The following is a 57,671-nucleotide window of genomic DNA, read 5'->3' on the forward strand; positions in this document are numbered from 1 at the left end:
TATAGATTCAAAATCAGATTTGCATATTAACCATGTTGTATGAATATAATGATGAAGTTTCTTATTTTTAGGTGTTTACGTGAAAATTAACTCCTTCTCTTCAATACCTGAGGATAATGAAGAACTTTCTCTCCCTGAATTAGTCTATTGGGCTTCTTTGGGGGACCTAGATCAGGTAGAGCAATTGCTTTTAGAAGGGCAAGATCCCAATCAGGCAGATGATGAAGGCTATAGTGCTTTGCAAGCAGCTGCTGAAAATGATCATTTAGAGATAGTTAAACTCTTGGTAGCAAAAGGTGCTCAAGTCGCTTATAAAAGCGAATATACAGCACTACAGCTTGCAGAAATGGCTAGTAATATGGACGTAGTAAATTATTTAAAAAGCTTATAAAAAATAAAAGGCCTCTTATTTTAATGGTAGGAGGCCTTTTAAAAATTTAAGATAAATGATATTTCTGTAGTTTCTCAACAATTGATTGAAGTCCTTTTACTTCAAATTCATTAGCTTCGAATTTTTCATCTTTATTGCGTTTAAAGATATCTCGTATCTCTATTACAGCATTTGGATCAATGATACTTAAGCTTGAGGTGACTTGACGTATTTGGCTGATAGAGCGAGAACCATTTGTTGAACCATAGCCAATAAATGCAGCAGGTTTATCGCTCCATTCTTTACCCACATAGTCGAGAGCATTTTTTAACGCTGGACTATAACCATGGTTGTATTCTGGGCTAATAAAGATAAATGCATCAGCTTGAGCAATTTTATCTGCCCATTCTTGTTGCTTAGGTTGATCATAAATTCCGGTAGCGGGTGGGTGAGATCCTGAAAATAGAGGTAAATCCCATTCTTTTAAGTCGACTACTTCGGTTCGGAAATTATTTAGACCCAATGTTGGAATTGTGGATTCTAGCCAATTGGCAATTTTAATTGCTGTACGTCCTTCACGAACACTTCCGACGATAATATAGACCAGCATGTATTTGTCCTGAGATTTTTATATCTATAACTTAATTCATTATATGTGAGGGTGAGAACATAGAATTTGTAAGGATTCTTATTATTAGATAAATCTTACTTAGAACACTGAATAATAAAAAGCCCTCTAAAAGAGGGCTTTTTATTTACATGAGTTTAATGCCTTGTTGGCCTTCGGGAGTTACCTTAAATATTTCTACTTCAAAGGTAATGTTCTTCCCAGCTAAAGGGTGATTAAAATCAATTTCTGTAATGTCATCATTAACCGACTTCACTACACCAAATAAAGTTGTTTTTGCCTTATCTTCAAACTCAATCATATGACCAGGAATAGGGCGTTGTTCAAACTTAACAGTATCGAAAGTTTGAATATTTTCTGGATTCCACGGACCAAATGCATCTTCTGGTGGAAGATGCACTGTACGACGGTCCCCTGCACGTAAACCAAATAATGCTTTTTCAAACCCCGGTAAAAGGTTTCCATCACCAATGGTCAGGCTAACAGGTTCTTCACGATTACGTGTGTTATCGATTTCTACACCATTTTCAATGGCGACAGAAAAGTGTAGGTCGACTTTAGAGCCGTCTGTAATACGAATTTCTTCGTTAGGTTGAATAATTTCGGTCATATTATGCATCCGAATTTTGGTTGCGTTGCTTCTCAAGGAAGAATGTATCGATGAGTAGCAAGATGGTACCTAAGGTAATGGCACTGTCCGCAATATTAAAAGCTGGAAAGTGATGATTTTGGTAATAAACATGGATGAAATCGACGACATATCCTAAAGTAATGCGGTCAATTAAATTGCCTAGTGCTCCACCTAAAATTAAAGCGATAGCTACAGGTAGTACCACCATTTTTTTAGGCATACGAAGCAACCAAAATACAAAAAGGACTGAAACTAAGCCTGCTAAAGATGTGAAGAAATAGCGTTGCCATCCTCCTGCATCAGATAAAAAGCTAAAGGCTGCACCATAGTTATGTAAGAGTGTCCAGTTTAAAAATGGAAGCACAGGCACTGGATCTGCATAATTCAGATGTGTACTTGCAATCCATTTTGTCCATTGATCCAAGACAATGGCAAGGACAGAAAGTCCGAGCCAAAGTAGGTTGTGTGGATAAAACTGGAATAAGCCTTTTTTAGCTTGTGAATTAGGCATATTTTCTCACTTCGCCACGACCAGTGACGTTCACAATACAACGACCACATAAACCAGGATGATCGGCATGTGTATTTACATCTGGAAGGACATGCCAGCAACGTGCGCATTTTTCACCTTCAGCTGCAGATATTTGTACACGTAAGCCTTCCATTTCAGTTGCTTCACCTTGTTCAGCAAACGGATGTACTACTACTTCTGAAGTAATAAGAACAAAACGGAGTTCATCAGCCAGTTGGTTTAAAACTGTTTGTAATGATTCATTTGCCCAAAGTTCAACTTTGGCTGAAAGATTACTGCCGACAAGTTTAGCGTTACGAGCTGCTTCAATCTGTTTATTTACTGCAGATTTTACGCTAATCAATGTTTGCCAATCTTCCTCAGAAAGCAAGTTTGCTTTTGATGAAACAGGTAGGTCATACCATTCTGAAGTAAATACATACTTTTCAGTTTGTTCTGGAATCAATGGCCAAGCTTCTTGAGCGGTAAAGCTTAAGATCGGGCTCATCCAACGAATAAATGCTTGAACAATATGGTAAAGCGCTGTTTGTGCAGAACGGCGTGCCTGAGAATCAGCTTTAGTGGTGTACTGACGATCTTTGATGATGTCTAGGTAGAAACCACCTAAGTCATTAATACAAAAGCTTGTTAACGCACTACATACCACATGGAAGTTCATTTCTTCATAGGCAGTGATAATCGTTTGTTGTACTTCATTCGCACGCTGCAAGATGTATTGATCAAGAGCGATGAGATCATCTACTGCTAGAGCATCTGTGCTTGGTTTAAAACCATTTAAGTTAGCAAGCAAGAAGCGTAGGGTATTACGAATACGACGATAGCTATCACTTACACGGCTAAAGATTTCTTTTGATGCTGCAATTTCATAGCGATAGTCGCTAGAAGCTACATACAAACGTAAACCATCAGCACCAAGCTGTTTGATGATTTCTTCAAGCGGAATATAGTTGCCTAAAGATTTTGACAGCTTACGACCGTTTTCATCAACCGTAAAACCATGTGTTAGCAATGCTTTATATGGCGCACGATTATGAATTGCCATAGAGGTTAATAAAGAAGACTGGAACCAGCCACGGTGTTGGTCTGAACCTTCTAAATATAAGTCAGCAGGGCTTTCTAAATCTTCACGTTGTTCAAGTACAGCGTAATGTGTTGTGCCAGAGTCGAACCATACATCGAGGGTATCGCGAATAGCATTATATTGTTCAGCATCTTCACCGATAAAGTCTTTCGCTTCACGTTTAAACCATGCCTCAATACCTTCTTGTTCGATAAGTTTAGCAACTTCTTCGATTAATTCAGGTGTACGCGGGTGTAATTCATTCGTATCTTTATGAACGAAAAATGGAATTGGCACACCCCAAGTACGTTGACGTGAGATACACCAATCTGGGCGTCCCTCAATCATTGATTCGATACGATTTTTACCCCAGTTCGGGACAAATTCAATATCGTTTTCAATCGCATTAATGGCACCTTCACGTAAACCCTTTTGATCCATGCTAATAAACCATTGTGGTGTTGCACGGAAAATAATAGGAGTTTTATGACGCCAGCAGTGCGGATAGCTGTGTTTGATTGGTTGATGCGCCCATAAACGGCCCATAGCACCCAAAGCTTCGATAATTTTTGGATTGGCTTTATAGATGTGTTCACCAGCAAAGATTGGCGCAGTTGGTAAATAAACACCGTTACCACCCACTGGGTTATCTACGGTAAGGTTATATTGAAGACCAACTTTATAATCGTCTGCACCATGGCCAGGAGCTGTATGTACTGCCCCAGTACCGCTTGTTGCGATAACGTGTTCACCTAAAATCACTGGAACTTGACGCTCAGTGAGTAGTGGGTGTTGTAATGTGAGGTTTTCAAGCTTGCTACCAGTAAAGTCTGCTAAAACTACTGGATTTTCAAGTTTATAGCGCTCAATTGCTGAAGCCACTAAGTCTTTAGCAAGAATGAAGTTTTGCTTACCGCGCTCTGTAGTTACTTGTACCAATTGATATTCAATTTCGGCATGTAAAGCAACCGCTTGGTTAGCAGGCAATGTCCATGGTGTCGTTGTCCAGATCACAATATCAGTTGGATCTTGAACGTCTACATTTAGACGGGCACTTAAATCTTTTAGATCTACAACACCAAAACCAACGTCGATTGCATCAGATTTTTTATCTTCATATTCAACTTCAGCTTCAGCAAGTGCAGAACCACAGTCCATACACCAGTTCACTGGCTTTAATCCTGGTTGGATATGACCATTTTTCTGAATCAAACCTAAAGCACGAACGATATCGGCTTCTTGTTTGTAATTCATGGTGAGATAAGAATTATCCCAGTCACCTAAAATACCTAGACGTTTAAAGTCAGTACGCTGCAAATCAATTTGTTTTAGCGCATATTCACGGCAGAGTTTACGGAAAGTAGCCGCGTCAACTTTTTCGCCAACTTTACCAACTTTTTCTTCAACTTTTAACTCGATTGGTAACCCATGGCAGTCCCAGCCCGGCACATAAGGTGCATCGAAACCTGACAAAGTACGGCTTTTTACAATAACGTCTTTAAGTACTTTATTGACAGCATGGCCCAAGTGAATTGTACCGTTCGCATATGGAGGGCCATCATGCAAAATATATTTTTTCTTGCCAATACGCGATGCACGAATCTGCTGATAAATGTTGTCGGTATACCACTCTTCTAACCATTTCACTTCACGTACTGCCAAATTTGCTTTCATTGCAAATTGAGTATCCGGCAGGTTTAGCGTGGCTTTGTAGTCCACTGCATTCTCAGGAGTTTGCTTATCGCTCATGCAAGTTTTCATCCAGTTTAATCAGCTTGGGAGCCGACATGTTTTACAATCAAAATTCGAATTAAAAAGGAAATTGTGTCGTGTCGTTACGATATTGTCGTAACTGCTGCACGTCATTATCAATTCCTGCCTTAAGTGCTTCAAGCGAAGGGTAGTTCAATTCACCATGAAGATAGTGAAGAAAAGTCACCCGCATAAATAAGCCATACAGATTAGCAGAAACATCAGGGAAATGTACTTCTAATCTCCACTCTGGATGTTCTTGCTGAATGGCTGGACGGGTACCGACATGCCCTGCGCCATATAGGCTGTTTTCATGATATCCGGCAATTCCGGGTTTTTCAGGAGCATCCTGAAGCACTTTTTGAGTTAGCGACGTTGTTTCGCAAATGACTTCAACTCCATAAATACCATTTAAACAAGGTTTATGGCGGTTGAGACGAACGTTAATCGTTGGAAAATCCAGAGTTCGTCCAATCTGGTCACCATATTGGACGCGTCCGGTAATACTGTACGGACGGCCTAATAATTTAGCTGCTAAGGCAAGATTTCCTGCCTGAAGTACCTGACGAATACGAGTTGAACTGACGCGTTCGCCTTCAAGTTCAATCGTATGTAAATTTGTGACTTGAAAGCCGTAATTTTTTAAAAATTCGCTGTTGCCTTGACGGTCTTTGCCAAAATGAAAGTCATCACCGAGAACTAAAGCCTGCGCGTTTAATTTATCTTTTAATAAGTCTGCAAAGGCAGACGCGCTCATACTACGGAAATGCTGATCAAATTTAGCAACGGCAATGTAATCAACCCCAAGCTCGGCTAGATATTCGACTTTTTCTCGTAATGAATTAATACGAGGAGGAGCATCGTAGCCTTTAAAGAACTCAAGAGGTTGTGGCTCAAAAATCATGACCAATATTTTTAAGCCTTGTTCTGCAGCAATTTTTTTGAGTTGAGCAATCATCGCTTGGTGACCTAAATGGACACCATCAAAATTACCAATAGTTACCGCTGTTTGGGGTAACTGAAAATTGGGCGATAAAGCATTAAGACGAAGCAGTTTCATGAACTTAAAATATGGCTATTTTTGCAAGGGCTATATATTGCCATAATCTCACAGATTCGTCTTGTTGTTGTGTTTTTACTCAGTTATTTTTCAATATGAATATCTGTATATCTAAAATATTGATGAATTAAATAAAAATAAATCAATTTTTCTTATTATTGATTTAGCCTACTATAGCTCCATTCCCTCTTTGATTAGAGACTTAAGATGAAAAGACCCTTTTACCAATTAAATCAAAGTAAAGATGTTATACGACATTTTACCCCAAATTGGTTTACAGCGACTATGGGTACTGGTGTGGTAAGTATGATTTTAATTCAGCTTCCATTTGCACAATCATTTTTATTCATGCTGGCCACTTTATTATGGCAATTTAATATTGTCCTATTTAGTGTTTTTTCAGGTCTTTATTTATTGCGGTGGCTTCTTTTCCCTCATGAAGCGAAGCAAATATTTAATCATCCGAATATGAGCTTGTTCTTAGGTGCTATTCCAATGGGACTCGCAACTATAATCAATGGCTTTCTAAGCTTTGGTGTCGGATTGTATGGTGAAGTTGCGATACATATTGCTCAAGCCTTATGGTACTTCGATGTATTTTTAGCTTTAGTAATTGCTTGGATTGTACCATTTTGTATGTTTAGCCGTCAGAACCATCAGCTACACACGATGACAGCAATCTGGCTTTTACCTGTAGTTGCTTGTGAAGTAGCAGCAAGTTCTGCTGGGGTGCTAGTGGCACATTTACCAGCCGATTTGCATAGCTTTCACTTATTGCTAGTAGGCTACGTACTGTGGGGAATTTCTGTCTTACCCGCATTTGCCATTTTGACGATTTTAATGTTGCGTATGGCTTTGCATCAGTTACCTGAAAAAGAAGTCGCAATTTCTAGCTGGCTTTCTTTAGGTCCTATCGGGACAGGTGCTTTAGGATTATTGTTGCTAGGTGAGCAGGCGCAAAGAGTGGCTCCACATGTAGGATTTCATCAATTTGCGAATGTCTTTCAAGCTTTAGGAATTGTGGGGAGTCTAGTTCTTGTTGGTTTCGGCTTATGGTGGCTCGGTCTTGCGATTTTAACAACGCTTCGTCATGCAAAGACAGGTATTCCATTCAACTTGGGCTGGTGGGGCTTAACCTTTCCATTAGGCGTATTTATTCTGGCACTCTTTAATTTAGGGCATCAGGTTGAAATTGTATTTTTACAATACGTTGCAGTGGCATTGAGCCTTTTATTATTAGTGATGTGGAGTGTAGTAATGAAGAAAACGCTAGCAGGAGCTTATAGTGGGCAACTGTTCTTTTCTCCATGCTTAATCGCTTTACAACAAAAATTGCAGTAATAATGAAAAGGTGCAAAAAGCTTTTGCACCTGATTTATACTTATTTTCTAATTTTATTGATTTTGACTTGAGCTTTTTGAATGAACACTGATATTGCTTTAATTATGGCACTTCCTAATGAATCTAAAGGTTTATTTGAACAAGCAGGTATTGAAGTCCATTACAGTGGTATCGGTAAAGTTAATGCGGCTTTTAAAGCATTTGAAGTTATTCAGAAAACGGGTTGTAAAACTTTAATTAACTTAGGTACAGCGGGAAGCTCTGCATTTAATCGACATGATTTAGTCGAAGTTGAAACTTTTGTGCAACGTGATATGGATGTTTCACCTTTAGGATTTGAAGTTGGTGTAACGCCGTTAGATGATCATTTGGCCGCTGAGATTCATCTTCAACCGCATTTTTCAAATTTGCCAAAAGCAGTTTGTGGAACAGGTGATTCTTTTGAAACAGGGCAGCCAAAGGTAGCGTGTAATGTGGTTGATATGGAAGGCTATGCTTTAGCAAAAGTTTGCCACAAGTTAGGAGTACGCTTGATTTCGGTGAAATATATTACGGATGGAGCGGATGATACGGCTCATCTGGATTGGGAAGAAAATTTATTATTAGGTGCACAAAAACTCTTAGCACTTTATCAAAATCATTTCTAAAAAAAGATCGGCAAAATTGCCGATCTTTTTATTTTTAACGAGGTAATACGCCGTAGAGCATCAGATGAACTGTATGCTCAATTGAGCGTTGGAACATACTGCGGTTGCGAAGCGTTTTTCCGGTAACCATTTCCATTTGAGTAGCAAAATCTGCATAGTTTTGCGTAAGTCCCCAAATGTTTAAGATTAATAATTCCGGATCGATATCTGGTGAAATTTTTCCTTCCTCTTGCCAAGTCTGGATCACTTTAGCCTTACGTTTAAATAGTTTTTTTAATGGTCCTTTGAGAATAGGGAGTATATGCGGCGCACCCTGAATAATTTCTAAAGCAAATAATCTAGATGCTTTGGGTTGGCTACGTGAAAGTTCGATTTTTTGAATTAAGTAATGTGTTAGGGCTTCGGCTGGTTCTAACTCAGCTTCTAAAGTTTGTAAGGGAGCCAACCATTTTTGTAAAACAGTTGTGAGCACTTCTACGTATAAAGACTCTTTATTTTCGTAGTAATAGAAAATATTCGACTTATGCATGTCGGCGAGTTGGGCAATTTCATCCAGACTTGCGCCAGTAAACCCATATAGTGAAAACACATCAAGGGCGGCAGCAAGAAGCTGATTGCGCTTTTGGGTACTCTTCTTTTGTTCCATCTGCTGCATAATTAAAAAAATAATATTCCCATTGTAAGGGAAATTGTTTGATTTGTGCACAGGTGTCTTGCTTTTTTAATCAAAAAACGGCTAGTTATTTGCGTAATAGATATACTATTGTGCAAAAAATAGAGAGATTCACTAGTTTATTGTTATTCTTAAAAATATTTTTTAAATTTCGCCCTAAAAAAGAGCAATAAAACAGCAGCTTTATTGCTCGAAAAGTGGGCATTTTTATGAGCTATGATTATTTTTCCTATCATTGTTCTTAAGTGGCTAAAACAGCATCAAGAACTTGCTGCTCAAGCTGAGCAAAAGAAATACTCTTTTTACGGGGACGTGGCAAATTAACTTGAAAACTTTGAGCGATTTGGCCCTTATCTAATAAGATAATACGGTCAGCCAATTGAACAGCTTCACTCACATCATGTGTCACTAAAATGGCTGTAAAACCTTGTTCTTTCCATAAGCGTTCAATCAAGCTCTGCATCTCAAGTCGAGTTAGCGCGTCTAATGCTCCCAAAGGCTCATCAAGCAACAAAATACGTGGCGTATGCGAAAGTGCACGTGCTAAAGCGGTACGTTGACGTTGCCCACCAGAGAGTTGGGAAGGCCATTGACCAGCTTTTTCTTTTAAACCTACTTTTTCTAATAATTCTTCTGCCAAAGCATGTTGGGTTTTAGGTAGTCCGAGTTGAACATTTTGAAGAATATTTCTCCAAGGGAGCAAACGAGGATCTTGGAACATGACCCGAATATCATCATTGGTAATGCCTTCGCGCAAATGACGGGCAGATTTAAATTTGATTTCTCCAAAGCTGGCTTTTTCAAGTTGGGCAATTAAGCGTAATAAAGTACTTTTACCACACCCACTTCGGCCCACAATAGCCAAAAATTCACCTGGCTGAATATGTAAGTCAAGATCTTCAAGGACCTTTACCTCGCCATAGAATTTATAAAGTTGCTCAATAAGAATTTCTGCGCCAAAGACTGGTTCTGATGATTCTTGCGGGTTTTCTGGAATAAGCTGTACATCATTCTGATTAATATTTAAATTCAGATTTGTCATGTTTTAAGCTCCCTTATTTTTGATAGCCAGAGTGCCAACGTAGTAAATAGCGTTCTAAAATCTGTGCTAAAACATCTGCTAACTTACCTAATAGGGCATAAAGAAGAATACCGACTAGCACTACATCTGTTTGTAAAAATTCCCGTGCATTCATGGTCATATAGCCAATACCTGCCTGAGCAGAAATGGTTTCAGCAACAATGAGTAATACCCAAACCAAGCCTAAAGCAAAGCGTAAACCGACTAAAATTGATGGCATTGCACCGGGCAGAATGATTTCTTTATAAAGCTGCCAACGAGAAAGGCCATAGCTTTTACCCATTTCAATGAGCTGAGGGTCAACTGACCGAATACCGTGATAAGTGTTGATATAAATCGGAAAAAAAACACCTACAGCGACTAAAAATAATTTGGCAGTTTCATCAATCCCGAACCACAAAATTACGAGCGGAATAAGCGCAAGAGCTGGAATATTACGAATCATTTGTAAGGTCGTATCGAGCAGGGTAGATGCAAAACGTGAAGACCCATTCAGCAGACCTAATAGCAAACCTAAACCACCACCAACCAAAAGACCAATCAAAGCGCGACCAGCACTTACTTTAACGTGATGCCATAATTCTCCACTAAGGAGGAGATGCCAAAAAGCGGAAACCACAGCAGTCGGTGCAGGCAAAATACGGTTCTCTAAAAGACCCGAGCTTGAGGCAATTTGCCAAATAACCAATAGAACAATAGGGAAAATCCAAGGCAGCAAACGCTGCCCGATTTGCTTGGTTCCACGTGAAACAATGCTTTCAGCTTTGCTCATGCAGGCTCCTTGACGGAACTATTTTGCTTCTTCTCGTCTGGAACATAGTTGTTGGCAATAATTTCACCAAATGGCCCAGTCAGGTTTGGCTGAGCAAGTTTAGCGCGAGTTTCGATTGGTAATAACGGGAATACTAATTCTGCAAAACGGATTGATTCTTCAAGATGCGGATAGCCTGAGAAAATAAAAGTATCGATACCTAAGTCAGCATATTCCTGAATACGGGCAGCAACGGTTTCTGGGTCACCTACAAGCGCCGTTCCAGCTCCACCACGGACTAAGCCAATGCCGGCCCAAAGGTTTGGAGATACTTCAAGCTTGTCTCGGTTGCCGCCGTGTAGAGCCGCCATACGTTGTTGGCCTACAGAGTCCATTTGTGCAAATTTTTTCTGTGCAGCAGCGATAGTTGCATCATCAAGATATTGGATAAGCTCATTGGCAGCTGCCCAAGCTTGTTCATTGGTTTCGCGAACAATCACATGCAAACGAATGCCATAAGTTAATTTACGGCCTTTTGCCTCAGCTTTAGCACGAACATGTTCGACCTTCTGTTTGACTGCCGCTGGAGGCTCACCCCAAGTGAGGTAAGTATCGACTTGTTCTGCTGCAAGGTCGACAGCAACATCTGAAGAACCACCAAACCATAGCGGTGGATAAGGCTTTTGCACAGGTGGGTAGAGCAGTTTAGCGTCATCTACTTGTAAACGTTCACCGTGGAAGGTAAATGCTTCACCGGTATGTGAGCGTGTCAAAATTTCACGCCAGATTTTTACATATTCATTGGCTGTTTGATAACGTGTTGAGTGATCTTCATATAAACCATCACCGCGTAGTTCAGCTTCATCACCACCAGTGACTAAGTTGAGTAACACACGACCATTCGACAAGCGGTCAAATGTTGCGGCCATACGTGCTGCTAAAGCTGGTGTAGTTACGCCTGGGCGTAAGGCAACTAAAAACTTAAGGTGTTGAGTTGCGTCAATGAGGCTGGCCGCTGTAATCCATGGATCTTCACATGAACGACCAGTTGGAATAAGTACGCCTTCATAACCCAAATTATCTACCGCCACAGCAATTTGCTTCATATAGGCATGGTCAACCTGACGAGCGCCTTTACTTGTACCTAAATAGCGACTATCACCGTGGGTAGGAATAAACCAGAAAATTTTCATGTGCATTACCTATATGTATGTTGAAATTACTTGGCAACCCAAACAGCTTGTTTGATGCTGATTGGTTTTGGAATGATGCCTTGTTGAGTAAAGATGTCAGCGAGCTGCTGTTGCTCGGCAATAACTTTGCTGTTGAGCGGAGCTGCCGATGATGGGCGTGGACGGCGTTTAATAAATAGGTCACTGGTGGCAGGTTTGAGTCCTGTACTTTGACCAATGGCAGTTGCCGTTTCTGCTTGATGGCTTTGAACCCATTTGTCGGCTTGATTAATTTGTTTGATGAGTCCTGAGACAGCTTTAGGATATTGCTTAACAAAATTTGGAGCGGCTAAGTAAAAGGTATAATTCGGGCTTAAGCCTTTACCTGATGCAAGAATGCGAGCCTGATCTTCTAATTGTGCTGAAGCGAAGTAAGGATCCCAAATTGCCCATGCATCAACAGCTCCTTTTTGAAATGCAGCACGAGCATCGGCAGGTGTAAGCCAGATTGGAGTAATATCGCTCCATTTTAGGCCTGCTTTACGCACTGCTTGTACGAGTAAATAGTGGGAGCTAGAACCTTTTTGCAGTGCAATACGCTTGCCTTTCAGGTCTTTAAGTTGAGTTAACTGTGAGTTTTTAGGAACTAAAATTGCCGATGCCAATGGCTTAGCTGCTTCATAGGCAATGTAATATAAAGGCTTGCCAGCTGCTTGAGCATAGACCGGAGGGGTGTCCCCAGTAACGCCTACATCAAGTGAACCGACAGCCAAAGCTTCTAAAATTTGAGGGCCCGCAGGGAACTCATTCCAAGTGATTTTGGCATTTGGAAATTCTTGTTCAAATAATTTTTGCTGTTTGGCAATTGCAAAGTTAATCGAGCTTTTTTGAAAACCGATACGAAGTTCTTTTACAGTAGGGTCAATTGCCCAAGCGGGTGCGGCAATTGTTAAACCTAATACAGCGACTGCGCTAAAGCGCTTAACTAATTGAGTCCATTGACCCTTATTAAATAATGACTGGTGTTGCATATTCATATCCTTGTTCCCCTTGAGGTCAGGCACAGCATTTATATGATTATTGAAGCTGTGCCCAAGCTGGGTTTATTTCAGTTTTAAAATGGCATCTTGAATGGTGAGTTTGTTTGGAATGAGCTTTTGCGCATAAAAGGCATCAGCAACATATTGTTGTTCTTGTGCCACCTTGTCAGAGATTGGCTGAACTCCAAAACCCATACGTGAAATGGAAGTTTTAAGTACATCAAACTCAAGTGCTGTAGGTTTTTCGAGTAGCTTTGCAGCTTCATCTTGATGCGAACTGACCCATTCAGTTGTCTGGTTAAGTGTTTGGACAACGGTGTTTAAAACTTTTGGATTCTTTTCTGCAAATTTACGGTCAGCTAGATAGAACTGATGATTGCTTACTAAATTTTCACCTGTTGCTAAAACTCGAGCTTGAATTTGATGCTCAGCTGCTGCAAAGAACGGATCCCAAATAACCCATGCATCTACAGCACCTTTTTCAAAGGCAGCACGTGCGTCGGATGGCGGTAAATAAACAGGTTGAATATCACTTAATGTTAAGTGGTTCGCTTCTAGAACTTTTAATAATAGATAATGAACATTCGAACCTTTATTAAGAGCAACACGTTTGCCTTTTAAATCTTTAATAGACTGAATTGGAGAGTCTTTTTGTACCAATAATGCTTCGGCTTTTGGCGCAGCAGGTTGGTTTGCGACATAGACTAAATTTGGATTGGCGGCTTGAGCAAAAATAGGTGGTGCTTCACCTGCTTCACCGAGTGAAACGCTCCCTACATTTAAGCCTTCAAGTAATTGAGGACCAGCAGGAAATTCCACCCATTTCACTTGCACGCCTTGATCTTTTAATGCTTTTTCTAAGTCACCACGTGCTTTTAAAATAGGAAGGATGCCATATTTTTGATAGCCGATATTTAAAGTTGTGGTGGTTTTTTCCTCTTTTTTGGCACAACCTCCTAGCATCATCACTCCCGCAAGGCTGGCTGCAACAACTGTATATTTTGCCCATGAGGTTGATTTAAAAAGTGCCATGAGATTTTATGCTCCCCGAAAGAGAAAAAGAAAAATAATTGGATGAGCAGATACCCTAAAGGGATTTTTATTTCATAAAAAATAAGTATTCGGTCTTTATTTATGCAAAAAAAAGCTAAAAACATTAGGCTATAAACTTATGCAAAAAAATGATTTGTTAAATAGAAGAATATTTATTGATTTATCGTTAAGTTTTTGTAAATAAAATAAAAAATATTAAAATGCTAAAAAATGAAGATTTAAAAAAAGTACAACCATAAAATAATAGAGCTTATGGTCATACTTTTTTAGCTAAGCTTAGCTGAAATAAGAATATCTTAAAAACAGCAAAAGCTAAGGAAGCAATTTCTTAAAGACCAAAGAGTTTCTTTGGTAGTTATATAGTTCCTGACGGGCATTAGGTAAATCATCAACACTGACTTGATGGAAACCATGTTCTAAAAACCAATGTGCGGTACGCGTTGTTAAAACAAATAATTGACGAATACCTTGTTGCTTGGCCTTTTCTTCAAGGAACTGCAAAATCTGGCTACCACGGTTTGATTTACGATAGCTCGGATGTACTGCAACACAGGCAATTTCTGCTGAACGTGTTTCTTTAAATTCGGTTGGAATTGGATAAAGGGCAGCACAGGCCAAAATCATACCGTCGCGTTCAATGACCGCAAATTGGCTGATTTCTTGCTCTAGACGTTCACGTGAACGATAAACCAAGATGCCTTCTTCTTCTAAAGGGCGTAATAAATTCATTAAGCCACCCACATCTTTAATATGGGCTGTGCGGACTTCTTCATAATGCGCATCGGTAATCATCGTTCCTATGCCATCTCGAGTAAATAACTCTTCGAGAAGGGCACCATCATAGGCATAAGAAATTAGATGGACACGGTGTACACCGGATAAGGACGCTTTTTTTGCTTCTTGTAAATGTAGAGTTAAGGTTGGGCTGCTGGTTTGATATTGTTGAATATAGTAGTCCAGTTGATGAGGGCTTAATTCACGCAATAACTGTCCTTCTTCGTTAAGCAAACCTTGTTGCTCACCTAAAAAGATTAATTTATCTGCTTTCATATACGTCGCGGTTTTGGTCGCAACTTCTTCAGCTCTTAAATTAAATACTTCGCCTGTGGTCGAGTAACCAGTCGGGCCAAGTAAAACAATATTGTCGTTATCAAGATGGCGTTGAATCGCATCGGTGTCTATTGAACGGACTTCACCAGTAAGCTGAAAGTCCATTCCATCACGAATACCATAGGGTTTAGCTGTTACGAAATTACCTGATACAACATCTATTCGAGCGCCGTACATTGGAGAGTTAGCTAATCCCATAGATAACAATGCTTCAATTTCTAAACGAATAGAGCCCACCGCACTCATCACACAGCTTAATGACTCACGTGTTGTAATACGACTGTTGTCATAAAAAGGGGTTTCAATTCCTTTATCTTTAAGGTTTTGATTAATTTGTGGGCGTGCGCCGTGTACTAAAATTAAACGGATACCAAGCGAATGCAATAAAGCAATATCATGAATGATATGTTCGAAATTAGGATCGCGCACGGCTTCACCGCCAAACATTAAAACAAAAGTTTTATCGCGATGGGCATTGATATAGGGTGCTGAATGTCGGAACCAATGTACATAATGTTGGGTGTTATTATGTGATTTCTCTAAAGACTTAGTTGGCATACCGATCTCGAATCAACAGCAAAAAGATATAAAGATGATTCTAAACAAAAAAGCTTAAAGCCGCATGTTTTAGATAAAAAAACACCCAAATCTAAGTTTGGGTGTTTAAATTTTTTGAAATTAGTGAACCACTCTAATGATTTTATGGCTTTGTTCATTTACAAGCACATAATTTCCGTTCACTTTATACCATTTTTGAAAACGCCCTGGCTTGTTCAATTTGTCATGTGAACGGTAGTCAATTGCATAACGTGAGTGTTGATATTCACGGGGTACAACTTGACCTTCTCGCCAGATATTCGCATGGTCATCTTTGTGAATTACTTTAACAGGTCTGCCTTCATGATTTTGGTAGTTACCATGACGGTCATGATCATTTGGAGCAGCCATTGCGGTTGTTGCGATTAATCCACTCATTGAAAGAACAATCGCTGTTGTTAGTTTTTTCATTGTAAACCTCGAATGATCAATTTAATTTCGATAATTGAAGATTAGTGAACAATTAAAGATAAATCGTGAAGACTAAGAACAATAAATGTGAAAAATTTCTATGAAATAAGAAGAAAACTAGAATATAAATTTTCAATAATATATTGATATATAATAAAAAAGGATAAAACCATGAGGTTTTATCCTTTTTGCTCAGCGATAACGAGGGTCTATCGCTTTAAAAACCGCGGATGCTAACAATACTATTGGAATCAGTGTCGACTAAAATATAGTCATTGTTGATTTTATACCATTGTTGGTTACGGCCAGGTCTTGGCAAGTCATTATCTTTATAATCGACTTTATAGCCATTACCACGATAGTGCTGAGGCATGACATAGCCAGGCTGCCATCTGTGCTGTTTTAGGCGTTCAAAGCCACGTTCTTCTCGCATACGGCGTTCATCACGGATACTGTCTTCATCATGATCACGTCCAAATCCGGGCCCACGGTCATTCCAGTCACCCCTAGATCCACCTTTAGGACCTTTCTGGCCATGGCCACGTTCAAAAGGAGGGTCAGCAAAACTCGCCATACTTGTGGTGAGTACGGTTATACATAGGGCTAAGATGGTGAACAACTTTTTCATGATGCATCCTCGTTTACATCTGATGTCTCTCATGTTGAATACTGTACGCGCAAAATGCAGAGAAACTGTGAAGATCATTTAATGATTCAATTAAAATTACGGATAGATCCGGAGTTTTTTATCAATAATAAAAAGGGCTTGGATATATCTTTTCAGGTATAGGCAAGCCCGATGTGATGATCGGCTGTGATTTTATTTAGCTTTTCATCATCAACTTTTTAATCCTGCGCATCAATACTTTGACCATTGAGTGACAAGCTATCTTCCCCCATTAAATAGAGATAAGCAGGTAAGATTGACTCTGGTGTTGGTAATGTTTTTGGATCTTCTTCTGGATAGGCTTTGGCACGCATCGCGGTACGTGTTGCGCCTGGATTAATGCAGTTAAAGCGGATGTTAGGATAGGTATGCTCCGCCGCAAAAATTTTACTAACTGCTTCAATTGCAACTTTGGAGACTGAGTATGCTCCCCATAAGGCGCGTGCTTCACGACCTACACCTGAACTGGTAAATACAACAGAGGCATTATCTGATTTTTGCAAAAGGGGTAAGAGAGCTTGCGTTAAGGCAAAAGGCGCACGCAAGTTAACTGACATCACATCATCCCAAGTTTCAGCTGGATAATGAGCTAGCTCCACTCGTTCACCTAAAATACCTGCATTATGCAAAATGCCATCAAGGCGCCCAAATTGCTTTTCCAGCGTATTGACTAAGAAATCATAATCACGGTCAGAAGCACTCGAAAGTTGTAATGGTAAAATCGCTGGTTGCGGTGCACCCAGACTTTCAATTTCATCATAAATAACTTCAAGTTTATTTAAGGTTCTACCATGCAGTACAACGGTTGCACCATGTAGGGCATAACTCAGAGCTGCAGCTCGCCCAATTCCATCACCAGCACCAGTGATTAAAATAATTCGATCTTTGAGTAGATCCGGACGAGGTTGGTATTCTGAATATTTCATTGGTAAACCTCCTTCTTTTTATATTGATAAAACAATTAGCGTTAAAAAAGCCTATAAAACTCTAGTGTTAACTTATCATACGCTGATTCTTCTGTAGAGCAGGAAGCTTTTGACGTAACATATCGTGTAATTCTGTCACCGTATTTACAATCGAATCGGCTTGCCATGCAGCTAAATCATCGCGGTGTTCAATCGGCAGGTAACCGTATGCAGCCAAAATAGTATACATATTGGCATTGCGACCAGCATCAATATCACGTGGGTGGTCACCCACATAAATAATTTCATTTGCCGGAATATTTAGCTGTTTAGCAGCCAGATACATCGGTTCAGGATCAGGTTTCGTTTTACTGACATCTTCAGGGCAAACTAAAACTGCACAGCGTTCGGTCAGATTTAACTTTTCTAAAAGCGACTCACTTAAACCGCGGGGCTTATTGGTCACAATACCCCATGGAATCTGCTCGGCTTCTAACTCTTCTAGAAGTTGATACATCCCTTCAAATAAGTCTGTATCAACCACAATATTATTGCCGTAAATATCTAGAAAGTTTTGTCGATGCGCCAAGAAAATTGGATTGGCAACATCCATCTCTGGATAGACCAATTTGACCATCGCACGAGCGCCTTCAGAAACCTGAGTACGAATCAGATCTGCTTCAACAACGGGACGTCTTGCATCAAGACACATTTGTTGAATAATACGAATGAAGTCAGCAGCCGTATCAATAAGAGTGCCATCTAAATCAAATAAAACAGCTTTCATCATGCACCTGTATTTATGGTGTGAACCATATAATTAACATCGACATTTGGCGCTAACCAGTAATGCTTGGTAATTGGGTTATAGTGCAGCCCAGTCATTTCTTTCAAAGTGAGGCCTGCATTGCGAATATCATGAGCCATTTCAGAAGGGCGAATAAATTTATGATAATCGTGAGTGCCTTTTGGCAACATACGTAGTACGTATTCTGCACCAATAATGGCAAATAAATATGACTTTGGATTACGGTTAATGGTCGAAAAGAACACGTGGCCGCCCGGTTTAACCAAAGCCTGACATGCTTTTACAATAGAAGCAGGATCTGGAACATGTTCCATCATTTCCATGCAAGTCACCACATCATATTGGCCTGCTTGTTCTTGTGCTAATTCTTCTACAGGAATTTGGCGATATTCAATATTTTGAACATTCTCTTGTTGAGCATGCAAGCGACCTACAGCTAGAGGGGCTTCACCCATATCAATGCCCAGTACATCTGCTCCACGACGAGCCATACTCTCGGCCAAAATACCGCCACCACAGCCAACATCAAGTACTTTTTTATCAGCAAGACCGTCTACACGTTCATCAATCCAGTTTAAACGTAGTGGATTAATTTGATGAAGTGGGCGAAATTCAGAATGTTGATCCCACCATTTGGCAGCAAGTGCTTCAAACTTTGCGATTTCTTGTAAGTCAACATTCAATTGCGACATGGTGCTACCTCTAAACTTGAGTTATCTTTTTGGATATAGTTCGCCGTTAGTGTAGCGATTATTGGGAAAAAAGCGATAAACCCAATAAAAAACTTCACAGAAGCAAAACGAATTTAGCATATTTGTTTTATATTTAGGGCATAAGCTAATGCATAACAACTTAGAGGAAAAGCTGTAACAATGAAAAAATTGGTTTTGGGTGTTTTGAGTGCAGCAATTATGGCCGTATCGGGTAGTGTAATGGCAGCAGATTTTGTTGCTGGTAAAGACTACACCGTGATTGCCAATCCAAGCAAAGTGGAAGTTCCGGGGAAAATCGAAGTTCGAGAGTTCTTTTGGTATGGATGTCCACACTGTTTTAAACTTGAACCACATATGCAAGCGTGGTTAAAACAGGCTCCGAGTGATATACGTTTCGTCCGTACACCGGCTGCTATGAACAAAGTATGGGAACAAGGGGCACGTACTTATTATACATCTGAGGCATTAGGTGTACGTAAGCGTACTCATTTACCATTATTCCATGCAATTCAGGTCAATGGTCAGCAAATTTTTGATCAGGCTTCTGCGGCTAAGTTCTTTACTCGTTATGGCGTGCCTGAACAGAAATTTAATAGTACTTACAACTCATTTGCTGTGACTGCAAAAGTTGCTGAGTCAAATAAACTTGCTCAACAGTACCAATTAACAGGTGTTCCTGCGGTTGTCGTTAATGGTAAATATATCGTGCAGGGTGAAGATGGTAAAGTTACTCAAGTTCTTAATTATTTAATTGAGAAAGAACGTAAAGCAAAATAAGTTGTTTAGGCTTTACTTCAAAAATGGGCTTCGTACGAAGCCCATTTTTATATTTAATTTATCGTTAATTATCACGAAATATTTCAATTAATTTTGCGAGTTTTCATCTTCAATTTGAAAATTTAAAACATCAAAATTAACAGTTTGAGTGGGCAGCGATAATGCCTGATTAATATATAAATTAATTAATTTTTGGCGAGAACCAATAGATCGCTGATAATACGTAGAATTTAAAAGCAGTGATGCGCCGTAAGTCAGTGACCAGATATAAGACAAATAATCACGAATCGACATGTCATAATTTAATGATTTTAAATAATTTTCTGTAATATCTTTAATCGCTAAAATACGCTGTTGGCGGATTTCATAAAGCTCTTCAAAAAGATGCTTCAACTTAGACTCTGTCATTGTCAGATTTTCTTCAAGTTGATGCAATAAAATGGTTTTTCCTGGCGTAAGCAAATGGTGAAGCATGTAATGAGGGGCATATTCTTTGAAATCTGTATTATATTTTTTAGAAATTTCTAAAATTTGCTTTTCATTTTGAATAATGAGCTCAAGTAGAAGCTCATTTTTGCTTCTAAAATGCTTATAAAGTGTACCTTTAGCAATATCTAGCTCGGCCACTAACTCATCTAGAGTAATTTCCTGATTGTTTTCTAGTAACAATTTCTCTGCCACGCTTAGAATTTTTTCTTTGCGCATCAAAAACTGTGTATGACGATCAAGATTCATAGGTATTCCCACACCAGTTTGGCCTAACTAATAGTTTACTTCCTGTAAAAAGAAAAAGACTTTTCTCGAAATTTTTAGCCTTTTTCTTTCTCTCTTTACGTATTACCACATAACCTATTTTTTGTCATTTGCCGCTTCTATCGTTCCCAGTTTGCAATCCCTCTAAAGAGTAAGCGAACTTGTGTAGAGGCATTTTCAATAAAGGCGATTTGTTGCTGTTTGAGCTGCTCATCTTGATATTGTTTAGATAGATTGAGCCACGTCATTGCCCATGTAAATGACATATTAGTCAAAATAGTCGATAAGACATTTAAGTCTTGAGGGTGTTGAATATGCTTAAAATTTTCGAGTTTAGTGAGATCAGTTGTTAAATCTTCAATCAGAAATTCGATCTCTCTGGCAATGGCTGCACGAACTGTTTCTGAACCACCCCAACGCTCGGAAATCATAAATTGCCACTGCTTTGGGCTATGATTTACCGCCTGAACAAATAGCTCAATGCTGGTCTGAGTTTTGGTCGATTTATGTTGTAAATAACTTTGACCCAGTTGATGCAAAACACTTTTTAAATGTAATGCAACTTGGTCAACTAGTTCCTTACCGAGTTCATCCATGTCTTGAAAATGACGATAGAACGCTGTTGGTACTAAACCAACTTCACGTGCAACTTCACGCAAACTGATACTACTGAACGAACGCCCAGACGTGCTCAGATGCAAGGCTGCATCTAGAAGTGCCTGACGACTTTGCTGTTTTCGTTCATCCCGTATCGACATTAAAAGAGCCTATTTAAACCGTGAGCCAGAGTCTAACAAAAAAGAGCAAATTTTCATAAAAAAAATAGTGAACAAGTGTTGACTGAGTGAACAGTTATAAATATAGTGTACATATGTTCACTATACGAACATGTGTTCACTCAAATAAATAGCCAGATACAAAAGAGGAACGTATGAACGCAACACTTAGTTATCAGCCACATTTGGTTCGAGAAGATTTCGTTGATTTTGTTTTGCAGAAAATTAACGTGACTTGGGCATGGAAACGCGTACTTGCAGAAGTTACCGCGGTTCAGTCTCTTCATACCGATATGGTGCTTATCAAGCTTAAACCGAATCGTAATTTTAAATTTGATCAGGTACGTGCTGGGCAAAGTATTTTATTAACGCTACTTATAGATGGAGTGTACCAACAGCGTAGTTATTCAATTATTGAAGTAACTCCTCAAGGTGAAATCTCTTTAGGAATTAAAGTACAAGGTCTGGTGTCTAGTGCCGCTCAACGATTACATGTTGGGGAGAGTATTGAGATTTCGCAGCCACAAGGTGATTTTACTTTGCACCAAGGCCAGCAAGCTGCGATTTTGATTGCGTCAGGTAGTGGTATTACTGCAATTTATTCACTTTTGCAGCAAGCGTTGAAACAGCAGCTTGAACAGATTCATGTCATTTACTTTAATCGTGCTGAAATTTTCCATGCTGAATTAAAAGCTTTGGCAGAAAAGCATCCAGAGCTTCAATATCATTTCTTTAATACTACCGAACAAAAGCAGCATTTAGATGCGAAATTGTTGGCGAAACTTGTCCCGAACTTTAAAGACCTACAAATGTATGCATGTGGTCATCACGGCATGATGCGTCAGGCACAGGATATTTATAAGCAACATGATGTGTTGGAAAACTTCCATCAAGAGTTTTTCATGCCTGTTCAAATTGAACAGTCTAAAGAAGCACAACCAATCATATTCCGTCGTTCGCAACAAAACTTTATTGCCACGACAACGTTATTAAGCAGTGCAGAGCAAGCTGGCTTACGTCCACAGCATGGGTGTCGTATGGGTGTATGCAACCAATGTACGTGTACCAAGGTCAGTGGTGTCACCCAGAACATATTAACAGGTGAAATTGACGATCAACCAAATCGCGCAATTAAGTTATGCGTGAACCAAGCCCTTAGCCCAGTCACTATTGATCTATAAAAACAAACATAAAAGAGATTTGAGGATACCATTATGAATATGGCAGTAGAACTTAAAGCAGTCGCAAAATCGGCACATTTAACCCCAGAGCAAACAGAAGCTTTTGGTCGCCGTATCGAAGAAATTCGTCTTGAAGTGATGAAAGATCTCGGGGAAGAAGATTCAAAATATATTTATAAAGTACGGAATTTTGTACGCTACACCGAAATTGCATCACGTGGCATGTTGATGTTTGGTGGTTGGATTCCACCAGTATGGTTGTTGGGTACGGCTATGCTAGGCATATCTAAAATCGTTGAAAACATGGAGCTCGGTCATAATGTGATGCATGGTCAGTTTGACTGGTTAAATGACCCAACGCTTAATGGTGCAACCTATGACTGGGATACGGTGTGTACTGGTGAAGACTGGAAATATACCCATAACTATAAGCATCATACCTATACTAATGTGTTTGGCATGGATCATGATATTAGCGGTTATGGTGTGATGCGCATGAGCCGTGAGCAAAAGTGGGAACCCCGTTTTTTATTCAACGTGCCAATGGGTTTTGTATTATCGACGGGTTTTGAATGGCTACTGGCTTTGCAACGTCTAGAGATGGAAAAAGTGTTGTTTGATGGCACCAAAACTTGGAAAGAAGTGTATGTAGAATCTAAAAATCTACGTAAAAAAATGGTACGTCAGTTTGGTAAAGATTATGTGCTGTTCCCACTCATTGCAGGACCAATGTTCTTGCCAGTATTGGCTGGTAACTTTTTTGCTAACTTGATCCGTAACTACTGGGCATCGACTGTGATTTATTGTGGTCATTTCACAGAAGACTCTGAAATTATCACTGACAATATTGATAATGAAACCAAAGCAGAGTGGTACTTGCGTCAGATTCGTGGTTCAGCAAACTTTACTGGCGGTAAAATCATGCATTTCTTGAGTGGTAACTTGAGTCATCAAATTGAACATCACTTGTTTCCTGATGTACCTGCCAACCGCTATCAAGAGATGGCGCCTAAAGTACGTGAAGTCTGTGCAGAGTTCGGGCAACAGTACAATACCGCGCCCTTTGGATCTCAAATTTTGAGTGTGTATAAACGTCTGGCTGTTCACTCTTTACCTGACAATGTGGTTGATCATTTAGTGGCGACCAAGCGGACCTTTGTTGAGGCAGTGAAAGGCATGTTTGGCAAAGCTGCTTAATAAAGATAAGGCAGTGTTTAAGGTATTCAAAATAGCTCCTTTTAAGGGGCTATTTTTATTTTTGAGTCATGAAAAGTGCAGACTTACATTTGAAAGTAGGGAATAAACTCAACCTGTCAAAATCCTTTGCTATACTATGCCCAAGTTTGTATTTAAGAGAAGTTAGGAAGGATTATGCGTATTGACCAACGTGCATTAGACCAATTACGTGAAGTGAAAATTACACGAAACTATACCCGTTATGCTGAAGGTTCTGTGCTGGTCGAGTTTGGTCACACCAAAGTCCTTTGTACTGCAAGCATTGATAACTCAGTGCCACGCTTTTTAAAAGGCCAAGGCCAAGGCTGGGTAACAGCAGAATATGGCATGTTGCCGCGCTCAACACACTCACGTTGTGATCGTGAAGCTGCTCGTGGTAAGCAAACTGGTCGTACTCAGGAAATTCAACGTCTGATTGGTCGTAGCTTACGTGCTATGGTTGATTTGAAAAAGCTTGGTGAAAATACGATTACTATCGACTGTGATGTGATTCAGGCAGATGGTGGTACACGTACTGCTTCAATTACTGGTGCGGCTGTCGCATTGGTTGATGCTATGAATGTTTTGTTATCTCAAAAGAAAATTAAGCATGATCCGCTTAAAGGATTAGTTGCTGCAATTTCTGTAGGTATTTATCAAGATGAAGTTTTACTTGATCTTTGCTATGAAGAAGATTCGAACTGTCAAACTGACTTAAACGTGGTGATGACACAAGCGGGTGAGTTCATTGAAATTCAAGGTACAGCCGAAGATAAACCATTTACCCGTGCGCAAAGCAATGCCATGTTAGAAATGGCTGAAAAGGGAATTGCCGAGCTCATTAAAAAGCAACAAGAAGCTTTAGGCTGGTAATTTTACGCTTTCTAAAAAACGCATCTTCGGATGCGTTTTTTTATGCCTTCATCAAATCGACATAAAAACATCATTTGCTTGTCACTTTTTCACTTTATTAGTAGTTCGCATTTAAACCGTTTGGAAAAAACCAATGCGAAAAATTTCACTTCTATTAATTACTTCTTTAGCACTTTTGCTCAGTGCTTGTAACGATAATAACGACTCAGATAATTCATCGCCAACAACACCGCCGACCAGTAATTGCAAAATGCACTGTGCGCCATAATAAGAACTCAGGATAAAAAACTAATGAATCGTCGCGAATTTCTTTTAAATTCTACAAAAACCATGTTTGGAACAGCTGCTTTGGCGAGTTTTCCACTCAGTATTCAAAAAGCGCTTGCAATCGATGCTAAAGTTGAAAGTGGAACTATTCAAGATGTTAAACATATTGTCATTTTGACTCAGGAAAACCGTTCTTTTGATAACTATTTCGGAACACTCAAAGGCGTACGTGGTTTTGGTGATCGCTTTACCATTCCAATGACAGAAGGCCGAAAAGTATGGGAGCAATATGATGCTAAGAAAAATAAAATATTGCCCTACCATTTAGATAGCCGTTTAGGAAACGCACAGCGCGTTTCAGGTACGCCTCATTCATGGTCCGATAGTCAAGCTGCTTGGGACAATGGTCGCATGAGCGACTGGGTTGCATATAAAAAGCCGCAGTCGATGGGTTACTACAAAAAACAGGAAGTCGAATACCAGTTTGCCTTAGCCAATGCTTTTACGATTTGTGATGCTTACCACTGCGCTATGCATGCGGGTACTAATCCAAACCGTAAGTTTATCTGGACCGGAACAAATGGCCCTACAGGGGCAGGTGTTGCCAGTGTCGTAAATGAATTTGATGGGATTGGATCATCAGCAGAAGGTTATGAATGGACGACTTATCCTGAACGCTTACAACAAGCTGGCGTGACATGGAAAGTTTATCAAAACATGCCTGATAACTTTACAGATAACCCGTTAGCTGGTTTCAAACAATATCGCCGTGCAAATGAGCAATCTGGTCAACCTGTAAGTAATGATACGCCAATATGCCCAGCATATGATGAAAAGATCGATGCAAATCAACCACTTTATAAAGGTATTGCTAATACCATGCCAGACGGTGGTTTTTTGGGTAGCTTTAAAGCAGATATCGCTCAAGGTAAATTGCCTCAAGTCAGCTGGTTAGTTGCTCCAGCAAATTATAGTGAGCACCCTGGACCATCTAGCCCTGTGCAGGGTGCTTGGTATATGCAAGAAGTATTGAATGCATTAACTGAGAATTCTGAGCTATGGAGTCAGACAGTTTTATTAGTGAACTTTGATGAGAATGATGGTTTCTTTGACCATACTCCTTCACCAAGTGCGCCGTCTAAAGATGCGAATGGTGTTGTATACGGGAAAACGACTTTAACTGATCAGCAAACATCTTATGAATACTTTAACCATCCGGCAGTAGCGGCCTCAAAATCTCAGCCTAAACCAGATGGTCGAGTGTATGGGCCAGGGGTACGCGTTCCAATGTATGTGATTTCTCCGTGGAGCCGTGGTGGTTGGGTGAATTCACAAGTCTTTGACCATACTTCTATTTTGCAATTCTTGGAAAAACGCTTTGGTGTGCAAGAGCCGAATATTAGTCCATATCGCCGTGCCGTATGCGGTGACTTAATGACAGCTTTTAACTTCAAAACACCAAACCTCATGCCTATAGCCCAATTAGATGGCAAGAAAACAAAAGCTGAAGCCGATGCGATTCGTGTTGCTCAAGCTTTATTGCCACAAGTTCCTGTTCCAAGCCAGCAACAATTTCCTCAACAGGAAATGGGAATTAGACCATCGCGTGCTTTACCTTACATTTTGCACACCAGTGCCAAAGTTGATACAGCACAAAAGATTGTAAAACTGATGTTCTCAAACACAGGCAAACAAGCAGCCGTTTTTCATGTGTATAACCGATTAGATCTTAACGTAACTCCACGTCGTTACATGGTTGAGGCGGGTAAACAGCTTGATGATGTGTGGAATGCTCCAACTGGTGAATATGATTTGTGGGTACTTGGGCCAAATGGTTTCCACCGTGCGTTTAAAGGAGATCTAAACCAAGCTAACCAGACTCAAGCACTACCGGAAATTAGGGTATGTGTTGAAGAGTGTGATGCGAATTTATATCTAAAAGTTCGCCATGATGGTAATAAGTCAGTCAAGCTAATGGTCAAGGCAAATGCTTATCTTGCAAATAAGACTTGGAATATAGAAACGAACAGTTCTGAAAAAGAACTAGTTTGGGATATGTCTGAATTTGGGGGGTGGTATGACTTCACTGTGACTTTGGCAGATGATGTGACTTTTAGTCGTCGTTTTGCCGGCCGTATAGAAACCCAAGAAGATTCAATTTCTGACCCATATATGGGTTATCTTGAATCATAAGTTCTTTGAAGGAATGTGCAAGAGAGTATTATCTTTCTTGCACATTTTAAAAATTATGAAAAATCATATAGATCAACAAAAAAAAGAGGATATGGCTACGTTTTGTAACGGAACCTCCTAAGCTCTGTCATATTTATCTTTTATTGTAAGACCTTAATTTTTTGAAAGAGTAATGGGGAAAATTTATGCTACAAGGTTTTATTGTATTATTAGCAGTAGTTACATTTGTTTTGATGGCTGCCGACCCACGAGATAACGGGGCGCAAGCGACTCAGTCAGCATGGCAGAAAACACAAGCGGCAGACATGACCAAGTCGCAAAAACATACGAATAACGATGTGGATTTTATTTAAGCATTAAAACGCATTGATAAATCAACAGCTCTAACGTCTTTAGTCAGTACGCCCATAGAAATGTAGTCAACGCCAGTGGTGGCAACTTCGCGCAAGTTTTCAATGGTGATATTACCTGATGCTTCTAGCTTACAGCGACCAGCAACATGTTTTACCGCATCAATCATTTGCTGTTGACTGAAGTTGTCGAGCATGACAATGTCTGCACCAGCTTCTAGCGCTTGGTTTAGCTCATCCCAAGTTTCAACTTCGACTTCAACAGGTTTGCCTGGCGCAATTTGATGTGCTTTTGCAATTGCCTGAGCAATGCCGCCAGCTGCCATAATATGATTTTCTTTAATTAAGAACGCATCAAATAAACCGAGACGATGGTTTCGTCCGCCACCAATAGCTACCGCATATTTTTGTGCAATACGTAGGCCTGGTAAGGTTTTTCGCGTATCAAGAAGTTTGGTGTTTAGTCCTTCGAGATGCTGTACATATTCGGCTGTTTTAGTGGCAACAGCAGATAAAGTTTGAATAAAATTCAACGCAGGGCGCTCTACAGTAAGTAAGCTGCGTGCAGAACCTGACAGTTTTAAAAATGCTTCGTTTGCAGCAACACGATCACCTTCTTGTTTTAACCAAGTCACCTGAACCGTATTGTCATAGGCTGAAATGAGTGCATTCACCCAAGGCTGTCCGGCTAAAACCATATCTTCACGGCTAATAATGGTCGCGGTTGCTTGCTCATCTTCAGGTGTGAGCATAGCGGTAATGTCACCGTCCCCAATATCTTCTTGTAATGCTTGTTGAATATTGATTTGAATTGATTGTTCAAGCAAAGACTGAGGTATGCTCATACGGTTTCCATTTTGTCGATGACCCTAAAACTTGCGATATATTAGCACCGTCGACTTTAAAAATAAGCTGTTTTATGAGATTAATCGCGATAAACAATCGAGCTTACTACTTTGAAAAGTTAGTAACTGCTTTAAACTAAAACAATTGGCAAGCAATTTATTGGCATTTCAATGAAACAAATTACACCGTATGAAGTTGTAGATGGACAATTAAAAGGGGCGAGACAAATCCCTTCTCCAAATTTTAACCAGCGGCCGACTGGTACCGAAATTCAAATGATTGTAGTTCATAATATTAGTTTGCCGCCGTCTCAATTTGGAGGTGGCTATATTGAGCAGTTTTTTCAAAATAAGTTAGATTGGTCGGTTCATCCCTACTTTCAGACCATTGAAGGCATGCAAGTTTCTACACATCTGTTGATTTTAAGAACTGGAGAAGTACTGCAGTTTGTTAATTTTAATGATCGAGCATGGCATGCAGGGCGTTCGAGTTATTTAGCCAAAGTAGAATGTAATGATTACTCAATAGGTATTGAACTTGAAGGAAGTGATGACCTGCCTTTTGAAGAAGTACAATATGAAGCTTTAACTGACGTTGCTACTGCCATTCGCCAAGCTTATCCAGAAATTAAAAACCATATTGCAGGGCATTCAGACATTGCGCCCGGCCGAAAAACTGATCCGGGACCTTATTTTGAATGGCGGCACTTTAGACAATTGTTGCTTCAGAAAAAAAGTTGAGTTCATTCATCATTTCACAACGAAAAGATTTTCTAGTTTCATTACAATAGCGTCTTTCGAATATAGCTGTAGGTGAGTACGATGGCATTGTGGCGATCGACTTTTATTGTCAGTGCAATGACGATGTTGTCACGAGTGTTAGGACTAGTGCGTGACGTCGTATTGCTCAATGTGTTTGGTGCAGGTAAAGATTTTGATACCTTCGTCGTCGCTTTTCGTATTCCCAACTTCTTTCGACGATTGTTTGCCGAAGGTGCCTTTTCTCAGGCCTTTATTCCAGTATTAACTGAATATAAAACAGGCCGAGCACATGCTGAAGTGCAGATCTTGATTAGTCGGGTATTTGGCTGTTTGCTAACAGTCATGACTTTACTTACTTTTGTGGCTATGGTTTTAGCACCAGCTATCATTTATATGTACGCACCTGGCTTCCATAGCGATCCTGAAAAGTTCGATTTAGCAGTCAGCATGTTCCGGTTGACCATTCCTTATTTATTATTTATGTCACTGACTGCTTTTGCCAGCAGTATTTTAAATAGTTATGGTTCGTTTGCTTCACCAGCTTTTTCACCAGTTTTACTGAATGTTGCGATGATTGCAGGCGCATGGTGGCTTACGCCGTATATGGCTGAACCAATCAAAGCATTAGGCTGGTCAGTGGTGGTAGCAGGGGTATTGCAGTTAGCTTTGCAGATTCCGGAACTATGGCGTAAAAACTTGCTGATTCCACCTAAAGTTGATTTTAAACATGAAGGTGTAGAGCGTATTTTAAAATTAATGCTTCCAGCATTATTTGGGGTATCTGTTACCCAGATTAACCTGTTATTAAATACGATTTGGGCATCTTTCATGCAAGATGGTTCAGTATCTTGGCTCTACAGTGCGGAGCGTATGACTGAATTGCCGTTAGGCTTAATTGGCGTTGCGATTGGTACCGTAATTTTACCTTCACTTTCTGCCCGTCATGCAGAACAAGATCAAGCCAAGTTCCGCGGTATGATCGACTGGGCTGCTAAAATTATTGTATTAGTTGGCTTACCAGCAAGTATTGCCTTATTTATGCTTTCTACTCCGATTATTCAGGCATTATTCCAACGTGGTGAGTTTGATCTGCGTGATACACAAATGACAGCTCTAGCACTGCAATGTATGAGTGCAGGCGTGATTGCATTTATGCTGATTAAAGTCTTTGCACCTGGTTTCTATGCACAGCAAGATACCAAAACACCTGTACGTGTCGGTTTAATCTCAGTCGCAGCGAATGCTATTTTAAACGTTGTATTTATTGGTTTCTTTAAGCTGATTGATTGGCATGCAGAGCATATGGCACTTGCATTGGCATCTTCTGGCTCAGCTTTAGTGAATGCGAGTCTACTCTATTTTTATTTACATAAACGTAATATTTTCCGATTTGATTCGCATTGGAAAAAATTAGGACTTCAATATGGTTTGGCTAACCTTGCCATGATTGCAGCACTTTGGTTTGGGTTAAATTGGTATAACGGTGAGCTTTCACAGTGGCTACGTATTGCCGAAGTGGTTGGATTATGTGTTGTTGGCGTAGTTGCTTATCTGGTCGCTCTAGTCATTACTGGTTTTCGACCTAGAGACTTAAAACACTAAAAATAAAAAAAGCGATCTTAAATGATCGCTTTTTTATATCTAATGAATCTATTTTGGTAAAACTTGCAGTAATTCAATATCAAAAATTAAAGTATTGTTTGGGCCAATAGTATCACCAGCACCTACTTCACCATAAGCCAGATTTGCAGGAATAAAGAAACGGGTTTTCCCACCTTCTTTCATGGTTTGCAGACCTTCTGTCCAACCTGTAATCACTTGACTGAGCTGAAACTCAACTGGATGATTACGAGCAATCGAACTATCAAATACAGTCCCGTCTAGTAAACGGCCTTCATAATTTACTTTAACACGAGATGTAGCTTTCGGTTTTTGACCATTACCTTCTTTTAATACTTGGTATTGGAGACCAGATTTGGTCGTAATCACACCTGATTTTTTAGCATTTTCTGCAAGAAATGCAGCGCCAGCCTGAGCATTTTGTTGACCTAATTTTTGAAACTCGACTAACTGTTTAGCTTCTAAAGTTTTTTTATACTCATTAATTGCTTTCGCCATTTCTTCGTCTGTCAAACGAGCGCTTTTCTTCTGTGCACCTTCTTGAAGGCCTTGATAAAAGATATCAAGATTTAAATCTGTTAATGCATCAGTATTATTTCGACCCATTAAATAGCCATAACTATAGCTAAACTGTTCTTTTGCTGGACTTTTATTTGTTATCGAGGGTGCAGCAAAAACAGATAAACTCATTGTTGATGTTGCAATAATTAAACCAATTTTTTTCATGCTGTTTTCCAAAAAAAAGGAGAGTAGTGTTCTACTCTCCTGAATGTTGTTATTTCACTGAAATGAGTTCTACATCAAAAATCAGTGTACTGTTTGCTGGAATACCAGGAATTTCCTGCGGGCCATAGGCAAGATTTGATGGAATAAAGAACGTTGCTTTACCGCCTTCTTTCATCAATTGAAGTCCTTCCGTCCAGCCTGGAATTACTTGATTAAGAGGGAACTCAACTGGCTGACCGCGTTTATAAGAACTATCAAAAACCTGACCGTTAATTAAACGACCTTCATAATGTACTTTAACTATAGATTGTGCAGTAGGCTGCTTACCTGTACCTTCTTTAGTAATGATATATTGCAAGCCAGACGCCGTCGTTTTTACTCCAGCTTTTGTTTTATTTTCTGCAAGGAATTGAGCATCTGCAGACTCAGGAGCAGTACCAGCAGCTTGTTCTGGTTTATTCTGTTGCTGCATTTTTTGCTGCAATTCTTTTTCATAAGCCGCTACAGCAGCTTTTAACTCTTCTTGAGTATAGGCACTTGGCTGCTTGCTGCGAGCATCATGGATGCCTTTCACAAATGCTTTTGTATCTAGCTCAGGTGGAGTTTGCTGAGCAACTTCATATCCAAGAACATAACTGATTTTTTCAATTGGAGAGGCATTTTTATTTGCCTTGCTTCCGACTTCTGTGGTCGGATGTTGGCTTGCATAATATACTGGTACAAGTGCAGCACCGCCTAAAACTACAGCGACAGCAATGGGTAAGGCTTTACTCATAAAAGGTTCCAAAAATAATCATTTGAGTCTAAAAGGCTGCTTTGATCTTAGCATGCTTAAGCATAGAATGTTTAAGAAAAAAAACGAGTGGTTTTTTATATATTTTAGTTAGTTTTAGTAGGGATATACTTAAAAGAAGCTTAAATAAAAAACCGGATCATTTGATCCGGTTTTTTAGAGAATTTAAAATTAATCCTCTTTTTGTGCCTTATAAGCGTAAGCATAGTTATAGCCATAACCACCGCTAGCACGCTGAATGTCGTTAAGAATAAAGCCATTGACTTTAACGCCAGCTTGCTCAAAACGGTTAACAGTTAATTCAAGCTCTTTCATATGAGACTTGATATAACGAGCTACAATTAAGTTCACGCCAGTGTATTGAGAAATAATAATACCATCGGTTACAGCCAGCACTGGTGGAGTATCAATGATGATATGATCATATTGAGTCTGTAGTTGCTCAAGTAATTCTTTGAACTGCGTAGAACTCAACATTTCCGAAGGATTGGTTGGGCTCTTGCCACGAGTAATCACATCAAGATTCGCAACTTGTGTTTTATGTAATATTTGTGACAAATCAGCTTGTCCACTCAATAATTCAGAAAGGCCTGGTTTTACATCGACATCAAAATATTTATGCATATAACCACGACGCATATCTGCATCAATAAGCAATACACGTTTGTTACTTTGAGCAAAAATTGTAGCAAGGTTAGTCGAAATAAATGATTTTCCGACTTCTGGAGACGGGCCAGCAATCATAATGATATTGTTTTTTGCATTTGCTAATGCAAAGTGAATCGCTGTTCGGATACTACGTAGACTTTCAATTGCGATATCATCACTATTTTTAACCGCAAGAATAGGAATACTCTTTTTCTTCTTCAAGATATTCATACGAGTTTCTTGAATCGGAGAACGTGGAACGGTCGCATATACTGGGAGATCGAGTTCATTTTCGATTTGGGCAGAATCTTTAACGCCGCTACGCATCATATTACGTAATAACGCAATCAGTACGCCTATAAACCCACCAACTAAAATAGAAAGAATTAATACAATCAGTCTTCTTGGTTTAATTGGTTTAACGGGTTCTACAGCAGTATCAATAATGCGGACATTACCAATTTCACCTGCATTAGCAATTTTGAGCTGCTGATAAGAGTTAAGCAAAGATGTGTAAAGCTCGGTATTTACTTTTACATCACGATAAAGTTGTAAATATAAACGTTGTGTTTCAGGGAGTTGTGTTAAACGATTGTTGAGGTCAGCAATCTTTTTATTAATTTCTGCAATTTGCGCATCAATTTGGCGGATTAATGGATGATCATTGGTATATTTTGCTGAAAGCTCAGCTTGTTTTTGTTGCAACTCAATCTTAAGCTTTTCTAGATCAATGTTTTGTTTAAGTAATAGCTCAGATTCAGCGTTCACATCTACTGTTTTATACTTTTCCCGGAATTGGTTAAATTTGATTTCAGAATCTTCTAGTTGCTTTCTAAGGAGTGGTAACTGTTTCTCTAGGAAAGCTAAAGTTTGTTTAGATTCTAGAGACTTTCGCTCAATATTCTGTTGATGATAAACATTTAGAACATTATTGAGTACTTGAGTGATATGTTCTGGATCTTGACCTAAATAGCTTAAACCAATAACACCAGTCATCTTACCTTTTTCAGCAACATTATAGATATCATTAAAGTTTTTAACGGCTGTTGGAAGGGCGAGCTTAGCTAATGTGAATGTTTGTTTTTTCAAATCACCTTGGGCACTAAGTTGTACTTGCCATAACCCTTTTTCAGTATTTAGTACATTTTTCTTGTTTAGCACACCATTAAATACAGTTTGGTCTTTATAAGTTAGAGTAAATTGATGGATATCTTTAAACTCTAATTTTAGGGGTTTATCTAGATAATATTCAGGTATGACAAGTTGTTTAACTATTAAGTTGTTATTTTTATTAGTATAAATTAAAGCATCATGATGATAGTCAAGTTTGCTCTTTTCTTGTGAGATTAGCTTAGAGATCAATCCTGATTGGTTATCTTTGATGTTAATATCAAGATTGAGATTATGAATCACTTGCCCTAAAACCATTCTAGAACGAAGAATCTCTATTTCAGGATCAGCCGGTGATTTTTGAGATAGACCTCCGCTGACTTTAGAAAGATCCCCAAGCAGAGCAGCAGAGGCAGCACCTTTACTATCTTCAACTTGTACCATCGCATCTACAGCGTAAGTGTCTGGTGTTATTCGCAAATATAGCAAGGCACAAATTAAACTTAAGACCACGCAGCATGCTATGATTTTCCACTGTGCAATCAATGAAAAGAATAACTCTTTTAAATCGATGCTATCTTCGCTAGTTTTAGAGTTTTGGTTCATAAATTTACAACTAATATACAATTATAATTGAGTGCGCCAATCTTGCACATAGCTTTGAATGTTGCGGCAAGTCTGATCAAAAAAAGCTTGGTCATGCTGATAAGGATCAGGTACATTTTGTCCTTGCCAATGACCAAGCCTAAAAATTTTTCCCTTAGCAAAGGGCCAAGTTTGTTCAATATGCTTTTGTTGATTATTGCTCATCACCAAAATTAAATCATTTTGTTTAATCAACTCTGCATTAATCTGACGAGCAATATGAGTGCGCATATCGATGCTCAACTGATCCATACAATAAATAGCTTTGTCATCTGCAGCATGGCCTACTAAAGCCGAAATACCAGCTGATGAGATATTTAATGTAGGGTGTTGATCTTTTAATAAGTACTCTGCCATTGGGCTGCGGCAGATATTACCCACACAGACTACTAAAATATTTTGTAATAGCATGCTAATTTTTACCCAATTGATCAAAGGTATAAAGTGCACTTGAGAACGGTACAATTTGGTTCATAATACGTTGCCAACGAGTTAGGCCGGTTGCATCAATATAAACAATATCATTTTTTTGCATTTGAAATTGATTGGACAATGCAAGGTTACCAATACTGCTCAAGTTAAGCTGATAAATTGTTGATCTTTTTGTTTGTAAATCTGTACGCATGACATAAATACGAGCGGCACTTGCAGAATATGGATTAACTCCTTCACTTTCACCTAGTACATCACTTAAGCTCATACCTTGATCTCGTAATGGAATCGCTGAGCTTTTATTAGACTCACCCATAACATAGAGTTTTTGATTTTGTTTGGTATTTACATAGATTGTGTCATTGGGTTGTACCAATAATTTGTGTAGCGAGTATCCTCGCTTTTCAAGCGCAACGACATTTAAGTTATAAACCTCACCATTTCTAATGAGTTGAATATCAGTATTGTCACCAGATTCTTGATTTACACCACCAGCCATACTTAAGGCTGTATAAATACTAATGGGTTGATCGTCTAAAGTATATTGTCCACTTTTCATGACCTGACCATTAACAAAGTAGCGTTTGGCTTGGTAAGACAATACTCGAACTACAACGTCAGGCGTTTTTAAGTATTTGGAAAATTGACTTCGTAAATATTTATTGGTCTCAGCCAGTGTTTTCCCTGCAATATGAACTTGCCCCACAAGTGGTAGTTGGACATTTCCTGCAGAGTCAATCGGATATCCAAACGCTTTAATATCACTAGAAGCACCTTGAATAGGTGGAGTGATTTCAGGATAAGCCCAGAGTTGAATTGATAAGACATCCCCAGAGCTTAAGCGATATTGATAAAAAGGGGTATTGAATAAGGCGCTTATATTTCCTTGCGGACGCAAAGATTCAGAACTGATTTCTGGAATATTATTTTGGGTGAGTTGGATAACAGAAACTTCAGCTCCTTGTTCTGTTTTAAAACTCCCTTGTTCAGGTAAGTCATAAGTTTGTAAGCCTGATGTGACAGCACATCCTGTAAACGAAAGTGAAATGGCTAAAAATAATAATGTGCTTTGATGCTTCACATTCAAACCCTTTATTGTTTGTAATCCAATGATACTTTGCATTGAAGACATTGGATTGTAGTCTATAATTAACCCAAATCATACTTTATTTGCCGAGCAGAGATTGTATATTTCGAGAAAATTTTGTTTAAAGTCTGCTATATTAACGTAGTAGGTCGTATCCATGATGTTTGCCCATTTACAATTAAATGGTTAGGTTTTATATATGTTTCAACTTGAACAACTAAAAATAGCAATTATCGGCTTAGGGTATGTTGGATTACCTTTGGCGGTTGAGTTTGGTAAACATAAACCTACAATAGGATTTGATATAGACCAAAAACGAATATTAGAGTTGCAAGGTGGGTACGACCATACTTTAGAGGTCACTTCAGATGAGCTAATGCAGGTGCAGCAGCTTTCGTATACGGCGCATATTGAACATTTACAAAATTCAAATTTCTTTATTGTCACAGTGCCAACACCAATCGACGATTTCAAGCAACCGGATCTAACTCCTCTTATAAAAGCATCTCAAAGCATTGCTAAAGTGTTAAAAAAAGGCGATATCGTTGTTTATGAGTCAACTGTTTATCCTGGTGCTACAGAAGAAGTGTGTATACCTGAGTTAGAAAAACATTCAGGTTTAAAGTTTAATCAAGATTTTTTTGTGGGGTATAGCCCTGAGCGCATTAATCCTGGTGATAAACAGCGACGTGTGACCAATATTTTGAAAATCACATCGGGATCTACTCCTCAAGTAGCTGATTATGTGGATCTAGTTTATAACCTAATTATTGAGGTAGGGACACATAAAGCACCAACTATAAAAGTTGCTGAGGCTGCAAAAGTCATCGAAAATACACAAAGAGATGTCAATATTGCATTAATCAATGAGTTAGCTCTTATTTTTAATAAAATGGGTATTGATACCGAAGATGTGCTTAAAGCAGCGGGTACAAAGTGGAATTTTTTAAAATTTAGACCAGGTTTGGTTGGTGGTCATTGTATTGGTGTTGATCCGTACTACTTAACGCATAAAGCAGAGTCAATTGGTTTACACCCTGAGATTATTTTAGCAGCTCGTCGTTTAAATGATCGTATGGGTGAATACGTGGCAACCCAACTAATTAAAGAAATGGTGAAGCAGCGCATACAGGTTGTCGGTGCCCGTATTTTAGTTTTAGGTCTAAGTTTTAAAGAGAATTGCCCAGATATTCGAAATACCAAAATTGTAGATATGGTAAAAGCACTAAAAGAATACGATTTAGATCTTGATATATATGATCCCTGGGTTGATAGTGCTGAGGTTGAAGCAGAGTATGGTTTAGCGCCAATTATGGAGTTAAAACAAGGTCAGTATGATGCTATCGTCATTGCGGTTGCACATGATCAGTTTAAATTGATGTCTAGCGCAGAACTCATTGCATTAGGCAAAGAAAAACATGTTTTATATGATTTAAAATATGTTTTAGATAAAGAACAAAGTGATATTCGACTGTAAAAATTACTAACATAGGAATTTTATGAAAATTTTAGTTACAGGTGGAGCTGGTTTTATTGGTTCTGCTGTTATTCGTCATATTATCCAAAATACAAATAATAATATTCTTAATGTTGATAAATTGACATATGCTGGAAATCTAGAGTCGCTCAAAGAAGTTGACCAAAATTCAAGATATCAATTTTCTCAAACTGATATTTGTGATCGAAAGGCTTTAGATGTTTTATTTAAAGAGTTTCAACCAGATTTAGTGATGCATTTGGCAGCAGAGTCACATGTAGATCGCTCAATCACTGGGTCTGCTACATTTATCGAAACCAATATTATTGGTACATATCAGTTATTAGAAGCTGCACGTCATTATTGGAATAATTTGAGTGACAATAGAAAAATAGCATTTCGTTTTCATCATATCTCAACTGATGAAGTATATGGAGATCTTGAAGGCACTGAAGATTTATTCCATGAAACAACATCTTATGCACCAAGTTCTCCATATTCTGCAAGTAAGGCGAGTTCGGATCATTTAGTACGCGCTTGGAATCGTACTTATGGTTTACCAGTAGTAATTACGAATTGTTCTAATAACTATGGACCATATCATTTCCCAGAAAAATTAATTCCTTTAGTAATATTAAATGCATTAAAAGGGAAACCTTTACCAATTTATGGTAAAGGTGACCAAATTCGTGACTGGCTATATGTTGAAGATCATGCGCGTGCACTTTATAAAGTTGTTACTGAAGCTAAATTGGGGGAAACTTATAATATTGGCGGCCATAATGAACAAAAAAATATCGATGTCGTAAAATCAATTTGCGAGTTACTTGAAGAACTTGCCCCAAATAAACCTGAAGGCGTGGCCCATTACGTTGATTTAATTACTTATGTCAAAGATCGCCCTGGTCATGATTTGCGTTATGCAATTGATGCGACGAAAATTAAAGAAGATTTAGGTTGGGTGCCAGAAGAAAGTTTTGAAACAGGTCTTCGTAAAACAGTTGAATGGTATTTAAATAACCAAGAATGGGTTGAAAACGTACAAAGCGGTGAATATAAAAACTGGGTACAACAACAATATCCGGCTAAAAAAGCCTAAATTTTGAGTGATAACCATGAAAATATTATTGCTTGGAAAAAATGGACAAGTTGGTTGGGAGTTACAACGCGCTTTGCAACCACTTGGTGAGGTGATTGCACTTGATCGTTCTACAAGTTTAGATGGTTTAAATGGTGATTTGGCTAATTTTGATCAAATTAAACAGACTATTGAAAAAGTTCAGCCAAATATAATTGTAAATGCAGCTGCATATACCGCGGTTGATAAGGCTGAATCTGATAAAGAAAATGCTGATTTAATTAATCATCTCGCTGTCAAAAATCTAGCTGAACTTTGTCAAACTCATCATATTTTACTCATTCACTATTCAACGGATTATGTTTTCAATGGTGAAGGAACAAAAGCATGGTCTGAGAGTGACTTAACGGATCCAGTAAATTTGTATGGAAATACGAAGCGGCTTGGTGAAATTGCACTTGAGCAAAGTAGTTGTGCTTTTATTAACTTTAGAACATGTTGGGTTTATGGTTCGCATGGTAATAACTTTATAAAAACGATGTTGAAATTAGCTTCAAATCGTGAAGAGCTAAGTATTATTCATGACCAGATTGGTGCGCCAACAGGGGCTGCTCTTATTGCGGATGTAACAGCACAAGCATTAAAGTATTATTCATTAATGGGTGCTCAGCAACAAAAAGATTTATTAGGGCATTATCATTTAGCTGCTGCTGGTGAATGCTCGTGGTTCGACTATGCACAATTTGTTTTTGAATTAGCAAAACAAAAAGGTCAACCTTTAGTAATTCAAAAAGTAAATCCAATTGAAACAATAGCATACCCCACTCCAGCTAAACGACCTTTAAATTCACGTTTAAATACAAATAAACTACAAGCAAATTTTAAAATACACTTACCGAATTGGAAGTTAGGTGTAGCACAAGTTTTAGAGGAAATTATTTGATGAGCCAAGTAAAACGTAAAGGTATTATTCTTGCCGGTGGTTCAGGAACTCGTTTATACCCAATCACGATGGGTACATCAAAACAATTATTGCCAATTTATGATAAACCAATGATTTATTATCCATTGTCTGTTTTGATGTTGGCAGGAATCAATGAGATTTTAATTATTTCCACTCCAGAAGACTTACCTAATTATGAAAAACTTTTAGGTACTGGTGAGGAAATTGGTCTAAAGCTTTCATATAAAATCCAGCCATCTCCTGATGGTTTAGCTCAAGCATTTATCTTGGGTGAAGAATTTATAGGTGAAGATAATGTTTGTTTAGTTCTAGGTGACAATATTTTCTATGGTCAAAGTTTTGGAACGCAGTTAAAGCGCGCAACTGAAAAAGCGACTGGTGCAACGGTATTTGGTTATTATGTAAATGATCCAGAGCGTTTCGGAGTTGTTGATTTTGATGAAAATGGAAAAGCTTTAAGTATTGAAGAAAAACCAGAATATCCAAAGTCACATTATGCAGTTACGGGTCTTTATTTTTATGATAATAAAGTAGTTGATATTGCGAAAAATATTAAGCCCTCACACCGTGGTGAGCTAGAAATTACTGATGTAAATAATGTATATCTTCAACAACAACATTTAAATGTCGAGTTGTTGGGCCGTGGATTTGCATGGTTAGATACAGGTACGCATGATTCACTACTTGAGGCGAGTCAGTTTGTTCAAACAGTCGAGCATCGCCAAGGTCTAAAAATAGCTTGTTTAGAAGAGATAGCATTTAATAATGGTTGGATTGATGAACAACAACTTCTTAAACGTGCAAATTTCTTTAAGAAAACGGGGTATGGTCAATATTTATTTAAATTACATAATGAACACTTGGAAAAATGATGTTTTTGTAAGAGTTTGTAGATGATTGTGAATATTTTAAAGTATAGAGATAAAAAATGAACGTAATTGAAACGAAGATTAAGGGTCTTCTAATTTTAGAACCTAAAGTTTTTGGTGATGACCGTGGCTGGTTCATGGAAAGTTTTAATCAAAAAGCTTTTGAACAAGCACTAAAAGAGAGAGATTTAGAAGTTCCACAATTTGTTCAAGACAATCATTCTTTATCTCAAAAAGGTGTTTTACGAGGATTGCATTATCAGTTGACTCCATATGCTCAAGGTAAGCTGGTCCGAGTTGTGCAAGGACGTGCATGGGATGTTGCTGTTGATATTCGTGTAAATTCGCCAACATATGGTCAGTGGGTCGGTGTTGAACTTTCAGCTGAAAACCATAAACAGTTTTGGATACCGGAAGGCTTTGCTCATGGGTTCATAGCTTTAGAAGATAATACACAATTTTTGTATAAAGCTACCAATTACTATAATAAGCAAAGTGAAAGAGCAATTATTTGGAATGATCCGACACTTAAAATTACTTGGCCTCTAGATGGGGTAGTGGAGGTGTCGGTGAGTGAAAAAGATCTTGAGGCTGAGTTTTTTGTGAATAACTAAGCCCTAGTTAAGACGTAAAGTAAATGTGTAAAGATCAAATCTAATTAAAATAAGCAGTTCCCTAAATTGATTATAGAAAGCTTTTGGGAATAGTTTATGTATTGAAACAGAACAGAGGAAAAGATGGAAATTAAAAAAGCCCCAAAAAGTACTGATATGTTAAAGGGTAAAACGCTTTTAATTACAGGCGGCACAGGCTCTTTTGGTAATGCTATGATTAAGGGTTTTTTAAACTCAGATCTTAAAGAAATAAGAATTTTTAGTCGTGATGAAAAAAAACAAGAAGATATGCGTATTGCTTATAAAAATGAAAAACTAAACTTTATAATTGGTGATATACGAAATTTTAATGATATAAATCAAGCAATGATGGGGGTAGATTTTGTCTTTCATGCAGCTGCATTAAAGCAGGTTCCTTCATGTGAATTTTATCCAATGCAGGCTGTTCAAACGAATATTCTGGGTGCAGAAAATGTATTGGAAGCAGCAGCAAGAAACAATGTCCAACGAGTTGTGGTTTTAAGTACAGATAAAGCTGTTTATCCAATTAATACAATGGGTATGTCGAAGGCGTTAATGGAGAAACTAGCAGTTTCGAAGGCCAGAGATACTAGAGTTAAAAATATAGATGCAGTCTATACAGCCACACGTTATGGCAATGTAATGTGTTCACGTGGATCAATTATCCCGTTATTTATTAAACAAATTAAAGAAGGCTTACCTTTAACTATTACTAATCCTAAAATGACTCGTTTTATGATGTCATTACAAGACTCTGTCGAACTAGTTTTGTTCGCTTTTAGTCAAGGTAATCCTGGTGATATTTTAGTACAAAAATCACCAGGTGCAACGATTGAGGTTTTAGCTCAAGCACTTAAAGAACTCTTTAACGCAGATAATGAGATCAAAATTATTGGCGAACGTCATGGTGAGAAGCTATTTGAAACTCTTTGTTCAAAAGAAGAAATGGCGAAAGCAGATGATTTAGGAGACTTTTATAGAATTCCTGCTGATTTTCGAGATCTAAACTACAGTAAATATGTGCAAGAGAATGCACCTGCTTTATTAGATGAGGAATATAATTCACACAATACGCATAGATTAAATGTTGAGGAATTAAAAGAATTATTGCTCACGTTAGAGTATGTTCAAGATGAATTAAAATCACATCAAGGATAATAAAATGTTACCACTTATAAAAACCAGTTTGCCTGAAAGAGAGCTATTAATACCTCGCTTAGAGGAAGTTTTGTATAGCGGTTATATTGCCCAAGGTGAGATTGTTGAAAATTTTGAAAGAAAATTCGAAGAATATATTGGAAGTGGAAATACACTGTCATTAAACTCAGGAACTGCAGCATTACATATCGCATTGATATTGGCTGGGGTTGGGCAAGATGATGAAGTAATTAGTACGGCATTGACTGCTGAACCGACTAATGTTGCAATTAAGATGGTCGGGGCAAAAGTTCGTTGGGCTGATGTCGATTATGAGACTGGTAATATATCACCTGACTCGATTGAGAAAGCAATCAATGCTAAAACGAAGGCAATTATTGTTGTCGACTATGCAGGTATTCCTGTTGACGTAAAGAGAATTCAGGAAATTTCTGAAAAGTATGGTATTCCAGTCATTGAAGATGCTGCGCATGCAATAGGTGCTAAATTTAATGGGAAAAAAACAGGAAATCATTTTCCGTTTACTGTTTTTTCTTTTCAAGCGATAAAACATCTAACAACAATAGATGGTGGTGCTTTACAGATTCAAGATGATGCTCTTTATGAGCGAGGTAAAATTATAAGATGGTTCGGGTTAGATAAAAAGAAAACAAGATTAGATAATAATATAACAGAACAAGGCTATAAGTATCATATGAACAATGTGAATGCTTGCGTTGGCCTTTTACAATTGGAAGGAATCGATAAAATTGTTGATAAGTATATAGAGAATGGTAAATACCTTGACCAAAATTTAAAAGATATACCGGGTGTAGAGTTAATTAAATATTATGATAACTCAGAACCATCTTACTGGTTATACACATTAAAGGTTGAGAATAGAGCTAACTTTATTAAAATGATGGAAGCGAATGGCATTGCTGCTTCTGAACTTCATAAACGTAATGATTTACATGAATATTTAAATGACAATCCTACAGAATTGCCAAATTTAGATCGGTTTTATGAAAAGATGGTGCATATTCCATGCGGATGGTGGGTCACTAAAGATGACTGCGATAAGATGATTGAATTGATTCGGAAAGGTTGGTAATGATTCCCATTTTTAAACCCTATATGCCCAGTGATATCTTACCAGAATTAGAGAATATTCTATATTCTGGTCAATTAGCATATGGAAAATATGGAAAATTATTTGAATCAGAATTAGCCAAGTTTATAGGGAACCCATATGTAATCTCGGTGAACTCTTATAATCAAGCTATGTTGTTGGCTCTATCTATATTAAATTTAAATCCAGGGGACGAAGTAATTGCTTCCCCTGTAAGTTGTTTGGCTTCGAATCAGCCTTTTGTGATTAAAGGATTAAACGTGATTTGGGCCGATGTTGATCCAAACACTGGGGCACTTTGTGTTGAAGATGTTAAAAAAAGAATCACTTCAAAAACCAAAGCGATATTCCATAATCACTTCTGTGGTTATTTAGGTGATGTAATAGCAATAAATCAACTAGCTAAAGAGCATGGTCTTTGGGTTGTGGATGATTGTATTGAAGCCTTTGGAACAGAACATAATGCTCAAAAAACAGGAAATTTAGGCGCTGATCTAACGGTATTCTCTTTTCAAACAGTTCGATTGCCAAATACGGTAGATGGTGCTGCAATAAGTTTTTCATCTAAAGAGTTATATGAGAAAGCTATTCTTATGCGCGATTATGGCATAGATCGGAAAAACTTTAGAACCTCTATGGGGGAAATTAATCCAAATTGTGATATCTCATTAGAAGGATATGGCGCAACGCTTAGTGAAATTAATTCATATATTGGTTTAAAACAAATGGATAATTTGCCTAATTTGTTGAATAAACAGAGAAGTAATGCTGTAAATTGGAATAATAAAATTCAAGAAATGTCAGCGATAAAACCTCTAAGCTTAGTGTCTGGTACAAAGCCAAATTATTGGGTTTTTGGTGTTTTATGTGAGAATAAAGAAAAAGCATTGGAAAATTTTCGTAAAGAGAATTGGTATGCGACAGGTGTTCATATCAATAATAATATTTATTCTGTTTTTAATAATTTTGAAACTTTAAATGGAGTAAATGAATTTATGAGTAAATTTTTAGCTTTACCATGCGGTTGGTGGGTAGAGAAAATTTAAAGATAGGTTACCAATATGTATCAAATTAAGTTGATAGCACACAAAGAAATAACTGAAAATGAATTAAATGAAGTTGTAAGAATTAAATCTGCGCAATGGCATTATAGTTATGATGAACAATTACAATGGATAAAGAAAAATATAAAGGACTTAGATATTCATGTACTGCTATCTTTAGATGGGCGAAATGTAGCTTATTTAAATTTAATTGATATTGATTTATTTGTAGAGGAAATAGCAGTAAAAGGTTTTGGAATTGGTAATGTATGTGCAATTGAAAAGGGAAAGGGTTTTGGCTTTGAATTAATGAAAGAGGTGAATGAGACTATAATTCGATTAAATAAAGTTGGATTGTTATTTTGCAAAGAGCCATTATTAAAGTTCTATCGTTCCTTAGGTTGGAAAGATCTAGCATCAGAAGAATATAAGATAAATGGTGATAAACTAGAGGTTATGATATACAACGTAAATTATGATAATAAAATTTTGATCGAGTATGATGGAATCCTCTTCTAGCAATAAGTATCTTAAACTATTTATTTATAAGAGCATCCAAAACCAGTGCACTAGATTGAAATCTTTTAATTTTTATTTAGGCAATTTTTAGGTTGATTAAAAGGTTTTTATGAAGTGAACAAGGTAACTAAAAATATTATCGCAAATTATTTGGGTAAATTATGGGGTTTTGCCTCCATATTTATTTTTGTGCGATTTTATATTGATATACTTGGTGTTGAATCTTATGCAATTATAAATTTTTACACAGTAATATTGGGTCTACTTATATTTGCTGATGCAGGATTAACAGCCACATTAACAAGAGAGTTGGCTAGGGATATAAGTATTCAAGAAAAATCTAATCTTGTATATACCTTTGAAAGAATTTATATCTTTATATGCATTTTAGTTGCTTCCATTATTGTAATTTCATCAAACTTTATAGCAAATAACTTTTTACATTCGGCAACATATACTCCAAGTTCCGTTGCATATTTTATTAAGTTAATAGGGGTCGGAATTGCTATTCAATTATTTTCTACTTTATATGAAGGTGGTTTAAATGGACTACAACAGCAAGTATTAACTAATAAAATTAGAATTATTTGGAGTTTATTTAGATCAGGTGTTGTCTTAATTCCAATTTATTTCTATCCAAAATTAGATATATATTTTTGGTGGCAAGTAATATGTAACATAGTTCTTTTATATGTTCTTAGAAAATCTTTATATTTATTCCTGCCAAATAAAGAATCTATATTTTCAATAGATTTGGTTAAATCTACGGGGAAATATGCGTTAGGAATGATGGGGATTGCATTTATTTCAGCAATTAACATACAAATTGATAAATTAGTTACTAGTAAATATTTTTCAATGAAAGACTTTGGCTATTATTCAATAGCTAGTACGTTAGCTCAATTACCTACTATGGTAGTCATGCCCATTATTGTTGCAGTTTTCCCTTTATTATCTCAATTTGTATCCCAACAAAATAATACAGAAGTAACAAATAATTTTCATAAATATTCTTTTTTAACATCCAGTATTGCAGCTCCACTAGCATTTAGTATTGCTTTATACTCTATTTCGATCATTACGCTATGGACTGGACGCCCAGAAATTGCATTACAAATAAACTATGTTGTTAAAATGTTACTTGTTGGTGGTTTGTTTTTATGCTTACAGCTAACTCCATTTTACTTAGCTTTAGCTAATGGTTTTACACGTATAAATTTGTACTCAGGAATTATTGGGATAATTATTACTATTCCTTTGATGATTTTTTCAATTCAAAAATATGGAATGCTAGGTGTAACATTTCCATGGATTTTTATAAACATAACTACTTTTTTTATTGTTGGAATGTTTATTGTCAACAAATTTTTACCTAAACAAGTGTATAATTGGCTATTATGGGATGTATGTACCCCTATAATTGTAACATTGTTTGTGATTGCTATAGTTGAATTTTCTTTCAAATCAATTATCAGTAATTATTTATTTATTTTTAAATCAATAATTATTGGATTTTTGAGTTTTACTTTAAATTTATTTATCTATAGATTTATCATATTAAAGAATAAATTATTCTTTAAATAGTTTTGAGAGATAGATAGGTTTATTTAGATGCATATATTAGCTACATGATTGTTTTAAAATAGGATCCAATATTAAATCCTTGGTTTATTAATTTTTGATATTGAGTGTAAAATGGAAAAGCCCTTAGTAAGTATAGCAATTGCAACTAAAAATCGCCAAAAATATTGTATAGAAGCAATAAAGTCTATATTAGCTTATAATAACTCCCAGATCGAAATTGCTATTGCAGATAATAGTGCAACTAGTGAAATTCAAGAGTTTGTAGAAGATTTAAATAGCCCATTTGTAAAATATTTTTATGATGGTAAAGATAATGTATCTTCTATTGATAACTTTAATCGTGCACTCGAGTTGACGAGTGGTGATTATGTTATGTTGATTGGAGATGATGATTCTATTTTACCTAAAGTTGTAGAAGTAGCTCAGTGGGCAAAAGACAACAACATAGACTCAGTTTGTTCACATGAAAATTTAATATATTATTGGCCCAATGTCTTAGAAGAGTATCCAAATGGAGTAATGATTACTCCTCCTTCGACTGGGAAAATTACAAAAATTAATTTTAGAAAACACCTCAATGCTCTATTGGAAAATGGACTGCAACTTTATCTTTTATATCCATTGCCTAAAACCTATCATGGGCTGGTGAAAAGAAGTTTAATGGAAGAGATAAAAAATAGAGTTGGTCATTATTATGGTGGTTTAAGTCCAGATTTATATTCTTCAATAGCTATTTCTTGTGTTGCAAATAATCATTTTATAATTGATGAGCCTTTATCTATTGCTGGTGTCTGTACTCAAAGTACTACAGCTGACAACTTTAAAGGACTTCATTCTGGAAGTCTTGAGGGAATTCCCCATTTAAAAAATCGGCCGAATTATGTATTTAGTGATAGAATACCACTATATTATTCTGTAAATACTATTTGGGCAGAGTCTGGACTTAAAGCTCTAGAAGAACTTAATGAAGAGGAGTTACTTCAAAAGTTTAATATGCATAGATTAATGGCTCAAGCATGGATTCATAATCGAAAGTATATTTCTTCTATTATGAAAGAAAAGCATAAAGAATTATTATTTAAACATCATGTTGGGGTTTTTAATAAATTTTTCTCTTTTACTCTAGCTACTATTTATATTTTAATAAATAAATGTATTCGTACCTTGAAAGGACTAATTGGTAAGGAAAAATCAGTTAAGGTAGAGGGTGTATTGAATATAACCGAAGTTATCGAACAATATAGAAAAGACTGTAAAAGATGATATATTATATATTTCCTTATTTGTATATTTTAGTTTTTTCACTATTGTTATATTTTAGTAATCTGAAATCTATAAAATTATGGTATATGTTTGTATTGTTAATGCCTGCTGTATTAGTGTTTGCCCTTAGGGGAAATGTTGGTACAGATACATATTATTATTTAGCTTTATTAGATGATTATATGTATTATGGTGAAAGTGCTGCAAAATATGAGCCGGGTTTTGAATTTTTAGGAAAGATTTTAATATATTTAGGTTTGTCACCACGTATAGCGCTAGCATCAATTGGTTTAATAACGACCTTGCTCTTATGTAAGTCATTTTCTGCATCTAAACGCCAAATGTTAGTCCTAATGTTATTAGTTTTTCCTTTATACTTTTTTGATTTTACAATGAATGGTATTCGATATGGTTTAAGTTTCAGCTTGGCTGCAATCGCTGTCGATAAACTTTATCTAAAGAAATATCGCTCTGCCACAATGTGGGCAGTAATTGCTATTAGTATGCAATATTCTGCAGCTTTAGTAATACTTCCTTTTGTTGGAACTTTAGTAAAAAAGAGATATATTTTTATTTTTATTTCATTGTTGGTATTAGCTTATTTAACTTCACCAACTTTATTTAGCCTTTTTACTGATAGAATTTCAGGGAAAACTGATGCATATAGTGAAATTTTTTCTCCTAGTTTACTTTCTGGTTTAGCACCCCTTTTAATTGTTTTAGTTCTATATACAGCATTTTTATATTTTAATAAAAATAATTTTTCTTCAAAATTAATCCATATAATTTTATTGTTAGAAATTCTTTCTTTTATTATGGCAAAATTTACTTACGCTGGTTTGAGGTTCCAAGGTGTATTTATGTTTTGTATGATCCTGTATTTGAAGCATAGTATAGATGCTATAAATATTAATCATATCAGAAAGTTCGTTTATGTTCTTATACTGTTAAGTCTGATAGGTATAATTTTATTTATAAAAAATATATATGTCACAGTTGATGGGGATATGTCACCATATTTACCTTATAAATTTTTCTGGGAAGAGCAAAGGCCGTATACACTATGAAAATTTCAGTAGTAATACCGATGTATAATTCTTCAAAAACGATATTAAGAGCATTAAACTCAGTAAAAAATCAGAGTTATAAATGTGAATATGAAGTTTTGGTTGTTAATGATGGATCATCAGATAATAGTCGATCTATTGTTGAAAATTATATCCCAAAAAGTATTAATAATAAATTTAATATTGTTTTATTAGATCAGAATAATGGTGGTGTTTCTAAAGCTAGAAATGCTGGATTACGTATTGCTACAGGTGATTTTATTGCTTTTCTTGATTCTGATGATGAGTGGTTTAGTAATAAAATTGAAAAGCAAATTAATTTAATTAAACAGTATCCAGATATAGATTTTCTAGGCTGCGCTTTTGATGGTTTGTATCTAAATAAGTTACCTGAGGATAGTCTTTTAAAAATTAATCTTGAGCAACTTATTTATAAAAACTATTTTCAGCCTTCTACTGTAATTATGAAAAAAGATGTATTAATAAAGATAGGTTTTTTTGATGAAGATCAAAAATATGCTGAAGAAGGTAATTATTTTATACGCGTAGCTAATATTTTTAATTGTTATTTTGGTAACTTTAAGGTGCTTAATTATGGTGATGGGAAATCTGGGTTCGGTGTGAGTGGTTTAAGTGCGAACTTAAAAGAGATGCATAAAGGGTTCAATAAAAATCTTAAATTTGCATATAAAAATAATTTAATTACTTTAAGTCAATATATATTAGCGCGAACAGTTGAGCAATTAAAATATATTCGTCGAGTTCTTATCGTGGGATTCAAAAAATGATTTCGACTTATGGATTAATAGGTACCTTCAAGATTTTCTATTTTTTTTTAAAAACAAAGATTTTCTTTTCTAAAGTGAGATTGGTGCGTTTCCCAATTGATATCCGGAATAAAAAAAATATAGATTTTGGTGTAAATCTTACAACTGGTGTTGGGTGTAGAATAGAATGTTTTCCAATTAAGCCAACAAATGATAAGTTATTAAAATTTGGTAAAAATGTACAAATAAATGATTATGTCCATATTACTGCAGCTCATTCAGTTGAAATAGGCAATAATGTGCTGATGGCTAGTAAAATTTATATATCAGATTGTTCACATGGCAGTTATATTGGTAATAGCGATGATAGTGATCCAAGAGTAGTCCCTACAGATCGCCCTTTATCTGTAAAATCAGTTAAAATTCAAGACAACGTTTGGCTTGGTGAGTTTGTATCGGTTTTACCTGGTGTAGCTATTGGGGAAGGAACTATTGTAGGTGCAAATTCTGTGGTAAGTAAAAGTTTACCTTCTTATGTCATAGCTGTTGGATCACCAGCGAAACCTATTAAATTTTATAATTTTGATACTCAGAAATGGGAAAAATATGTTTAAAAATGTATTAATAACTGGCGGAGCGGGCTTTATTGGCTCCAATCTAGCATTAAAGCTTATTTCAAAAGGTTATAATGTTACTATATTAGATAATTTATCTCCCCAAATTCATGGTGACAATCCTCAAGAGACATCACCACTATTTCTAAGCATTAAAGATAAAGTAAAATTTATCTTAGGAACAGTAACTAAAAAATCTGATTGGGAATTAGCATTAAAAGATCAAGATGCTATTATTCATTTGGCTGCAGAAACTGGTACTGGGCAGTCTATGTACGAAGTGCAGAAATATGTTGATGTAAATATTAACGGTACTGCTTTGATGTTGGATTTATTAGTAAATAACTCTTATCCAGTTAAAAAAGTAATTGTAGCATCTTCTCGTTCAATATATGGCGAAGGAAAGTACATCAGTAAAGAACTAGGTGTTGTTTATCCTACTCAAAGAACTGCTGACTATATGGATCAGAAAGATTTTGAAGTAAAATATGATGGTTCATCTGAATTAAGACTAGTTGCTACAGATGAAGAGTCGAAAATTCACCCATCTTCAGTATATGGAATCACTAAACAAAATCAGGAGCAAATGGTATTAACTGTGTGTTCAAGTATGGGTATCGCTGGCGTAGCATTTCGATATCAAAATGTATATGGACCTGGCCAATCACTTAAGAACCCATATACAGGTATTTTATCCATATTCTCTACACAAATTAAAAATGGAAATAAAATTAATATTTTTGAAGATGGTAAAGAAAGCCGAGACTTTGTTTATATTGATGATGTGGTTGAAGCAACAATTTTAGGCTTAGAAAAGGAAGAGGCAAATAATCAAGTATTTAATGTTGGAACGGGTATCGCAACAAGTGTTTTAACTGTTGCTGATCAACTTGTTAAGAATTACACTATAGATGTGCCTATTACTATTTCAGGAAATTATCGCTTAGGAGATATTCGTCATAATTATGCTGATCTATCAAAAATTAAGAAATATTTAGGCTTTGAACCTAAAGTTTCATTTGAAGAAGGCATAACAGAATTTACGAAATGGGTGAATACTCAAGAAATTCAAGAAGACCGGTATCAGCAATCTATCAATGAAATGAAAGAAAAAGGGTTATATAAGTAAATGAAAAAACTTGAGCACCTTGAAGGTAAAAAAGTATTATTTTTGTGTGTACAAGCTTTTGACTTAGAAAAAGGGATTGTTCAGCAACTAGAAAAACATGGTGCTCAAGTAAGCTATTTTGATGAAAGGCCAAAAAACAATAATTTTGTTAAGGGCTTAATTCGATTGAAAAGAGACTTATTACAGCGAAAAATCAATAAATATTATAATAATATTTTAAAAAAAATTAGAAATGAAAAATTTGATTATTTATTAGTTAATCGTGGAGAAGTTGTACCGTCTTTTTTTCTTGAGAAGTTTATAGAACTTCAACCCCAATCTATTCGTATATTTTATACTTGGGATAGTTTCCATAATCATAGCCATGGTCTTAAAATTTTAAATTATTTTCATAAGCGATTTACTTTTGATAAAAAAGATTCAGAAAAGTATAATATTGGTTTTAGACCTTTATATTTTACAGATAAATATAGAGAAATATATAACCATGATTCTAAAAAAGAGATTGATGTTTTATTTTTAGGTACTGCTCACTCTGATCGTTACATTATTAGTAATAAGGTAAGTGATTGGTGTAAAGGAAATGGTTTAAAGACCTATAGTTATTATTATATGCAAGGTAGATTAGTATATTTTTACAAGAAATTTTTTGATAAAACATTTTTTGATTTTGATTTTAGTAAACTAAGCTTTCAAGGCTTAAGTTTAGATCAAATTATTGAATTTTATAAAAAATCAAATGTTATCTTAGATATCAGCCATCCTGGTCAGTCTGGATTAACGATGCGGACATTTGAAGCGATTGGTGCAGGGAAAAAATTAATTACAACTAACACGAATATAAAAGAATATCCTTTTTATAATTCTGACAATATTTTTCTAATCTCACGTGATGAACTTGTTCTTGAAAAAGATTTCTTCTTAAAGAAATATAAACCACTGACATCAGAATTATATGATAAGTGTTCAATTGATGGATGGATAGAAGATATATTCTTTGGAGAAGAAAATAATGATTGGAAGAGTTATTAAATATTGCGAATTCGGACATTTAGTCTAAGTAATAATCCCCTGTTACAAAAGGGTTTGTATAATTTTTTGCTTATATTAGTAATCGTGTTGTTTTTCTGCAAAGCTTAAGTAGGTTGGTAATTGTAAAAAAACATAAGTTTTTTGTTGAGGTATAAAGAACTATTTAGAAAACCTGATAGAATGCATGCGTATCTACTTTCACTATACTTCGTGGATAACTTTTAAGCTTCCGTGTACTTTACAGTAGAAATAAGAGCAAACAATGAAACGACTAATAGATATCCTTATATCTTTGATAGCTTTAATTATTTTATCACCAATTTTCATTTTAATTGCTTATAAGGTAAGCAAAAATTTGGGCGCACCAGTTTTTTTCCTTCAAGAGCGTCCAGGGAAAAATGGTAAAATTTTTAAAATGATTAAGTTTCGTTCAATGAAGGATGCGATTGATCAAGATGGGAATCTGTTACCTGATGAAGAAAGAATTACTCCTTTCGGTCACAAGCTTCGTTCTACAACATTAGACGAAATGCCCCAGCTTTTTAATGTATTAAAAGGTGATATGAGTATTGTGGGGCCTCGTCCTCAGCTTACTGATTTTATGCAACATTATACTTCAAGACAAATGCGACGACATGAAGTAAGACCGGGAATGACGGGTCTTGCTCAAATAAATGGACGAAATAATTTAAGTTGGGAAGAGAAGTTCGAGTTGGATGTAGAATACGTAGAGAAACATAATATTTGGTTAGATTTTAAAATTATGTTTAAAACTGTTTTGGTAATACTTAAAAAAGAAGGTATCAATGCACCAGATCAGTTAGTGGGGGCAAGTCGTTTTTCTGGTTCTCCAAAGAAAGATGAAGTACAGTATTAATTGTTATTTATAAAGTAAGCCGCATGATTAAAAAAGCAGTTCTACCAGTGGCCGGTTTAGGTACACGTTTTTTACCCGCAAGTAAGTCTATTCCTAAGGAAATGGTTACTGTTGTTGACCGTCCTGCTATTGAGTATGTGGTGCGTGAGGCGGTAGAAGCAGGAATTGAACAAATTATTTTGGTAACTCATTCTTCTAAGTCTTCAATCGAAAATTATTTTGATCGAAACTTTGAACTAGAAACTATATTAAACCAAAAAAACAAATTCGATTTGCTTGCAGAAATCACGCAAATTGTTCCTTCTCATGTGAGTGTTGTAAGTGTAAGACAACCTCAACCTTTAGGTTTAGGGCATGCTGTTTTATGCGCGAAAAGTGTAGTAGGGCAAGATGATTTTGCTGTGTTATTACCAGATGTATTGGTAAAAGAAAATAGTGCTGAAAATGATCTTGCTCGTATGATTCAGCGTTTTAATTCATCTAAAGCATCACAAATTATGGTTGAAGCAGTACCTGATCATTTGGTGGATCAATATGGTATTGTTGATGTTGCCCAAAGCCCAAATGAAGGTGAAAGCATTGCCATGCAGGGGATTGTCGAAAAACCTGCTGTAGGTTCTGCACCATCGAATTTATCTGTTGTTGGTCGTTATGTTTTACCTGCAAAAATTATGCAGTTGCTTGAAAATACACCAAAAGGTGCAGGTAATGAAATTCAATTAACCGATGCGATTGCGATGCTGCAACAAACTGATGTAGTTGAGGCCTATCGTATGCAAGGGCAAACCTTTGATTGTGGTAGTAAACTTGGTTATCTAAAAGCTGTTCTACATTATGGTATTGAGCATCCTAAATTGGGAAATGATTTTAAAAAGTTAATTCAAGAACTTAAATTATAAATTTTTGTAGATCATCTTAAGTATTTGTAAAAATTAATGAATATGTAAGCTGTTCAATATATTCTCTTCCTGTAATGGGAAGAGAATTCCATAGAATATTAAAAATCAGGTGTACAATGAAAATCGCGGTATTTGGAACCACCTTGCACGCTGGTGTAATGGCAGCGTTATTAGCTGAATATGGTAATCAGATCTATTGGTGTACAAGTGTCACCTGTGAAGAAAATATATCTGTACTTTCATATCAAGACCAAGAAGTTAATAATTATTTAAATAAACAAAGAAAAGCAGGTTTTTTAACAGAGACTCCGTTTTCTCAAATTCCTTTAGATATTGAAGTTTATTTATTTTGTTTTAGTCCTACACAAATTCAGTTTGCTTTAAATACAGTTGAAAAGTTGAGTCAACGTCCTATCGTTCACCCTAGACTCATGATAAATGGTTCTACTTTTGGTTTACATGGGACTGATCAGTTAAAGCAATATTTGCCAAAAGACGAATGGGTCTATTTTCCTGATGTCATTCAAGAAGGTAATGCGATTAATAGTGTACTCAATGTAAAACATGTCATTGTTGGTGTTGAATCGAGCTATGCTCAAGACACGATGCAAGAGTTATTGCGTCCATTCTTCCGTTTTAGCTATCAATATTTATTCATGCCGATTCTAGATGCCGAGTTTACCAAGCTCAGTATTTCGGGCATGTTGGCGACTAGAATTAGTTATATGAATGACCTTGCCCTAGTTGCTGAAAAGTTGGGTATTGATATAGCCAATGTAAAGCATGGCATTGCTGCAGATACACGTATTGGAGCAGCTTATTTATCGGCAGGCGTTGGGTTTGGCGGTGAAAACTTTTCGCATGATATTTTAACACTTTCCAGTACGGTTTCTGAAACAGGTGTGAAAAGTCGGCTTTTAGAACAAGTTTGGGCAATTAATGAACAACAAAAAGAAATTTTATTCCGTAAATTATGGAACTATTATCATTGTAATTTGAGTGGAAAAACCGTCGCAATTTGGGGAGCTTCATTTAAAGAGAATACTCCAAGTACACATAACTCACCTATTCATATTTTATTGGCTGCGTTATGGGCTCAAGGTGTAAAGGTGCGTTTACATGATCCACAAGCTCTTGATGAAATTGTAGCTTTATATGGTAGTCGTGAAGACCTAGTTTTATGCACTGATCAATATGAAGCAGCACAAGGATCACATGCTTTATGTCTAGTTACGGCATGGAAGCAATATTGGAGTCCTGACTTTAAACAGTTACAACAATTAATGCAGCATCCTCTTATTTTGGATGGACGTAATATTTATGATCCAGCATATGTGAAATCTAAAGGTTTTGCTTATGAAGGAGTAGGTCGATTATGAGTAAATCTATCGAAAAGTTTCCCAAAGAGCTAGTTTCACCTATTGCCCAGCTTCATTCTTTAGTTGAGAAAAATTCAAATTTACATATAAAAGAATTGTTTGTATCAGAGTCGGACCGTTTTCAGCAATATTCTGTAAAGTTCGATCAATTGGTTTTTGATTATAGTAAGCACCGTGTGACTAAGAATGTTTTAGAGCAGTTGGTGGCTTTAGCAAAGACCAAACAATTGACTCCCTGGATTGAACGGTTATTTTCTAAAGACAAAATCAATTGTACAGAGCAGCGTGCAGCAATGCATTGGGCTTTACGTTTACCATCAGAATATTCTAAATTTCCGGAATTAACTAAACAGGTTCATAGCCAACTACAGCGCATGTACACGTTGGTTGAAAAAATCCATGCTGGGCAATATCGTGGTGCCACAGGTGAAGTCATTCAGGATGTCGTGAATATTGGTGTGGGCGGATCTGATTTAGGCCCCCAAATGGTGACTCATGCATTATCGGATTTTAAAGTAAAAACCGCCAAACCCCTCAATGTCCATTTTGTATCGACCATGGATGGTAGTCAGTTATCGGAATTGCTTCATCAACTACGACCAGAAACGACTTTATTTATTATTTCTTCTAAGTCATTTGGTACGATTGATACTTTATCGAATGCACAAACTGTTCGGCAGTGGCTTGAAAAAGCGTTAGGTAAACATGAAAGGGTGGTAAAAAGCCATTTTATTGGTGTTTCTACAAAAGCTGACAAAATGTCAGAGTGGGGGATTGCTCCTGCAAATCAGTTACTGCTTTGGGATTGGGTGGGTGGACGTTATTCACTTTGGTCGTGTATTGGTTTACCTATCGCATTGCTAGTTGGTGTTGATGGTTTCCAGCAGCTTTTAGCTGGAGCTCACGCTATCGATGAGCATTTTCAAAATACAAGTTTTGAGCAGAACATTCCTGTACTCATGGCATTGTTGGGAATCTGGAATAATAATTTTTTAAATATTCAGACCCATGCTGTATTACCTTATGATGGGCGTCTAAAATATTTTGCTGCCTATTTACAACAGCTTGAGATGGAGTCTAATGGTAAATCAGTGCAACGTGATGGACAGAAAGTTGAATTAGATACTTGTCCGATCGTATGGGGTGAAGTTGGACCCAATGCCCAGCATGCATTTTATCAACTCTTACATCAGGGGACACAAGCTGTAAGCTGTGATTTTATCGCACCTGTACAACGTTATAATGCTGACCATTTCACTTATGTAGAAAATGCTGAGGCATTGATTGAACAACATCATCTTGCACTTTCAAACTGTTTAGCGCAATCACGGTTATTGGCTTTTGGTAACGAAGCCTTAGATGCAAAAGAGTTAGGAAATTTACCTATCTATAAGCAATATGAAGGGAACCAACCAAGCTCAACGTTACTTTTAAAGGAACTTAATCCTTATAGTTTAGGAATGTTGATTGCTTTATATGAGCATAAAGTATTTGTACAATCTGTAATTTGGAACATTAACCCATTCGATCAATGGGGTGTTGAAAAGGGTAAACAAATTGCTGATCAATTACTCCCAATTTTGAATGGTGTTCAAAATGATCTTTCAGCACTCGATTCTTCAACGCGCGGTTTAATTCAAATGTTATTAGAAAAAGTCGATGGCTAAAATTTTAGTTACTGGTGGTGCTGGCTATATTGGTTCACATACTTGTGTAGAGCTTTTACAAGCAGGTCATGAAGTTATTGTTTTTGATAATCTTTCAAATAGTTCAGAAGAACCTTTAAAGAGGGTCCAAGAAATCACCCAAAAAAGTTTAACTTTTGTAGAGGGTGATATTAGAAATACAGATGAGCTTGATCGTGTATTTCTAAATCATACAATCGACGCGGTTATTCATTTCGCAGGTTTAAAAGCAGTTGGTGAAAGCCAAGAAAAACCGCTTATTTATTTCGATAATAATATTGCAGGCAGCATTCAACTGGTTAAGTCAATGGAGAAAGCAGGTGTTTATACACTCGTGTTTAGCTCATCTGCGACAGTATATGATGAAGCGAATACTTCTCCACTAAATGAAGAAATGCCTACAGGTATGCCTAGTAATAATTACGGTTACACTAAATTAATCGTTGAGCAATTATTACAAAAACTA

At 36.9% G+C, this 57,671-nt stretch carries 58 protein-coding genes (1 of these 58 running past the window's edge); 33 read left to right on the top strand and 25 right to left on the bottom strand.

Annotation, left to right across the window (positions count from 1 at the left end; genetic code table 11):
- Positions 1 to 79 precede the first annotated feature (79 nt).
- Positions 80 to 391: an ankyrin repeat domain-containing protein gene (locus tag I5515_RS13555; RefSeq protein ID WP_199967743.1), complete on the top strand. Its 312-nt coding sequence runs from the start codon at positions 80 to 82 to the stop codon at positions 389 to 391.
- Between the two features lie 46 nt (positions 392 to 437).
- Here the strand turns inward: I5515_RS13555 and I5515_RS13560 are convergent, their stop codons facing one another.
- The 5 genes from I5515_RS13560 to ribF form a co-directional block, all read right to left on the bottom strand.
- Positions 438 to 980 carry an NADPH-dependent FMN reductase gene (locus I5515_RS13560; RefSeq protein ID WP_199967745.1) on the bottom strand — a complete coding sequence of 181 codons (543 nt, stop codon included), beginning with the start codon at positions 978 to 980 and terminating at the stop codon, positions 438 to 440.
- Between the two features lie 145 nt (positions 981 to 1,125).
- Positions 1,126 to 1,608: an FKBP-type peptidyl-prolyl cis-trans isomerase gene (locus I5515_RS13565; RefSeq protein WP_133976061.1), complete on the bottom strand. Its 483-nt coding sequence runs from the start codon at positions 1,606 to 1,608 to the stop codon at positions 1,126 to 1,128.
- 1 nt (position 1,609) lies between these two features.
- Positions 1,610 to 2,140 carry a signal peptidase II gene (gene lspA, locus I5515_RS13570; protein WP_199967747.1) on the bottom strand — a complete coding sequence of 177 codons (531 nt, stop codon included), beginning with the start codon at positions 2,138 to 2,140 and terminating at the stop codon, positions 1,610 to 1,612.
- Positions 2,133 to 4,970, bottom strand: coding sequence for an isoleucine--tRNA ligase (ileS, locus tag I5515_RS13575; protein WP_199967752.1), 2,838 nt, complete (start codon positions 4,968 to 4,970; stop codon positions 2,133 to 2,135). Before ileS ends, lspA begins: the two co-directional genes overlap by 8 nt.
- A gap of 61 nt (positions 4,971 to 5,031) precedes the next feature.
- Positions 5,032 to 6,033 carry a bifunctional riboflavin kinase/FAD synthetase gene (gene ribF, locus I5515_RS13580; protein ID WP_199967753.1) on the bottom strand — a complete coding sequence of 334 codons (1,002 nt, stop codon included), beginning with the start codon at positions 6,031 to 6,033 and terminating at the stop codon, positions 5,032 to 5,034.
- 207 nt (positions 6,034 to 6,240) lie between these two features.
- Here ribF and I5515_RS13585 point away from each other — a divergent pair, with 207 nt between their 5' ends.
- Positions 6,241 to 7,374 (top strand): TDT family transporter, encoded by a 1,134-nt coding sequence (locus I5515_RS13585; protein WP_199967755.1) that lies wholly within the window; start codon positions 6,241 to 6,243, stop codon positions 7,372 to 7,374.
- An 80-nt stretch (positions 7,375 to 7,454) separates the two neighbouring features.
- Complete coding sequence (locus I5515_RS13590) at positions 7,455 to 8,021, top strand: 5'-nucleosidase (RefSeq protein WP_199967757.1); 567 nt, start codon at positions 7,455 to 7,457, stop codon at positions 8,019 to 8,021.
- Positions 8,022 to 8,055: 34 nt separating this feature from the next.
- Here the strand turns inward: I5515_RS13590 and I5515_RS13595 are convergent, their stop codons facing one another.
- The 12 genes from I5515_RS13595 to ubiG all read right to left on the bottom strand — a co-directional run bounded on the left by I5515_RS13595 (position 8,056) and on the right by ubiG (position 18,981).
- Entirely contained in the window at positions 8,056 to 8,676 is a 621-nt protein-coding gene (locus tag I5515_RS13595; RefSeq protein WP_199968035.1) for a TetR family transcriptional regulator C-terminal domain-containing protein, read from the bottom strand.
- A 259-nt stretch (positions 8,677 to 8,935) separates the two neighbouring features.
- The gene (locus tag I5515_RS13600) at positions 8,936 to 9,736 is read right to left on the bottom strand and encodes an ABC transporter ATP-binding protein (RefSeq protein ID WP_199967767.1); all 801 of its coding nucleotides are present in this window, start codon (positions 9,734 to 9,736) and stop codon (positions 8,936 to 8,938) included.
- 13 nt (positions 9,737 to 9,749) lie between these two features.
- Positions 9,750 to 10,547 (bottom strand): aliphatic sulfonate ABC transporter permease SsuC, encoded by a 798-nt coding sequence (gene ssuC, locus I5515_RS13605; protein WP_199967769.1) that lies wholly within the window; start codon positions 10,545 to 10,547, stop codon positions 9,750 to 9,752.
- Positions 10,544 to 11,719, bottom strand: a complete 1,176-nt coding sequence (gene ssuD / locus I5515_RS13610) for an FMNH2-dependent alkanesulfonate monooxygenase (protein WP_199967771.1) — start codon at positions 11,717 to 11,719, stop codon at positions 10,544 to 10,546. The genes ssuC and ssuD overlap by 4 nt, the downstream gene beginning before the upstream one ends.
- 26 nt (positions 11,720 to 11,745) lie before the next feature.
- Positions 11,746 to 12,729 (bottom strand): sulfonate ABC transporter substrate-binding protein, encoded by a 984-nt coding sequence (locus tag I5515_RS13615; protein ID WP_199968036.1) that lies wholly within the window; start codon positions 12,727 to 12,729, stop codon positions 11,746 to 11,748.
- A 72-nt stretch (positions 12,730 to 12,801) separates the two neighbouring features.
- Complete coding sequence (locus I5515_RS13620) at positions 12,802 to 13,770, bottom strand: sulfonate ABC transporter substrate-binding protein (RefSeq protein WP_199967773.1); 969 nt, start codon at positions 13,768 to 13,770, stop codon at positions 12,802 to 12,804.
- Between the two features lie 333 nt (positions 13,771 to 14,103).
- A complete protein-coding gene (argA, locus tag I5515_RS13625; protein WP_199967775.1) occupies positions 14,104 to 15,459 on the bottom strand; it encodes an amino-acid N-acetyltransferase in 1,356 nt (451 codons plus the stop codon).
- A 120-nt stretch (positions 15,460 to 15,579) separates the two neighbouring features.
- Positions 15,580 to 15,909 (bottom strand): RcnB family protein, encoded by a 330-nt coding sequence (locus tag I5515_RS13630; protein WP_199967778.1) that lies wholly within the window; start codon positions 15,907 to 15,909, stop codon positions 15,580 to 15,582.
- A gap of 217 nt (positions 15,910 to 16,126) precedes the next feature.
- The gene (locus I5515_RS13635; protein ID WP_199967786.1) at positions 16,127 to 16,537 is read right to left on the bottom strand and encodes an RcnB family protein; all 411 of its coding nucleotides are present in this window, start codon (positions 16,535 to 16,537) and stop codon (positions 16,127 to 16,129) included.
- A 218-nt stretch (positions 16,538 to 16,755) separates the two neighbouring features.
- Entirely contained in the window at positions 16,756 to 17,502 is a 747-nt protein-coding gene (locus tag I5515_RS13640; protein ID WP_199967787.1) for a YciK family oxidoreductase, read from the bottom strand.
- A 67-nt stretch (positions 17,503 to 17,569) separates the two neighbouring features.
- Positions 17,570 to 18,271, bottom strand: a complete 702-nt coding sequence (locus I5515_RS13645) for an HAD family hydrolase (RefSeq protein ID WP_199967788.1) — start codon at positions 18,269 to 18,271, stop codon at positions 17,570 to 17,572.
- The gene (gene ubiG / locus I5515_RS13650) at positions 18,268 to 18,981 is read right to left on the bottom strand and encodes a bifunctional 2-polyprenyl-6-hydroxyphenol methylase/3-demethylubiquinol 3-O-methyltransferase UbiG (protein ID WP_199967789.1); all 714 of its coding nucleotides are present in this window, start codon (positions 18,979 to 18,981) and stop codon (positions 18,268 to 18,270) included. The genes I5515_RS13645 and ubiG overlap by 4 nt, the downstream gene beginning before the upstream one ends.
- Positions 18,982 to 19,161: 180 nt before the next feature.
- Here ubiG and I5515_RS13655 point away from each other — a divergent pair, with 180 nt between their 5' ends.
- Entirely contained in the window at positions 19,162 to 19,779 is a 618-nt protein-coding gene (locus I5515_RS13655) for a thiol:disulfide interchange protein DsbA/DsbL (RefSeq protein WP_199967790.1), read from the top strand.
- 87 nt (positions 19,780 to 19,866) lie between these two features.
- Here the strand turns inward: I5515_RS13655 and I5515_RS13660 are convergent, their stop codons facing one another.
- The gene (locus I5515_RS13660) at positions 19,867 to 20,514 is read right to left on the bottom strand and encodes a TetR/AcrR family transcriptional regulator (RefSeq protein WP_199967791.1); all 648 of its coding nucleotides are present in this window, start codon (positions 20,512 to 20,514) and stop codon (positions 19,867 to 19,869) included.
- Positions 20,515 to 20,651: 137 nt separating this feature from the next.
- Complete coding sequence (locus I5515_RS13665) at positions 20,652 to 21,290, bottom strand: TetR family transcriptional regulator (protein WP_199967792.1); 639 nt, start codon at positions 21,288 to 21,290, stop codon at positions 20,652 to 20,654.
- Positions 21,291 to 21,463: 173 nt separating this feature from the next.
- On the opposite strand from I5515_RS13665, the gene I5515_RS13670 reads away from it, so the two are divergent.
- From I5515_RS13670 to I5515_RS13690, 6 genes are all read left to right on the top strand, one after another.
- Positions 21,464 to 22,489 carry a ferredoxin reductase gene (locus I5515_RS13670; RefSeq protein WP_199967793.1) on the top strand — a complete coding sequence of 342 codons (1,026 nt, stop codon included), beginning with the start codon at positions 21,464 to 21,466 and terminating at the stop codon, positions 22,487 to 22,489.
- Between the two features lie 33 nt (positions 22,490 to 22,522).
- Positions 22,523 to 23,686, top strand: coding sequence for a fatty acid desaturase family protein (locus I5515_RS13675; RefSeq protein ID WP_199967794.1), 1,164 nt, complete (start codon positions 22,523 to 22,525; stop codon positions 23,684 to 23,686).
- Between the two features lie 174 nt (positions 23,687 to 23,860).
- A complete protein-coding gene (rph, locus tag I5515_RS13680; RefSeq protein WP_199967796.1) occupies positions 23,861 to 24,577 on the top strand; it encodes a ribonuclease PH in 717 nt (238 codons plus the stop codon).
- Between the two features lie 133 nt (positions 24,578 to 24,710).
- On the top strand, positions 24,711 to 24,845 hold the full coding sequence (locus I5515_RS17610; RefSeq protein ID WP_265092300.1) for a hypothetical protein: 135 nt from the start codon (positions 24,711 to 24,713) through the stop codon (positions 24,843 to 24,845).
- Between the two features lie 23 nt (positions 24,846 to 24,868).
- Positions 24,869 to 27,037, top strand: coding sequence for a phosphocholine-specific phospholipase C (locus tag I5515_RS13685; protein ID WP_199967801.1), 2,169 nt, complete (start codon positions 24,869 to 24,871; stop codon positions 27,035 to 27,037).
- A 185-nt stretch (positions 27,038 to 27,222) separates the two neighbouring features.
- Complete coding sequence (locus I5515_RS13690) at positions 27,223 to 27,390, top strand: hypothetical protein (RefSeq protein WP_199967803.1); 168 nt, start codon at positions 27,223 to 27,225, stop codon at positions 27,388 to 27,390.
- On the opposite strand, the gene nadC is transcribed toward I5515_RS13690, so the two are convergent.
- Positions 27,387 to 28,232, bottom strand: coding sequence for a carboxylating nicotinate-nucleotide diphosphorylase (gene nadC / locus I5515_RS13695; protein ID WP_199967805.1), 846 nt, complete (start codon positions 28,230 to 28,232; stop codon positions 27,387 to 27,389). The two genes, I5515_RS13690 and nadC, sit on opposite strands and share 4 nt — an antisense overlap.
- A gap of 171 nt (positions 28,233 to 28,403) precedes the next feature.
- On the opposite strand from nadC, the gene ampD reads away from it, so the two are divergent.
- Both ampD and murJ read left to right on the top strand, forming a co-directional pair.
- Complete coding sequence (gene ampD / locus I5515_RS13700) at positions 28,404 to 28,973, top strand: 1,6-anhydro-N-acetylmuramyl-L-alanine amidase AmpD (protein WP_199967807.1); 570 nt, start codon at positions 28,404 to 28,406, stop codon at positions 28,971 to 28,973.
- 72 nt (positions 28,974 to 29,045) lie between these two features.
- Positions 29,046 to 30,596, top strand: coding sequence for a murein biosynthesis integral membrane protein MurJ (murJ, locus tag I5515_RS13705; RefSeq protein WP_199967809.1), 1,551 nt, complete (start codon positions 29,046 to 29,048; stop codon positions 30,594 to 30,596).
- A gap of 48 nt (positions 30,597 to 30,644) precedes the next feature.
- Here the strand turns inward: murJ and I5515_RS13710 are convergent, their stop codons facing one another.
- The 5 genes from I5515_RS13710 to I5515_RS13730 all read right to left on the bottom strand — a co-directional run bounded on the left by I5515_RS13710 (position 30,645) and on the right by I5515_RS13730 (position 36,091).
- Positions 30,645 to 31,340 carry an FKBP-type peptidyl-prolyl cis-trans isomerase gene (locus I5515_RS13710; RefSeq protein ID WP_199967811.1) on the bottom strand — a complete coding sequence of 232 codons (696 nt, stop codon included), beginning with the start codon at positions 31,338 to 31,340 and terminating at the stop codon, positions 30,645 to 30,647.
- 49 nt (positions 31,341 to 31,389) lie between these two features.
- Positions 31,390 to 32,115: an FKBP-type peptidyl-prolyl cis-trans isomerase gene (locus tag I5515_RS13715; protein ID WP_199967813.1), complete on the bottom strand. Its 726-nt coding sequence runs from the start codon at positions 32,113 to 32,115 to the stop codon at positions 31,390 to 31,392.
- A gap of 189 nt (positions 32,116 to 32,304) precedes the next feature.
- Positions 32,305 to 34,497 carry a polysaccharide biosynthesis tyrosine autokinase gene (locus I5515_RS13720; protein WP_199967820.1) on the bottom strand — a complete coding sequence of 731 codons (2,193 nt, stop codon included), beginning with the start codon at positions 34,495 to 34,497 and terminating at the stop codon, positions 32,305 to 32,307.
- Between the two features lie 21 nt (positions 34,498 to 34,518).
- Positions 34,519 to 34,947 (bottom strand): low molecular weight protein-tyrosine-phosphatase, encoded by a 429-nt coding sequence (locus tag I5515_RS13725; protein WP_199967823.1) that lies wholly within the window; start codon positions 34,945 to 34,947, stop codon positions 34,519 to 34,521.
- A 1-nt stretch (position 34,948) separates the two neighbouring features.
- Positions 34,949 to 36,091, bottom strand: coding sequence for a polysaccharide biosynthesis/export family protein (locus I5515_RS13730; RefSeq protein WP_199968037.1), 1,143 nt, complete (start codon positions 36,089 to 36,091; stop codon positions 34,949 to 34,951).
- Positions 36,092 to 36,254: 163 nt separating this feature from the next.
- Here I5515_RS13730 and tviB point away from each other — a divergent pair, with 163 nt between their 5' ends.
- From tviB to galE, 21 genes are all read left to right on the top strand, one after another.
- Positions 36,255 to 37,532, top strand: a complete 1,278-nt coding sequence (gene tviB / locus I5515_RS13735; protein ID WP_199967825.1) for a Vi polysaccharide biosynthesis UDP-N-acetylglucosamine C-6 dehydrogenase TviB — start codon at positions 36,255 to 36,257, stop codon at positions 37,530 to 37,532.
- Positions 37,533 to 37,554: 22 nt separating this feature from the next.
- Positions 37,555 to 38,631 (top strand): dTDP-glucose 4,6-dehydratase, encoded by a 1,077-nt coding sequence (gene rfbB, locus I5515_RS13740; RefSeq protein ID WP_199967826.1) that lies wholly within the window; start codon positions 37,555 to 37,557, stop codon positions 38,629 to 38,631.
- Positions 38,632 to 38,647: 16 nt separating this feature from the next.
- Positions 38,648 to 39,553, top strand: coding sequence for a dTDP-4-dehydrorhamnose reductase (rfbD, locus tag I5515_RS13745; protein ID WP_199967827.1), 906 nt, complete (start codon positions 38,648 to 38,650; stop codon positions 39,551 to 39,553).
- A complete protein-coding gene (gene rfbA / locus I5515_RS13750; RefSeq protein ID WP_199967829.1) occupies positions 39,553 to 40,446 on the top strand; it encodes a glucose-1-phosphate thymidylyltransferase RfbA in 894 nt (297 codons plus the stop codon). Before rfbD ends, rfbA begins: the two co-directional genes overlap by 1 nt.
- A 56-nt stretch (positions 40,447 to 40,502) precedes the next feature.
- Positions 40,503 to 41,057, top strand: coding sequence for a dTDP-4-dehydrorhamnose 3,5-epimerase (gene rfbC, locus I5515_RS13755; RefSeq protein ID WP_199967831.1), 555 nt, complete (start codon positions 40,503 to 40,505; stop codon positions 41,055 to 41,057).
- 156 nt (positions 41,058 to 41,213) lie between these two features.
- The gene (locus tag I5515_RS13760) at positions 41,214 to 42,236 is read left to right on the top strand and encodes a polysaccharide biosynthesis protein (protein ID WP_199968038.1); all 1,023 of its coding nucleotides are present in this window, start codon (positions 41,214 to 41,216) and stop codon (positions 42,234 to 42,236) included.
- Positions 42,237 to 42,240: 4 nt separating this feature from the next.
- On the top strand, positions 42,241 to 43,329 hold the full coding sequence (locus I5515_RS13765) for a DegT/DnrJ/EryC1/StrS family aminotransferase (RefSeq protein WP_199967833.1): 1,089 nt from the start codon (positions 42,241 to 42,243) through the stop codon (positions 43,327 to 43,329).
- Positions 43,329 to 44,393, top strand: coding sequence for a DegT/DnrJ/EryC1/StrS family aminotransferase (locus tag I5515_RS13770; RefSeq protein WP_199967835.1), 1,065 nt, complete (start codon positions 43,329 to 43,331; stop codon positions 44,391 to 44,393). The genes I5515_RS13765 and I5515_RS13770 overlap by 1 nt, the downstream gene beginning before the upstream one ends.
- A gap of 15 nt (positions 44,394 to 44,408) precedes the next feature.
- A complete protein-coding gene (locus tag I5515_RS13775) occupies positions 44,409 to 44,909 on the top strand; it encodes a hypothetical protein (RefSeq protein ID WP_199967837.1) in 501 nt (166 codons plus the stop codon).
- Between the two features lie 114 nt (positions 44,910 to 45,023).
- Positions 45,024 to 46,493, top strand: coding sequence for a lipopolysaccharide biosynthesis protein (locus tag I5515_RS13780; RefSeq protein ID WP_199967842.1), 1,470 nt, complete (start codon positions 45,024 to 45,026; stop codon positions 46,491 to 46,493).
- Between the two features lie 111 nt (positions 46,494 to 46,604).
- Complete coding sequence (locus I5515_RS13785) at positions 46,605 to 47,756, top strand: glycosyltransferase (RefSeq protein ID WP_199967843.1); 1,152 nt, start codon at positions 46,605 to 46,607, stop codon at positions 47,754 to 47,756.
- Between the two features lie 86 nt (positions 47,757 to 47,842).
- Positions 47,843 to 48,823, top strand: coding sequence for an EpsG family protein (locus tag I5515_RS13790; RefSeq protein WP_227562722.1), 981 nt, complete (start codon positions 47,843 to 47,845; stop codon positions 48,821 to 48,823).
- The gene (locus tag I5515_RS13795) at positions 48,820 to 49,611 is read left to right on the top strand and encodes a glycosyltransferase family 2 protein (RefSeq protein WP_199967845.1); all 792 of its coding nucleotides are present in this window, start codon (positions 48,820 to 48,822) and stop codon (positions 49,609 to 49,611) included. The genes I5515_RS13790 and I5515_RS13795 overlap by 4 nt, the downstream gene beginning before the upstream one ends.
- A complete protein-coding gene (locus I5515_RS13800) occupies positions 49,608 to 50,204 on the top strand; it encodes an acetyltransferase (protein WP_199967846.1) in 597 nt (198 codons plus the stop codon). Before I5515_RS13795 ends, I5515_RS13800 begins: the two co-directional genes overlap by 4 nt.
- A complete protein-coding gene (locus tag I5515_RS13805; protein ID WP_199967848.1) occupies positions 50,197 to 51,333 on the top strand; it encodes an NAD-dependent epimerase/dehydratase family protein in 1,137 nt (378 codons plus the stop codon). The genes I5515_RS13800 and I5515_RS13805 overlap by 8 nt, the downstream gene beginning before the upstream one ends.
- On the top strand, positions 51,334 to 52,365 hold the full coding sequence (locus tag I5515_RS13810; protein ID WP_199967850.1) for a lipopolysaccharide biosynthesis protein: 1,032 nt from the start codon (positions 51,334 to 51,336) through the stop codon (positions 52,363 to 52,365). It abuts the gene before it with no gap.
- Between the two features lie 262 nt (positions 52,366 to 52,627).
- Positions 52,628 to 53,242, top strand: coding sequence for a sugar transferase (locus I5515_RS13815; RefSeq protein ID WP_199967852.1), 615 nt, complete (start codon positions 52,628 to 52,630; stop codon positions 53,240 to 53,242).
- A 23-nt stretch (positions 53,243 to 53,265) separates the two neighbouring features.
- The gene (galU, locus tag I5515_RS13820) at positions 53,266 to 54,141 is read left to right on the top strand and encodes a UTP--glucose-1-phosphate uridylyltransferase GalU (RefSeq protein ID WP_199967854.1); all 876 of its coding nucleotides are present in this window, start codon (positions 53,266 to 53,268) and stop codon (positions 54,139 to 54,141) included.
- Positions 54,142 to 54,257: 116 nt separating this feature from the next.
- A complete protein-coding gene (locus I5515_RS13825) occupies positions 54,258 to 55,520 on the top strand; it encodes a nucleotide sugar dehydrogenase (RefSeq protein ID WP_199967855.1) in 1,263 nt (420 codons plus the stop codon).
- Complete coding sequence (pgi, locus tag I5515_RS13830) at positions 55,517 to 57,187, top strand: glucose-6-phosphate isomerase (protein ID WP_199967857.1); 1,671 nt, start codon at positions 55,517 to 55,519, stop codon at positions 57,185 to 57,187. Before I5515_RS13825 ends, pgi begins: the two co-directional genes overlap by 4 nt.
- Positions 57,180 to 57,671: the beginning of a UDP-glucose 4-epimerase GalE gene (galE, locus tag I5515_RS13835; RefSeq protein ID WP_199967859.1), read on the top strand. Its footprint extends 528 nt past the window's final position; only the first 492 of its 1,020 coding nucleotides appear in the window; its start codon is at positions 57,180 to 57,182; its stop codon lies beyond the right edge, outside the window. Before pgi ends, galE begins: the two co-directional genes overlap by 8 nt.

It is taken from the genome of Acinetobacter calcoaceticus (genome assembly GCF_016508255.1).
Classification (GTDB): Bacteria; Pseudomonadota; Gammaproteobacteria; order Pseudomonadales; family Moraxellaceae; genus Acinetobacter; species Acinetobacter calcoaceticus_E.

What these genes read in the sequence shown, in the direction of transcription:
- I5515_RS13710 (WP_199967811.1), bottom strand. Translation starts at nt 31,340, where the DNA reads ATGAAAAAAATTGGTTTAATTATTGCAACATCAACAATGAGTTTATCT.
- rfbA (WP_199967829.1), top strand. Translation starts at nt 39,553, where the DNA reads ATGAGCCAAGTAAAACGTAAAGGTATTATTCTTGCCGGTGGTTCAGGA.
- lspA (WP_199967747.1), bottom strand. Translation starts at nt 2,140, where the DNA reads ATGCCTAATTCACAAGCTAAAAAAGGCTTATTCCAGTTTTATCCACAC.
- I5515_RS13725 (WP_199967823.1), bottom strand. Translation starts at nt 34,947, where the DNA reads ATGCTATTACAAAATATTTTAGTAGTCTGTGTGGGTAATATCTGCCGC.
- I5515_RS13795 (WP_199967845.1), top strand. Translation starts at nt 48,820, where the DNA reads ATGAAAATTTCAGTAGTAATACCGATGTATAATTCTTCAAAAACGATA.
- ileS (WP_199967752.1), bottom strand. Translation starts at nt 4,970, where the DNA reads ATGAGCGATAAGCAAACTCCTGAGAATGCAGTGGACTACAAAGCCACG.
- pgi (WP_199967857.1), top strand. Translation starts at nt 55,517, where the DNA reads ATGAGTAAATCTATCGAAAAGTTTCCCAAAGAGCTAGTTTCACCTATT.
- I5515_RS13825 (WP_199967855.1), top strand. Translation starts at nt 54,258, where the DNA reads ATGAAAATCGCGGTATTTGGAACCACCTTGCACGCTGGTGTAATGGCA.
- I5515_RS13630 (WP_199967778.1), bottom strand. Translation starts at nt 15,909, where the DNA reads ATGAAAAAACTAACAACAGCGATTGTTCTTTCAATGAGTGGATTAATC.
- nadC (WP_199967805.1), bottom strand. Translation starts at nt 28,232, where the DNA reads ATGAGCATACCTCAGTCTTTGCTTGAACAATCAATTCAAATCAATATT.
- ribF (WP_199967753.1), bottom strand. Translation starts at nt 6,033, where the DNA reads ATGAAACTGCTTCGTCTTAATGCTTTATCGCCCAATTTTCAGTTACCC.
- I5515_RS13635 (WP_199967786.1), bottom strand. Translation starts at nt 16,537, where the DNA reads ATGAAAAAGTTGTTCACCATCTTAGCCCTATGTATAACCGTACTCACC.
- I5515_RS13765 (WP_199967833.1), top strand. Translation starts at nt 42,241, where the DNA reads ATGTTACCACTTATAAAAACCAGTTTGCCTGAAAGAGAGCTATTAATA.
- I5515_RS13615 (WP_199968036.1), bottom strand. Translation starts at nt 12,729, where the DNA reads ATGCAACACCAGTCATTATTTAATAAGGGTCAATGGACTCAATTAGTT.
- I5515_RS13690 (WP_199967803.1), top strand. Translation starts at nt 27,223, where the DNA reads ATGCTACAAGGTTTTATTGTATTATTAGCAGTAGTTACATTTGTTTTG.
- I5515_RS13655 (WP_199967790.1), top strand. Translation starts at nt 19,162, where the DNA reads ATGAAAAAATTGGTTTTGGGTGTTTTGAGTGCAGCAATTATGGCCGTA.
- I5515_RS13595 (WP_199968035.1), bottom strand. Translation starts at nt 8,676, where the DNA reads ATGCAGCAGATGGAACAAAAGAAGAGTACCCAAAAGCGCAATCAGCTT.
- rfbB (WP_199967826.1), top strand. Translation starts at nt 37,555, where the DNA reads ATGAAAATTTTAGTTACAGGTGGAGCTGGTTTTATTGGTTCTGCTGTT.
- argA (WP_199967775.1), bottom strand. Translation starts at nt 15,459, where the DNA reads ATGCCAACTAAGTCTTTAGAGAAATCACATAATAACACCCAACATTAT.
- I5515_RS13815 (WP_199967852.1), top strand. Translation starts at nt 52,628, where the DNA reads ATGAAACGACTAATAGATATCCTTATATCTTTGATAGCTTTAATTATT.
- I5515_RS13730 (WP_199968037.1), bottom strand. Translation starts at nt 36,091, where the DNA reads ATGCAAAGTATCATTGGATTACAAACAATAAAGGGTTTGAATGTGAAG.
- I5515_RS13560 (WP_199967745.1), bottom strand. Translation starts at nt 980, where the DNA reads ATGCTGGTCTATATTATCGTCGGAAGTGTTCGTGAAGGACGTACAGCA.
- I5515_RS13720 (WP_199967820.1), bottom strand. Translation starts at nt 34,497, where the DNA reads ATGAACCAAAACTCTAAAACTAGCGAAGATAGCATCGATTTAAAAGAG.
- ssuC (WP_199967769.1), bottom strand. Translation starts at nt 10,547, where the DNA reads ATGAGCAAAGCTGAAAGCATTGTTTCACGTGGAACCAAGCAAATCGGG.
- I5515_RS13675 (WP_199967794.1), top strand. Translation starts at nt 22,523, where the DNA reads ATGAATATGGCAGTAGAACTTAAAGCAGTCGCAAAATCGGCACATTTA.
- I5515_RS13785 (WP_199967843.1), top strand. Translation starts at nt 46,605, where the DNA reads ATGGAAAAGCCCTTAGTAAGTATAGCAATTGCAACTAAAAATCGCCAA.
- galU (WP_199967854.1), top strand. Translation starts at nt 53,266, where the DNA reads ATGATTAAAAAAGCAGTTCTACCAGTGGCCGGTTTAGGTACACGTTTT.
- I5515_RS13715 (WP_199967813.1), bottom strand. Translation starts at nt 32,115, where the DNA reads ATGAGTAAAGCCTTACCCATTGCTGTCGCTGTAGTTTTAGGCGGTGCT.
- I5515_RS13665 (WP_199967792.1), bottom strand. Translation starts at nt 21,290, where the DNA reads ATGTCGATACGGGATGAACGAAAACAGCAAAGTCGTCAGGCACTTCTA.
- I5515_RS13600 (WP_199967767.1), bottom strand. Translation starts at nt 9,736, where the DNA reads ATGACAAATCTGAATTTAAATATTAATCAGAATGATGTACAGCTTATT.
- ssuD (WP_199967771.1), bottom strand. Translation starts at nt 11,719, where the DNA reads ATGAAAATTTTCTGGTTTATTCCTACCCACGGTGATAGTCGCTATTTA.
- I5515_RS13770 (WP_199967835.1), top strand. Translation starts at nt 43,329, where the DNA reads ATGATTCCCATTTTTAAACCCTATATGCCCAGTGATATCTTACCAGAA.
- I5515_RS13640 (WP_199967787.1), bottom strand. Translation starts at nt 17,502, where the DNA reads ATGAAATATTCAGAATACCAACCTCGTCCGGATCTACTCAAAGATCGA.
- I5515_RS13805 (WP_199967848.1), top strand. Translation starts at nt 50,197, where the DNA reads ATGTTTAAAAATGTATTAATAACTGGCGGAGCGGGCTTTATTGGCTCC.
- I5515_RS13660 (WP_199967791.1), bottom strand. Translation starts at nt 20,514, where the DNA reads ATGAATCTTGATCGTCATACACAGTTTTTGATGCGCAAAGAAAAAATT.
- I5515_RS13810 (WP_199967850.1), top strand. Translation starts at nt 51,334, where the DNA reads ATGAAAAAACTTGAGCACCTTGAAGGTAAAAAAGTATTATTTTTGTGT.
- ubiG (WP_199967789.1), bottom strand. Translation starts at nt 18,981, where the DNA reads ATGTCGCAATTGAATGTTGACTTACAAGAAATCGCAAAGTTTGAAGCA.
- I5515_RS13775 (WP_199967837.1), top strand. Translation starts at nt 44,409, where the DNA reads ATGTATCAAATTAAGTTGATAGCACACAAAGAAATAACTGAAAATGAA.
- tviB (WP_199967825.1), top strand. Translation starts at nt 36,255, where the DNA reads ATGTTTCAACTTGAACAACTAAAAATAGCAATTATCGGCTTAGGGTAT.
- I5515_RS13620 (WP_199967773.1), bottom strand. Translation starts at nt 13,770, where the DNA reads ATGGCACTTTTTAAATCAACCTCATGGGCAAAATATACAGTTGTTGCA.
- I5515_RS13760 (WP_199968038.1), top strand. Translation starts at nt 41,214, where the DNA reads ATGTTAAAGGGTAAAACGCTTTTAATTACAGGCGGCACAGGCTCTTTT.
- I5515_RS13590 (WP_199967757.1), top strand. Translation starts at nt 7,455, where the DNA reads ATGAACACTGATATTGCTTTAATTATGGCACTTCCTAATGAATCTAAA.
- I5515_RS13790 (WP_227562722.1), top strand. Translation starts at nt 47,843, where the DNA reads ATGTTTGTATTGTTAATGCCTGCTGTATTAGTGTTTGCCCTTAGGGGA.
- rph (WP_199967796.1), top strand. Translation starts at nt 23,861, where the DNA reads ATGCGTATTGACCAACGTGCATTAGACCAATTACGTGAAGTGAAAATT.
- I5515_RS13670 (WP_199967793.1), top strand. Translation starts at nt 21,464, where the DNA reads ATGAACGCAACACTTAGTTATCAGCCACATTTGGTTCGAGAAGATTTC.
- I5515_RS13645 (WP_199967788.1), bottom strand. Translation starts at nt 18,271, where the DNA reads ATGATGAAAGCTGTTTTATTTGATTTAGATGGCACTCTTATTGATACG.
- rfbD (WP_199967827.1), top strand. Translation starts at nt 38,648, where the DNA reads ATGAAAATATTATTGCTTGGAAAAAATGGACAAGTTGGTTGGGAGTTA.
- I5515_RS13585 (WP_199967755.1), top strand. Translation starts at nt 6,241, where the DNA reads ATGAAAAGACCCTTTTACCAATTAAATCAAAGTAAAGATGTTATACGA.
- ampD (WP_199967807.1), top strand. Translation starts at nt 28,404, where the DNA reads ATGAAACAAATTACACCGTATGAAGTTGTAGATGGACAATTAAAAGGG.
- I5515_RS13800 (WP_199967846.1), top strand. Translation starts at nt 49,608, where the DNA reads ATGATTTCGACTTATGGATTAATAGGTACCTTCAAGATTTTCTATTTT.
- rfbC (WP_199967831.1), top strand. Translation starts at nt 40,503, where the DNA reads ATGAACGTAATTGAAACGAAGATTAAGGGTCTTCTAATTTTAGAACCT.
- I5515_RS17610 (WP_265092300.1), top strand. Translation starts at nt 24,711, where the DNA reads ATGCGAAAAATTTCACTTCTATTAATTACTTCTTTAGCACTTTTGCTC.
- I5515_RS13685 (WP_199967801.1), top strand. Translation starts at nt 24,869, where the DNA reads ATGAATCGTCGCGAATTTCTTTTAAATTCTACAAAAACCATGTTTGGA.
- I5515_RS13565 (WP_133976061.1), bottom strand. Translation starts at nt 1,608, where the DNA reads ATGACCGAAATTATTCAACCTAACGAAGAAATTCGTATTACAGACGGC.